A 57,671-nucleotide genomic window follows, 5' to 3' on the forward strand; every position below is an offset into this window, starting at 1 on the left:
GAACGCGCATCCATTCATTTGTGATGCCCTGATGTGAACAAGATCGAGGATCTTCTTTTCAATTGAGCTTTTATTCTCAGCCATGCTGAAATCCACCATTTTTTTGAAAAGGTCTGGAGATTGCTCCATATAATTTACACGTTGCGTCATAATTGTGTACCTCCTAATTTTTTTGACACTGATAAGACAATTGGCGACTTCAATGTGTGACATAAAAACTATTTCTTTTTTTTACCTCATTAAGCGCTTAAGTGTTAACTATTGCCAATACAACGATTAGCAGTTTTAAATGCTACATGCATCTATAAATTCTTTTCCAACAGATAAACTATAAGATTGCTGGTGATCATGCGGATGCGCTGTAATACACAATACTTTTTGCCATTTTTGTTAATCTCCTTTTTTTGCTTCTTATTATTCCAAAAAAAAAACTTACTCATTCAATACTGATTTCACACATGCTCATAGAGTTTATTGGTCAGTCATTTTTAGCCATATCGTGAGTAAGAAATCGTGTTATTACTTTTACCGTGTTCTTTTTTCAAACGATAGAATGAGCTCCTTCAATAAATTCTTGGCTGGAGTAAGGGATTCCGGAATTGCCCCCATATTTACATGCTGACATGATTTCCGACTACACATCCCAATGGTGATTGTTTCTTTTTTAGTCGGTGGAAATTGGCCCAGTTTGAATTCCAGTGGTCCCTCCTTTAATTCGACGTAACCAAGTGGCTCAACAATACCAACTAGGCAAACAGGACAATTGCTCAAGGTGTCTTCATCCCTTTCTTTTCTGATCAAATTTGTTTAATAATAAGGCAATTGGTGATATGAATATGTGACATCGTTCAGAGTCTTAATTTCCAAAATCTTCATATGAGAAACCCTATATTAGGGCAATAAATTCAGCCTATAATGACCATTCTAAGTAAACAAATAAAAGATTGCCTGCTATCCGGCCTCTCTGACCAAGTGGTTGGCAATCTTTTTTAAAATTATTAATCCAAGTATTGCCATAGCGCCTGTGTGCAATAGACCTTTATTTCCTGATTCCCGTTTCCATAAGATTCACCTTAACGTTCAAGCTAACGTTCAAATTTTGATATTCTTGTTTCCATTCTTCCTCGTTCCATTTTCGCGTTTTACTCCTAACGAAATCCCCTAATCCGAGCGGGTCGATCCCTTCTTTTTTAAATATTTGTATGAGATCCATTCCATTTTTGGTAAGATCATTTTCGAAACGGTCTTTTATTCTCTGCTGCTCTTGTGTTGGAAAGTGAACTCCCATTGAATCAAGAATTTCACCGTTTAGGATAAGGTATATCGTCACTTTTGGACTTTTCGTATCTTTGCTGACGCGATAATTCACTTTTGAACCGACATTTACCACTGCAATGTAAGATCCATTGTCCAGTTTTGCTTCAAGAGTACCGTACTTCACATTTCGCAGAAGAAGTTTCATGACTCGCATCTGCTTTTCGTTCAGTGACATGACATACTTGTCATCCTTAAATAAAGCTAAACCGGAAATCAGAACTTGATCGTTTTGCAATGTAAGGAGAGGTAAAAAAGGGTCCATTCCTTTTCCAAAAAAGGAGTACTCGAACTCGTGAAGATTTTGCATGGGAACAAGCCCGGTCCGCTCGTTCGTATCGAGTAAATTAAACAAAAACATTCCTTTTTCCTCATTTGAACTGAAATTCGCTTGTAACATCTCCTTTGCTTTTCCATCGACAACGGCCAAATACTTGCTTCGCGAAGATTGAGACTCACGAAGTGTCACATCCAATTCGTCTGATAACCCATTTGCCGCCAATTTTTTACCAAATAATGCCACATAAAATTTTCCTGTATTAATGGGCTGGTTTATTCGCATTTCCATTAATTGCAAGATATTCCTACTTGTGTGGCCAACATTTGAGTACCATATATTTGAAACGGAACCGGGTTTACCAGCTTGAAATTTAGGCGCCGTAATTGTAAGTTCGATTTGATCGTTTGGTGCTTCATCGTAGGCGCAGACAGTAGGTATAGTAATTTTGTCCAAAATTTGTTGCTTTACGCACCCCGTTAACAGGAAACAGGTAACCAATAGCAAGAAAAATAACCGATTCATACTGTTCTTCTCACTTTCATTCTGACAACATCGACTATATATACAAATGGGATGTACGCATAAATCATGTAAAATCCGATCTTGGATAACATTGTTTGAACAGCTTCAACACGACTACGACCTGGAATCAGACATACGGCGGTAAAGACCAGAATCAATAATATCGGCAGGACTGTCAATTGTTTCACAGTGAACATGAATTTAAACATTCGGCTTGACGCCCAAAGACAGAAGCATATGATGGGAATTACCCATAATATCTGTGAAGCAGCGCCGATAAATTCAAATCGTTCAATTAAAGGAAAATGAACAAATTTATATTTGGTTAATTGCGGCCATATTTCATTCGATAGTTGTTCGGGTTTGAACAACAACAACGAAATGAAAACAATCATAAGATAAAGTAATGTTGCAACAAAATTCGCCAAATGCGCCCATTTTTGCGATTTTTTTGGTGTTTTGATGAAAGTGTAGCAGAAAAAGAGCGTCTCCACGCCTAAAAAGGGAAATGTAAATTCCTTACTTGCTTGAATGATATCGTTCAGCGAATGATCCATAATGGGAGATAAATTGTTAAAATGAAAATATTTAGCAGTAAAAACCATTGAAATTAATGTAAATATTCGCAGGAAGCTAAACATACAAATGCCCACGATAACTCGAAAACCTCCTGCAACGATGTAATAAACAAGCAGGAGCAAAACCAATGCCAACGCCCATGTTTCAAGATCAGGGAATAGCCATACTTGTATAATTTCTATAAATAGCCGCATTTGATAACTTGCAACCAGCAGGAAGTAAACGATAAAGATAAAGTTAAGGCCCCCGCCCGCCCATTTTCCGAAAAATTGTTGATGAATATGAATAAGATCCGTCTCATTACGGTTAAGAATTCGATAACTCATCCAAATGACGATGTGGAAACAGATACCGCATAGGATGACAGAGATCCAAGTATCTTGACCAGCCAATTGAATCGGCTTGGTCGTCATGTTGACATACTCGGGTCCGAACTGCATCGTTAGAATCAATACAAAAACCAGATAAGGCGATATGGTAAAACGCGGATTTTCTGTTGACTTCATCTTGTATCACTCCCAAAGCTGCTTCACTCGTCTATGTCTCTTTTTATGTTTGCGTTTTTCCTATTGAATCTTACGGGTTTTGGTGATCTTAAAAAGCTAAATCTATGATGAAATTTGGAATAGGGAGGACGAATGACCGTATCATATAAGTCGGAAGTGCGAAAAGGATAAAAAGGAACCAGGTAAGGCATCCCGAGTGACGTTAATCGCAACAGATGCGCAACCAAGAAAAGCGTGCAGATAATAATACCCAGTAACCCCCATAATTGCGCTGCGAAGATAAATGGAAAACGAAGAACTCGTATGGTAGCGCTCATTCGAAAAATAGGTGTAGCGAAAGAAGCCAACGCAGCTAACGCCACTATGATCAATAAAAAATTGCTTGTAAGCGCGGCTTCAACTGCGGCCGTCCCGAGCACAATACCTCCGACTATTCCGATGGTTTGTCCGATTTTCGTAGGCAATCTGGCGCCCGCTTCCCGTAACAATTCAATGGCAAGCTCCATAATGAGCACTTCCACGACTGGCGGAAAAGGTACATTGATCCTCGAAGAAATGATCGTGGGCAAAAAAACATTGGAGATACCCTGACCGTGATAGGTCATAACAGCAAAATATAAGGGTGAGGCAAAGACGGAAAACATCACGGAGAACATGCGAATCAGCCGTAATATGGAGCCGATAATCCATGGTAAATAATAATCTTCATAAGTAATAAAAAAAGACCCCAAGGTGACCGGCGCAAAAAACGCAGTCGGGGACCCGTCCATCAATACGCAGATTTGCCCCGACGATACGGCCCAGGCAGCGTAATCAGGCCTTTCGGTCCCGATGTTTTGTGGAAAGATGGAGTTGGAATCATCTTCGATCATTTGTTGAAGGATCGTGCTATCCGAAACTTGATCGAATTGCACATCCTCTATGCGCTGAATGCATGTATGTAAATATTGTTCGTTCGCTACTCCCTCTATGTAGCAAATCGCAACTCTCGACTTGGATAAACTCCCTACAGTGCGCTCTTTTATACGCAGCTCGGGTATGGGAACTCGCTTGCGAAGCAAGTTAAGATTGATGTCCAATGATTCAACAAAGGCTTCTTTCGGTCCTTCCACGGTGAATTCGATTTCGGGTATCGTTACGTTGCGACCCTTGGATGCGGCGGCATTGACCAAAATACAATGATGGCTTTGATAGCCAAATTGAATAGCGACATTTCCCCGCAAAATTTTGTTTTGAATAAGGTCCCAATCGAAGGATATTTCTTTTTCCGCTACGGGGATCAAGTGGTACAAATCCTCGAAGGATATGTCCGAATTGTTGCTCAGGCAGCCCAGGATATGCTGTTGCAAGACTTTCGGCTCCGTAAGGGATTTAAAATAACCGATGAGAAAACGCTCCGTGTTCGTTTGATGTTCGTAGCAAACGAAATCCGATGATTCACTAAGCTCCTTCCATAACAGAGGGACTGAATTCATTTCTAACCACTCTTTTCCTATTTTCAATTTCTCAAGTTCATTTTCTCTCTTCAAACGGATAATTATACAGAATCAAAGCATAGTGAGCTAAAAGAAAAATATGACTTGCAGAACGTCATGCCGTTTGACCTGCAAGTCACCGGTGATTTCTCCGAATTAAAAGAAAGAATGAATGAAAGCCCGTGCGTTTGATAGAGATAATTGGAAATTCAGCAATTGGGATACGTTTCATAATAATTGATAATAGCCTTGATTGTGGAGAAGCTTATGCGAGCGTTTCCTTTTAGAAAATGAATGGGTTACGCTCTCCGTCATTGTCTCTTCACGACTATACTTCCCCCTTTTCCAATCGCCAACGATTCTCAAGCGAATGTTGTCGCCGCACCAGGCGTATTTCATCACATTCTCCAAAAACGGCTGCAATATGAGCTTGGTCGTCGTATACGAGAGGATCTGTGGGTCAATGTCGTTCACGAACATCTACTGCCTTCCTTTTGAAAATATCGCTTTGCTGCGGGCCCACTTTATCCTGCATACGGTGGGGGAGGACGGTACTCCGTCTCAAATCGAAGGCCACACTTCGGAGATTTTCCGAATGCAGCCCGACAACCTCTGGCTTTATATTGTGGATCATCCATTTGGCGCTGATCCTCTGCAGGCGGCGGGAACCTGAGCAGCACCCCTGAATATACAGAAAGGTGGTTGAGCAGATCCATTCCTCTGCTCAACCACCTTTCTGTATTCAACCATCCCAGCTAGGCCGCCACGCCGTAGTATGTTCTATGTTAGTCCAGCTTCAGTTCTGCAGCTATCACCCGCTCCAGGTTCGGCTTCGCCTGCAGAAAATCACGGTAGGCCGTGTACTCCGCAGACGCTTCTGCCGCTCGGCAGCTTCCAGCGGCTTCAGGGCTCGGACGGCGCGGATCACATCGGTCGCAAGAGCAGAGAAGCGCTCTTGTCTTACTTTGCGGCCTGTGCCAGCTACGCTGGTATTGGTTTAATCACTCCCCGGGTTGACTGATGACTTTCTTCCATACGACTAAGGACTTCTTCCTCAATACAAGAAAATATAATAAGCGTTCACCCAATAGTATAGAGTGAACGCCTAATTTACTTCAAAACTTTATTTGTCACCCGATATGTGCGCCCGCCCGTTGTTGGGTGACAAATAAGTTTTGAAGTGCAAGAAGCCAGCAAACTCAAGGGTTTGCTGGCTTTTCGTATAAAATCGATTTACAAATTAAGTTTTGAAGTGTTGTTTTGGAGTGAAAAACCTGAATTACAAATAAGTTTTGAAGTACTTTTTACAAACCATTTTGCCTACAATCTCTTTCAGCTATCGTTACCCGTTAGTTCAACGGTGAGACCATTACTTTGGGAGTTCATTAATGACTCCATCCAAAGGAAATCCCATTTCGACAAATTCTCCTGTATTAGCATTGATATCAACTACAATTATATTTTGTTGGCAAGTCTCTTGAGTGATCCAATCCCAAAAACGATCTCCTATAATGTAGGTGAATTTGTGTCGCAAGACTACAATGTTGGGACATTTGTGCATTTTTTGATGACACAAATCCTCCTATATGAAAATAAAAAAGCCTGATTCCTCAGGCATTTGCATTTAAAATTATGTAGGCACATTTGTGTCATTGGACACTCCCTGACGGTAAGCGGAATTACCACTTCGTCCAAATAAGCCGACATTTCATCCGCGTCCATCAGAAGGCTTCCTATGCACATCTTCTTTTCATTGGCAATGTTAGCTCGGCGTAGCAGAGCACCAACACGCAACACCAATTCATCCATATCAATCGGTTTGACCATATAATCGTCAATGCCGATTCGGAACCCCTTTTGCTTGGAGGAAATATCGTCACGGGCGGTCATGAACAAAATCGGTATCGTTTTATCTTGATTCCTTATATGGGTCGCAAACTCAAATCCATCCATCTCAGGCATCATAATATCCGAAACAATCAAGTCCACCATGTTGTCAACCATCGCACTTGTTCAGTCATCTTCCAGTAGTTCGGCTAGTTCCTCGCGATCCGCCTGATCGGCAGTCTTATGAATGGTGCCGTAGGGGTGTTCGGATGGTGCGTAGATGCTGTAGATTTTGAGTGGTTTATTACCCGTGTTTATGACGTTATGGAACATGCCTGCGGGAACCATAATAGCACTATCTGTTGTTGCTTGCTGCTCGAAAGAAAGGTCATCTTCACGTGGTCCCATTTGTACGATGGCGTCGCCGTCCTCGATTCGCAGGAACTGATCGATATTTCTGTGTACTTCCAAACCGACCTCGCCGCCTACTGGGATTGACATTACCGTGACTTGCAGCTGCTGACCTGTCCAGATTGCCGTGCGGAAATTGTCGTTTTCAACCGTCAGTTTTTTGATATCGGCTACATACGGTTTGCGGCCAAAATCAGTTTTGCTGTCGTAATCGCGTTGCTGAGTAAAAAACAGGTATGCCGCAAGCCCTACCGCCAGTAATCCTGTAATCGCAAAGACAATTTTTGCGCCAAATCCCGCCCAAGCAAAACCGATCATGAGTGTTCCAATGAGTGTAGCAACCGCCTGAAAGGCCATCATAACACCAAAACCCGTTGCTCGATCTTTCTGCTTTATATGAAGCGACATCCAGGCACTCGTCAGGCCTTCATAGACGCTCTGGAAAACCGCATAAATAATGAAGGCGGCAAAGACAAGCAAGAGCGGCAGTTCGTTTTGGCTTAGCAGCATATACGTTGCGCCAAGCGATAGGGCACCAATAGCAAAGGTTTTAGCAAAGCCAATCCGATCACTCAGCGAGCCAAGGTAGTAGATAATGAATGTACCCGTTAGGTTGTAGGCAACGTAGGCGCTAATAATTAGAAGATCGCTCAGACCCAACTCGCGGGCGCGGAGAAGCAGGTAAATGTCGGTGCTTTTAATCAGCGTAATGACCGAAATGAGATACAGTACGCGTTTATAATTGGGTGACGCCGCCCTATAGTGCATCTTCAGGCGACGGTATAAACCTGTAATACCGCCTTTTTCGGCGTTAGGCAGCTCAGCCTTTTTCTTTGGCTCTAGAATAAACCAGCCGGCAATGATTGCGCCAATACCTGGAATAACCGTTAGACCAATAATCAGCGGAATATTTTCACTATACAAATACATAATCGCTAGGGTAATCAGCGGACCGAGCGTGGCACCGAGCGTATCAGCGGCGCGGTGGAAACCAAATACCCGGCCACGATTAACAGGGGTAGAGACATCGGCAAGCAAGGCGTCGCGCGGTGCGTTACGTACCCCCTTACCAAAGCGATCAAGCAGACGAAAGCCAAAAATCGCCCAATAAGTTGGGAAAAGCCCCATCAACGGTTTAGCGAGCGCTGAAATACTATAGCCGATATTCACCAGCCTTTTGCGCCGCTGCAGGTGATCAGAATAGACACCGCTTGCCAGTTTAATCACACCAGCAACAAGCTGTGTAATACCTTCTATTAAACCAATTAGAATTACACCGTAACCGATATCACTGAGGTAGAGCGGCATGATTGGATAGAGCATCTCGGTAGCGATATCAGTAAAAAAGCTGACGATCGACAGAACAATGACATTACGAGATAAAAAAGAGACGGTTTTTCGTTTCGTGTTTGTGTTCATCGTTTAATAGGCCAGTACAAAGGCTCCCCCTGCTATAATATGTGTTTCATTTGAAATATTAGTAAGTTTCGGGGTAGAGTTGTAGTCGGTCGTTACGATTCCGGGCGCTTGGCTATGTTTATTAACACCCCACGCCCATACACGACCCTCTTTGTCGAGCGCCAAGGAGAAGTCGTGGCCGGCGGCAATACTAGTAACCGGCGGCAGGCCCGCAACCACTTCGGGTTCAAACACCCCTTCTAGATTGCCGAGGTTTTTTCCTAGTTGCCCGGAGTTGTCGGCGCCCCACGCCCACACCTTACCGTACGCGTCAAGCGCCATGGAGTGGCGTGTGCTGGTTGCGAGCGCCACGATGCCTTTCAGCCCCGGTATGGTCTCGGCCGGCACAATATCAGCCGTTGGATAGCCCAGCTGCCCATAAGCATTACAACCTTTTGACTTAACCGTGCCGTCAGCTTGCAGCGCCAGCACATGCCCAAAGCCCGCCACAATTTGGGTGCTGCCGGCTAATTCAGGAATTTCAATCGGCGTCAGGCTGCTCACGGCCACAAATCCCTGAAACTCACAGAGTTCCTGCGTGTCGCTGCTGCTCGGGTCGGCGCCCGCATCAACATAATAACTAATACCTGTGGCCGACTGGCCGATCAGCTGCATGAGTTCGGCAAACGTCCGTTTGGTATCGTTTGTACACTTAGCGCCCCAGCCGTAAACTTTTTCATTATCAAGCGTCGCCAGCGAGAAGCGGTGACCGGCGGTTATATGAGCGGCTTTGCTCGGCAAACTAATTTGGGTTGGTTTGCGCAAATCACCCCGGTCGCCCGTGCCGAGCTGCCCGGCGATGTTATTGCCCCAAACCCAAACATTGCCGTACACGTCGAGCGCCATACTATGGCGAAAGCCTGCGCTAATTTCGATAATTGTTGGAAGCCCCTCAACCTTTTGCGGACCGCTCACAATTCCTTTTGCGCTGTTAATACCGACTTGACCGTAGGTATTATCGCCCCAGGCGTACACCGTACCATTCTTAGTCAGCACTAGTGAATGATCAAATCCGGCCGCCAACTGCGAGACTTTTTCGGGAATATCAATTCTGCTGCTCGTGCCGCTAGTTGAGTAATTGGCGAGTTGACCGTGGGCATTTTTGCCGTTACCCAATATGACTGTCTCGCTGGCTGTACTTTTTGGAAACAAGCTATAAATCACGCCAGCAATCACAGCTAGAGCTAATAAGCCAAAGATAACCTTATGTGGGGTAATGTGTCTGCTCATATACTAGTTAGCTGCAAGTCGGTAATTAAAAGTTGTTGTAGGTATGGTATCAGTGGTGAAGGTAACTTGGTTGTACTTTGGCAAGCTTTGCGCAATATTATCCTGGGAGGCGGGCATTTTGTCTCCGGATAGGCTTGGGATAATCAGTTGAGTTATGACACCTTTGTAACCATTAGCCGTTGTGTTGGTATGAATATGGCGCGTACGCCCCGTGTATTCGCCTGGATAAATAGTGGTGTATTCGTAGTAACCTTTGTCGTCTGTCAGTACATACCCGCGCAGCGATAACTCGCTGGATTTATAGCCGCTGGCCGCACCATTGGAATTGGGGTGATAATTGCCGCTATTGTCGGCATGCCAGATTTCAATTTTGGCGCCTGCGACCGGTGTTGTGCCGGTGGCTCCCGCATAGACATAACCTTGTACCTTGATACTTTTTCCAGTTAAGTTGTCGTAGTTCAGATTGCCTTTAGTCAATGCACTGGTGCCAGTAACATAATAGGGCCCTTGAGTAACTTGCTGGGTGAGCCCACTATCGTTGGCGGCCGCTGTTGTTGCGGTGGCAGTTGCAGTGGCAGTAGTTGTTGGAGTAGCTGTGCTGGTAGAAGTACTACCAGTGGATGGCGTATTACTACTAACTGGTGACTGGGATGAATTACCTGTAGAACAGCCACCAATGATTAACACACCTGCTAGTATCAAAATGATAAGTGATTTGTTTTTTTTCATAAATGAATCCACTTCCTTTTTTTTCATGATTATAACACTACATCGAGTAGTTTAACATGAAAAGTTGCTGAATGTTTGAGACTTATAGTTACATTCCATTTCTCTGCTCTACCGCTATTTATGATACGGTTCAGCATTTCATCTTGGAGGCGAAATTTTAGACCATTCTCCGCGGCGCCATGATTCAGATTTTGAGCTTCAACCTCAAGACATCAAATGAATTCTCGCCTCCCCGGCAAGTGATAGGTTCATTTCACCTAAGCGGGTTTTGTCATTTGTACGTAATCCTATGGCAAATGGACGTTCTCCATATTTACCAAGATATTTTTGCACGTCTTTACTTTCACCGGGGCCAACAAGGATAATATCAGTTGAGCCTAATGAAAATTTATTTCTGTAAGTACCGATGTTCTCCCACTCCCCCCTAATAAATCGGAATATTGCTTGCTTCCTGTAAATCCCGCACGGCCATAATCAACTCTTTAATTCCTATACTTCTATTTTCGTGCTTGCCAGCCTCCTCAAAAGGCACCCTCAAGCTTCTGGACGTACGGTCTGTAATCAAAAAAGGAAGATTCGGGTACGAAAGTCCCCATTGAAATTCCAATTTTGTTCCGTCTGCTTGGATTCGGCTCCCTTCAATTGGACCTAATATGTCCACTCCTCTTTTTCGAATTAAATCCAACTGCTTCTCAAGATCTTCCGTGAATAATGCATATTCTATGATCCCCTCTCCTATTGCAAAATGGGGGATGAAGCGTGTCTCCATAGGACCGCGCCCTTTGGTCATGACGTCTAATTTGCCAATTGTCTTGAACATTTTCGCAAGCATAAGGAGAAAACTGCCAACAGAGAAAAGCTCCAAGTAGGTGCCGTCCTCAAAAGGAATAACCGCATTTTTCGCCCCTCCTTTGAGTTCGCCACCCATGACAACATGAAACCCAGTTGTTGATATTTGCATACGGCCTTTTTCAGATTTTTGACTAAAATAATGGCATGATCAAACTGTAATTTTACATGTACGTCCGTCATCTCATCACCCTCTCAGACCGAATCGGGAGGTGGCACTTCCGAGCAGTTTGTACTTGCTTACGAGGCTGCATCACTGCTCGAAGCAGCCTTCAATGAACCGCTTAAAATCCATGAGTTGGCAAGAAATTTAAACCTAAACCGTTCTTATTTATCGGAATCCTTTAAAAAGGTCTACGGTCTTTCTCCCAGATCTTATAGAGCAGAATCCGGTAAACGTGAGGCCAAAAAGTGGTTGACAGAAACCGAGTTACCTATCGAGCAAATCGCCGATAAACTCCAGTTTTCTTCAGCGAGCCACTTTTGCCAGCACTTCCGACAGTGGACAGGGCTGACACCTCACAAGTTTCGCAATCAGAAAGATCAAGAAAATCTGCCTACAGCGAATTATACTTATTTATGACTTAAAGACCTTTGCACGCTCCAGAACTTTATTTGTCACCCTACAACAAAAAAGAAGAGCCATATATTCATTTAAGAGTTTATTGTATCTGGGATAGCTTCTGAAAAACTAAAAAAGACAGAGAAGTGGGTCTGCTCTGCCCAATAACTTTTCAAAACTTTATTGTCTACTTCAAAACTTATTTGTCACCCAATACCCGTCTTGATTCCGGCCCATTGACTTTCCCTTCCCCACGTAATAAAATAATTGTACGTAACATATACTTTGTACACGGAGGCTATCCTCTCCATGCCACAAGAAAAAGAGATTCAAGAAAGCTACTACATCGAGTCCCCCGAGCAAGCGACCGTCTTGCTGAATCCGCTTCGCGGAGAAATCATCGCCCAGCTCCTGGAGCCTGGCTCCGCTGCAGAAGTGGCGCGAACTTTAGGCGAGACTGCTCAGCGCATCAACTACCACCTCAAGGCGTTGGAAAAAGCCGGCCTCGTTCAGCGCATAGGCACACGCCAAGTGCGCAATCTGGTAGAGGTGTTGTACCGCTCCATTGCCAAAACTTTCGTGCTCGCCGAATCGCTCAGCATGAAGCCAGAAACCTTGCAAAAGTTGAAGGATCAAAGCTCCCTTGCTCATCTCGTGACGACATCCGAGCGAATTCGCCGAGATGCCATGCTGCTCATGGAGCAGTCTGATGTCGGTGAGGTGATCCCTAGTGCGACGCTGCAGCTTCAAGTTCACCTTTGCTCCGAACTGCAACGGCAAGCTTTCATTGAGGATTATGCCGCGATGGTCCAACAGTTAGTGGAGCGTTACTCAGGTAGTCAGGCTCAAGACGCATATCATGTTTTGCTAGCCGTGTACCCCAAACCGAAGGAATGAGGAGGCATTTGCCATGAGTCATGAACAACAACCGAGTCAGCGACAGCAGGATACAGCTCCTGCAGCAACCCCTGTCATCACTTGGGAGCAAGCGCAAGAGAGCAAGCATGTTTCATCCAGCAGCAATGTCATTTCCATCGAAACTTATCGCCGACAAGATTCAACTACCATAGATTCCGAAGCAACGGTTACTGTTCGCGAGTTTACTGCTAATCCAAATGAAGCCCCCATTCGACTCATCATCGTTTCCTCCGGTTTCGGCCAGAAGCATAGGGTGCATACGAATACTGTTCAATGCAAAGCCGCTTAGACTCGACTATACAACTTAATTACATTTGCAAAATAAAATGATTTTCATCTATGAAAGGATGATTTAAATGAGCTTCATACCTATGGTTGTCGAACAAACCGCGCGTGGAGAACGCTCGTACGATATTTACTCCCGATTGCTGAAAGACCGCATTGTGTTCCTCGGGACAGAGGTTAATGATCAAGTAGCCAACGCGATTATTGCCCAGCTCTTGTTCCTTTCGGCTGAGGATCCTGAGAAGGATATCTCCCTCTATATCAACTCACCGGGCGGTTCTACGTCAGCTGGACTCGCGATTTATGATACGATGAACTTCATCAAACCGGATGTCTCCACCATTTGCGTAGGTATGGCAGCCTCTATGGGGGCTGTTCTCTTAACAGCCGGCGCGCCAGGCAAACGATTCGCACTTCCGAATGCCGAAGTCATGATTCACCAGCCTTGGGGAGGTGCGCAGGGGCAAGCGAGTGATATTCACATCCGTGCCCAGCACATTCTCAAAACACGCAGCATTCTAAATCGCATCCTCTCGGAAACGACCAAACAACCGATTGCAAAAATCGAGTTGGATACGGACCGCGATTACTTCTTGGAAGCTGAGGATGCGCGCGTCTATGGCTTGATTGATAAGGTGATTGAGCGGATATAGCTGTTATTTAAAAAGGAATCGGGGGCACATCCCCCGATTCCACCAAAGAAATAGACCTGCGGATTCCGCAGGTCTATTTGCTTAAATACGACGTATCCCCTCACGGGATACCGTCAATTTCTCGTATCCACCTTCGGTGATCAGATACGTGTCTTCAATACCGACGACCCCGCGCCCGGGGAAGGTGAACTTGGGCTCGATCGCAATGATCATGCCCGGCGCCAGCGGGTATTTGAAGCCCTTGGCGAGAACGGGCAGCTCGTCGATTTCGAGCCCGATGCCATGACCAAGGAATTTCACTTGGTCAGCGCCATACCCCATGAAGTGGGCGCCCAGCCCAGCTTCATTCACTTGATCCAGCGCGAGCAGATACAGATGCTCGGCGATGGTGCCCGGCTGCAGCCTGGCTTCCGTGGCGCGGAGGACTTCCTCCGCCACGTCATACGCTCGCTGCAGCTCAGGGTCTAGATCCCCGATCACGAGCGTACGTGTCTGATCGATCAAGTACCCGTCGATGGAGCAACCGACATCGACGAGGATCGGGTCGCCGCGCCGAATCAGCGCGCGGCCTGAGCTTTGCGGGCTGGACGGGTGGAGCCCCGTGCCCCCGGCCGGCCCGTCAAAATAGGTGGGCACCGCTGCCGATGCGCCTGACGCGACCATTCCGGTGATTAACTCGGAATTGTACGCGCGCATGCGCATCAGCCCTTGGTGCCCGCGCAGCCTCAGCTGATGCTCGATGAGCGCCATCAGCTCAACCTCCGCCATCCCCTCACGAATGTGGGGGATGACCGCCCCCAGCGCGTCGTCCACGACGCGCGCTGCCGCCCGAATCGCCGTGACTTCGTCCGGCGATTTGATCATACGCTGCTCTCGTACGAGCAGCGAGCCGTCCTCCCAGACCGCGCCGGGCAGCGCGGTCTGCAGCCTTAAATAAAGCTGGACGGGTAACACGTCCAGCTCCGTCGCCACACGCAGCGGCTCAGCCGCCGCTGCGCCACCATCCGCGCAGCGCGCGCGAAGCCGCTCGCCGAGCGTCTTCCAAGAGCCGAGCGCTTCGACGGCCGCTGCCGCTTCCTCCTCCGCTCGCACCAAACTGCGACGAACGAGATAGATCGCTTCGCCCTCCGTCGGAATGAACAAATACCCCGTCTGCATCGAGCCGCAGTAATAATATATATCGACATTGTGCGTGACCAGGAAGCCTGACCACCCTCGCTTACGCATCTCAACTTGCAGCCACTGCTGCCTTTGCTGAAAAATTGTCATAGAAATCGACTCCTATACGCCGTAGATTGACACCTCACCTTCACATTATACATGGAAATAACCTTTATCGCTCCATCGATGCTTTCTCCAATACTCAATACACCATTTCCGCAGAAGACTTGATCGTCCACGTAATCGGCTGCAAAACCGTATAAGTTCGCGGGAACACCAACCGAATAAACATAATCACCCCAGGTCGTTCAAGCGTAACCGAGTAATCCTGACTGTCATCCCGATAGGTGTACGGAAATACCTCATCCTCATTAACAACCTTAAATAAGTCAACCACCACCGTGTTCTGCAAAAACGTATCCGGCAGTGGCTCATTATCCGCATTTAAACGTAAATTGGCCTGCAAATATGCCATCGCAGCCTCTCTAGCTTTCGCCTCATCAATCGAATGAGTGCCTTGTGCGAGCTTCGCCCCATCACTTTGCTGAGCAGCCGCATGTACAGCATTGTTCAGCCCATGCTTTCCCTGAAACACGGTATGCATCGCCAACTCTTCATCGGTTTGAAGCGCATACAGCGACATAAACACCACGCTCATTAACATCATTAAAAGCAGCTTATACACGCCATTCCCTCAACTCTCATGGCACATATTCACTCATTTTCATACCTGTTGCGCCCATGCGGTCAGAAGCAGCCGGGATCGTAATACCGACAAGCTGATCAATCACAAAAAGTCGGTGATACGGATACGTCATCGTTAGCCGCAAGCCCGTTCCCCGCCATACAGGTGCGTTCGCATCCATGCCGCCAACGCCAGTGTTGGTGCCAACCACATAGGCTATATCCCCAGGCACGAAGCCTCTTTCCGCCATGCGACTTCTGGATTCCTGAATCATCGCTTCATTAATATACCCATGGCTGCCATTCGCACCAACCTCGAGCAAGTAATCAACTTCCTTTTGCAGCACAGCCTGCCGAACAATGATGATATGTTTATACACTGGTGCGAACATGAACCAACAGAGCATCGTAGCAAACAGAATAAACACCAATATCTGCTTCATGGATTAATCCGTTCGATAGACCCATTGATTCTAGCCCCGCTATCGCTCACTTGCCTGCGTGTCCCCGTACTTCCCCCTACAACATCGAAATAAATACCAATAACGACAATCATCAGCAGAACCGTTACAAGAATAGACCTCATACATCGCCTGCCAATTCTATGGTTGAAGTGCTGTAATATTCGTATTCGCTGTCGTCCCATGGGTGTTAATATTCCGTCTCATTCCCGTCGAACCATCATTAATAATCGTCGTAAACAATAACGCCACCACAATTAACATCATCACCGTGACCAAAATATTTCTCATTGTTTTGCTCTCCTATCGTTGCATTAGTTAATAGCATCAAATAATCGTTGTCCTTCAGCAATCCAAGGGTACATAAATACCCGAAATGTATTCAGAATCGGCAGTCCCGCCAGCACAAAAAGCACATACGATACTGTTTCCTTCTTGCTATCGCGAATCAACTCCATTTTCTCTTTATAGTCCTGAATCCGCTGCTTCAGCAGCTCATAATAACCGCCATGCTCATTCAACCTGAGTGCATTTAGCGTTTCTCCAAAGCTATGAGCTTCCTCGGTACCTAGTCTCCTTTTAAAATGGGAAATCGCCTCTTCGGCTCCCTGATACCACTCATTCAGCAGCAGCTGAACATGGGCTCGAATTGACGTTGTTTGACCGACACATAAGGACAATTTGTCATGCAAATTTAATCTCGAATCGTTGTAGTACAAGAGCTGTCGACTGATCGCGTAAATGTCCCGCACAATACGTTGGGAACGCTTTTCTTTTAGCTGCGCAAGCACCTTTCCATCCCAAAAAAGAAAAATCGACATTACGACAGCGCCAACAAGAACATACACCGGCTGCATTTGCAAAGTGAGCCACGGATGCTTAAAAGCCGAGTACCCCAAACCTCCGATCAGCAACGCACCGCCTAAAAGCAACCTTCTCGCCCCTTCATAAAGGTTCGCATCCATCCAAATGCCGCACCCTAACAACAATTGCCGCTTCTCCTCCACTGCTTTCGTGCTCATCCCCAGCATTTTATATAACCAAGGGGGTATTCGAACCATTTGTAGCGCACTTTTAACTTGTAGAGATCGCCATCTCCGCTTGCGGATCGGTATGAGCTTAAGGCTGTGATAGATCATGAATAATAAAAGAATGAATAATAGCAAACGCATCGCATACTGCAGCATCAGCAGCTGGGTGTTGACCAAAACCACCGCTTCCAACTCCTCACATTCTTCGCAAAGATAAGTAAATACCCATCAAAAACGAAACAAAAATCAGTAACAACGCATCCAAAATCATATTCCGCCCCGCCGGGTCGATCACATAATACAGATAAGCATTGTCCGCATTCACTTTGAAATTAATCCACATGAACAAGACTAAGAAACCAATTGGCGTAAAATTCGCAATTCGGATTTCCAAAAGTCGATTTCGTTCCATCTGATCAAATCGCTGCGCTTTACGCATATCCGTGATAAGCTCCTTTAAGCTATCTCCGACAAAACTTCCTTCTTTCAGCGCCACCCGCATAATCCCGCTAAAATAATCAGCCCAGATGTGACCGAGCGTCAGGGAGAACACCCGCAAGCTCTCCTCTGTATCCCTTTGCGTCATTAAATGACGATATAGCTGCTCAAATACAGGCTTAATCGGGTACAGGATTCGATTTTCCTCTAAGCAATACTTCAGCGCGATTTTCATATTAGGATTTGAATCCATCATGTAATACTGGTAAAAGACTTCAACAGCAGGAAGAAACTCTAACCGCGTTCGCAAACGGACACTCACCAGCTTGACGCGAAGCAATAAATAGGGCAGAGAAGCACCGATCACGGTAATGATAAGGGCGCCTTTTAAGGATTGAAAAAATAAAATCCCCGCCAACAGGCCCGATAATAACCCGATAAAACTGATTGTCATCATCGTTCGAAGGCTTACTTTAGATTCGACGGATTCTAGCAACTCTTTGATATGCTTATAAACCCTGCTGTATCTCGCCAAATATGCGCTTAATCGCGCGCTTACCGTGGCGTTTTTTACATAGTGCAATCGAAATCTAGCTCTACGTTGTCGGATCACCAGCTCCAGAAGTGCTTGAAAACCCACATAAACAAGAACAAATAACAACAAGAGAAAGACATATTTGGCGAAAATCACTCCTTTAAATCGCCTTCTTTCCCTTCATTTTCGATAAATCCGTGCTCCATTAACAACGAAAAACTATCCTCATCTGCTTTTCTGATTCTTCGCGATGCATGAAGCGACAATTTCCCGGGAAATGTCCATTTGGTTGTCGAGTTGTCATAAAGTGCTAAATTCGTGACGAAAACGCATTCATTTTCATAGCGGTATTCGACGATTCGGACAATCTTTCTTTTACCGTGAACAACTTGCATTTCAATCCCGATATGTGTCACAAATTCAGTAATCCGCTTCGTTATTAGACGCTGCGAATTCATTCCTCTGCCATCCAGCATACACATGTCTGTAATCGCATCAGGCACATCCTCCAGTTCACTAACATGGACCGTCGTTAAGCTGCCCTCATGACCACGTGTACAAGCGCGAACATACAAATTCGCATCTTCATCCCGTATTTCGGCGTGACATATACGCTTCGGAGACTGCCTTAACGCCAATTTAAAAGCCTGCAAACCTGAATGTCTCGGATCTTCCTCGTCAATTTCGTATTCGACGATATTTTTATATGGGAAATCTCGCTTCAAATTTAACTCGAATCGCGATTCAATCGTGATGATTCGCTCGTTATCGTCCATTTCAGCGATAATGGCTTTAATGAGATTTGTCTTTCCGGAGTTTGTCGGTCCAATGACGACCATATTGAAATAGGTGCGAATGAAACAGCGAAGTAATAGCTCCATGCGGGAATCCATCGTGGCAAGGTCTGGTGAGGTCAGCGAGGCTAAATCAAATCTTTTTACTGTGTAGAATCGAATCGTCAATGTCGGTTCAGCTGTGAATCCGAAGCCTGTCATCGTCACACGCGAGCCATCATGAAGTACGACCTCCGCCCAGCGTTTTCGGGGATTGAGGGTATCATGGTTGAACAGCACCAGATTTTGCTGGATCCGCTCTAATTCACGGATGGATGGAAGCTCATAGAGAGAAGGTCGAGCGATTCCGCCACGCACTTCAAAAATCTGCCTCCCCACAACCTGAATCTCCTCCAATCCTTCCTTCTGTTTGAGAACGAGTTCCAGGACATTTAAGCCAATTATTTCTGCAAAAATCGCTTCTGGCAATGTCGTATACCCGCTGGTCCGAGGTGGGATGTCGGAAAGTCTTCTTTTCGACACGAGATCATGAATAATTGCTAGCAACTTGCCACGATCTTCTTCATAGCCCAAAATTGCTCGATTAAGCGTCTCGTTATACAACTGTTTTTCGCTCTCCGAGCGGCCTTTCAAGGAAACAAGTTCGATCCGAATCTCTTGAACCCACTGTTGAAAAATGGCCTCCTCACGCGCGTGATCCTGATGGCTACTGCCGTTTGTCCATACATCATGTGTTGTTTCGCCTGAACCAACCTGTGATTCTTTACCGCTATGCACATCACTTACATTGGATGAACTCGGGAAGTGATGTAATCCAACCACCGCCTCTTCCGTCCTCCGTTCATGCATGTAGGTAATCATCGAAAACCTTTTCCCACTCACTCCCTTCACCTCCTTTGATTAATTTAGCTGACCGCTCTTTTGCCAGCGATAAGCTTTTGGAACCACGTTTCTTGCCTCACACTCGTCCTCTGAGGCAGCTTGTAAAAGTCAGCGAATTTCCGAGCCACAGCCTTCACCTCATGATGCATGGGGTGTGCATTGCCTAACAGCTCCATCAGCTTCCCTTGGTTACAGCGAGCAAGCGCATCCGCGTGTCTACTGACATGCCCAATCAAGTGCAGCTGCGTTTCTTTGCGAATATCTTTGATCGTAAATTCACTTTGCTTCGCGTGCCGCTCCGTTTGAACAGCCATCAGCTCGAAAGCGTCCGGCTGTAGGCCAAATACAGATCCAACCTGCCTGATCCATCTCGAGAAATCCTCCTGAAAATGCGCAATATCCCCCGTCGTGACAACGATTTTGCTATCTGCTTCAAGCAGCCCGCTAACCGTCGCCGCATTATCCCAATACGCGCTCACTTCAATGATACAGATGTCAAAAGCGCCTCGCGCCACCCGCAGCAAATGGATAATTTCCGATGGCGTGAAAAACTCAGCCTGCTCGCGCAGCATATTCCCATATAGGATATGTAGGCCATGTGCCTCTTTCGGCTTATCACAAACGTGGAGCAGCCTTTCTGGTGTTAAGCTTTGCGCCTTCAGTTCCGCTCTCAACCCATCTAACGTAAAAAGGTGCTCTTCACGCCCCAGATACCGATGGAGCTTTGAGCTTTTGAGATTCAAACACAGATAACCCACCTTCTTCGAAGTCTCCATCGCTAACATACAGGCCACGCCAAAGGACGCCAACGTCGTACCAATATTCGGTGTAGAGCCAACGAACGTAATTAATTTACCAGGAAGCGTCTGATTGGATTGCCCCCCACTTGACCCATCTACCCATGCACGGATTTCATCCGCAATCACAGCCGTACTGCGTCCCGGGAGAATATAATCCAGCTTCATCAGCCTGCACATTTTCACATACTTCTCATTGATCGAGGCATCATGATAATTCGAAAGTAACACGATGATATTCATCGTTGGCTCTTGCCCCTGCAAGCCTTCGAGAAACTCCTCCAACTCCCCGTAAGACAGCTCCCGATCCGAAATAATGACGTACGAGTAAGGTTGCTCCATTAATTTAGGCTGTAAATCATTCGCATCCGTAAATATTCGCCACCCAAACGGTTTCGCATACACCACATTCGTAAGCTCATCTATCAATCGCTGATCCGTCGACAATAAGCCGATTTGCAATATGTATCACCTCTTTTTGTTTTATTCGCCATAAATCATACACTTCATTTACTCTACTTCCTTGAATATATTCCCAGACGCCCAGAGCAGACTTTACATCCAGTTGCTCATTATCACTGGCACTCTACCTCGACTTACTGTACTTCCATATGCTCAACATCCCTGGTACTCTACTCCTACTTACTGTACTTCCTAATGCTAAATATCCCTGACTCTACTCCCACTTACTGTACTTCCTGATGCTCAATATCCCTGCACTCTACCTCGACTTACTGTACTTCCATATGCTCAACATCCCTGGTACTCTACTTCTACTTACTGTACTTCCTGATGCTCAATATCCCTGCACTCTACTCCTACTTACTGCACTTCCTGATGCTCAATGTCCCTGCACTCTACTCCAACTTACTGTACTTCCTGATGCTCAATATCCCTGCACTCTATCCAAATGTTCTTTCCCCCACACTCTTCAAAATGACGCGCCCCCCTCCTGCTCTCGCCCTACTCCTCTGCAAGTATCGACGTTGAGCTAAAGGCAATGACAAGCTTGGCTTTCTTTGAAGAGCACAGTTGATCGATTTGGAGCCATTCCTTCTCCGTCATATTCAAATTAATCTGATCAATGGCGCCATTGGCTTCCAGTCTTGAGGTGTACATCTTTTGTTCATCCCCCTCAACCTTGGATAGCAAATTGGAGTTCTTCGGATTATCCACCTCCACATTGGCAGAGGACTTCACAGAAGCCACCGAAATTTCCCTTTCATCAAACAACCGTCGCGAGCTGCCATCGGTCCCCGATACATACAATCGAACCCGATCCCCAGCGCGAATGCCATTGGAAACCGAAAGGAGATACTCCTTAGGAATTTGAAAAGTCGCCTGTTGTTCATTAGGTAATAAATGATAACGATTCACCTTCCATTTCAGAATGGGCTCCTGCGTACCCAAGGGAATCATAGATTCCTGACCAACGGCATCAGCAAGTCTCGTCATCATGCCCTCCGTGTAGCTTCCTTTCTGAATCGCTCTGAACTCGACCATATCGTCACGAATAAACTGACCCGCACGGATAAAATCCCTCGGAACCACAACCTGAACCGTCTGCTGCAGCTCCACTTGGTTCACTTGCAGCACATACACCCCGTACACGAGCAACCCGGCCAGCACCGCAGCAACCACACTAATTAGCAGGCTTCTCCTGCGATTCAATCGATCACCTCCTTTCCTACAAACACAACACAACAAAAAGAACGCAAACCCCGGAGATCCATCCCCGAAATTTGCGTTCTTCGCAAATCAAACTATGATAAGTTCGAAACAATATAATTAAAGTATCACATTAACTTCCAATTTTCAACATCTATTTACAAATTTCTGATCAGTAGTGACAAATGGACTATGTGCCGTCGATTGGTAGAGTTACCGAGTTCGCCACTTCTATCGACACTATCCCCTCGACTCAGAAACATCAACCCTCTGCCAACTATTCTACTACTCCCTCCACTTCAGGCTAAAAGAACGTAGTGCCAGCACTTCATCGCATCATATCTGTTCGTGCTATCCCTTTGACTCTGACTCAGGAGCACCAACCATCTACAACTGCTCTACTCCTTCCACCACTCAACGCCATAAACTCGCAGTGCCATCACTTTATCGCTAACTACTTATTCACACTATCCCTTTGACTCAGGAAAATTTTATTCATACGGTAGCTACTCGCTACTCTTGTAGATACCACAGAAATTGCGTTCGAGCGATATAGTCACATGACTGATACTCGCTACTCTTGTAGATACAACAGAAATTGGGTTCGAGCGTGAAGTATGAGCCAAAAAAGGAGATCCAGCTTAAAGCTGGATCCCCTCATTGACTTCTGCGAGTGTTGGCAGCGCAGGAATCGCTCCCCTGCGAGTCGTGGTGATTGCGCCGACGCGATTCGCGAAGGCGAAAACCTCCTCAACCACGCCGGGCACGGCCAGCGCGTCCACGATCGTGGTTGGCGTGGCGCCCAGCGACGCCAACTGAAAGAGCATGCCGCCGACGAAGCTGTCGCCGGCGCCGGTTGTATCCACGGCGGCCACAGGCACGCCGGGGATCACGACATCCTGCCGCGCGGTCACGACGCGGCAGCCCTGCGCCCCCAAGGTAATAATGATCACCTTGGGCCCGCTCTGCAGCAGCTGCTGCGCACCTGTGGTCGCGTCAACGCCGAGGAGGAATTCAATTTCCTCCTCGCTGACCTTGACCACATCCGCAAGCCCTAGCTGCGCAAGGATTTCGGTCCGAGCCGCATCCTCGCTCGGCCACAGGGCCAGCCGCACATTAGGGTCGTACGACACCAATGCGCCAAAGTCCCTCGCTCGCCGCGCAGCGTCGAGCGTAGCGGTACGGCAAGGCTCGGCGATCAGAGACACCGAGCCGAAGTGATAGATCGCGGCATCTTCCAGCAACTGCGGCTCGACTTCGTCTGCGCGCAGCAGCATGTCCGCCGCCGGGTCGCGGAAAAACAAGAAATCGCGCTCACCATCCGCGCGCAGCGATACAAAAGCCAGACCAGTCTTCGCCTCGTCGGTCTGAAGCACAGCCGTATGCACGCCCACATCCTGGAGCGTGCGAACCAAATAATCGCCGAAGGGGTCCCGGCCGATTTTGCCAATAAACCTAGCGTCGCCGCCTAGTTTGGCGACCGCCGCAGCTACATTGGCCGGCGCTCCGCCCGCCGCCCGCCCGAACTTCGCAACGTCGGCTAAGGCTTCGCCATTTACCTCCGGCACGAAATCAATCAACAGCTCACCCAAGCATACGATCATTGTTTTGGTAGTTGATTTGGTTGTTTCAGTTGTATCAGTTGGTTTACTCATATCGCCCATTCCCCTCTATTTTTGATAACCGAGCGCACGCATAATGAACGTCGTGGTTTGCCCAATCAGCGTTTCCATATCCGGCCGCTCATCCGTAAACATGGGCTCAAAAAACTCCCTCTGCTTATAAAAGAACATCGCACCCAGCACGAACATCAGCGTGCTATCCAGTGATTCAAACTCATACAACCCCTTTTGCCTGCCCTTGTCCAATAGATCCCGAACCTTTTTCCATAGCGGAAAAACAAGTTCTCTCATTTTCTCCACACGCGGGGTAATCGTGATAATCTCCATCTGAATTAGACTGATCATCTGCGGATCCTTATTGCGAATCTGTACGACTTCCCTAATCACCATTTGAATACCTGCAAGCGGATCTTCCACTTTAAAAAATTCCGTAAATTTATCAGCAGGAAAAAACTGCTTAAATATCTCATGGAAAACGCTCTCTTTTCCACCAAAATAATAGGAAACCAGAGCCACATTGGCCCCGGCCTCCTCACATATTTGACGAACGCTAGTTGCATCATAACCATGCTTCGCGAAGAGCTTTTTCGCTGCCAGCACAATTTTCATTTTCATATCTGACTCTTGTTGAACCATGCCTAGCGTCCTCCTCATCGATCATTAAGCGTTTAATGGAACATGACCCGTGGACGGGGCTGCCTTTGCCTTTTTAACAAATACAACCAACATATCGATGACGAGCCCAACGGCTGCAATCAACACTAAGAAACCAACTTCGCTGCCAACACCAGGTCCACCGAACAAAATATTCATTAACCCGTTCACCGCATAGGTAGCCGGGAAAAAATTACTAATAGAATGATAAAAATTCGACAAAAGCTCTCTCGGTACGATCGCACCGGAGGAGACCAATTGTAGGGATAACATAGCAATGTTAAATAGCATACCTGCGTTCCCAAACAAAGTCAAAAACATTTGTGCAACCAACGCAAACGTCAATAAGAACAACGATTCGAAGCCCCAAAGTGCGACAAAACCTTTATCTACTTGGCCCCCCAAAGCTACCACCATGATAGCGCTAATCAGCCCGACGACAACCGCAGCAATCACAGTTATGACGATACGTGCGGCCATTTTTTGCGTTTTCGAAAGGGAAGCACCAATGAGATTAGTCGAAACATTGAAGTTCATCCCCATAATCATCGTACCCACAATGGAAGCTAGTACGAGCATCATCGGCAGCATTTGATTCGGCATATCCTTTACTTTATTGGTGCTTTGAATATCGGAGCTTACTTTACTCGCCAGCCCTTGTGCAATCTGAGTCGCTTGCTCACCCGGTAGCTGTGGATTCATCTGAGTCAGCACGGCCGATGCTCCTGCCGCTACAGCCTCTTTATTTACCGTAGCCGTAATGTTCCCCGCTACTGCCTGCATGATCGACTTCGTCATGGACGGATTCGACTCATTGACCGTATAGGTAATCGGTGCCGTCTGCCCTGGTGTTTGAAGCTTTTTCGAAAAATCAGGAGAAATGTGCATTACCATCTGCACGTCGCGCCTATTAAGCTTGCTCTGTGCTTCCGCATCTGTAGCAATAATTTCCGTTTGAAAAGGTAGATTGATCTGAAGGCTTTGAACGATTTTGCTTCCCATTGCCTGATCCTCATTGACGATTGCGATCTTCAAATTTTTCGTATTATCCGATACCCCCGAATACCCCGTCATCCAAATGATGCTAAACAGCAATTGAAACGTAATCGCTGTGATTATCCCTACTTTGGTTGTTGCAGGCTTTAAAAATGTTGCTATTGACTGTCTCATGTGACCACTCCTCTTTACTAAACGATCATTTAAATTAAACGTTTGTTTAAATAATAATGTAGTTAAAATGATTTGTCAACGCCGTCTAATAATTAATAAATAAAGTCTAACGACAAGAAATAACCCTCATTAGCGACAAGAAAATCCCTACAAACACCAAATGAGTAGTATTTCGCGACAAGAAAGTCCCTACACTATGAGCAATAATAACAAAAAACACGACAAGAAAATCCCTACAATATGTGCAGACATTAAAACTAGGGTTAGTGACCGCGGCAGAGTAATTACATAAATGATGGTTTTAGATCAGTCACTCTCCCACTCAAAACTTTTACATACTCCTTGTCCTCTCCATCAACTGAGGGCCCAATGAAATTTCCTAACGATATAGAACTACGTTTGTTTTTAATTCCCCGTACTCCTGTGATAAATCCACAATGAACCATTTATAGATCCAGCAAATCTGACATGAACTCTTTCTCTTAAACGAATCACCTCTAACCAATTTAAATAATTAAAAACTCTCCTGAGATCTGTAAACAGATAGAACATGCTTCTTACCAAAGGATAACATAGCGCATGAATCTCAGTAAATCCAATTATCTAGAAACCAATTAGCAAAGAATTTGAATCCCATTATTTTTTCCTGGACCTTAAGATAATAGTAAAAGAGGAGCTGCCGCTAAAATTTAAGCAAGCTCCTCTTCTTTAAATTTTTTATTAATCAATTGCTCTATTTAGTTATATAAAATGCTTTTAAGCCAGCTACATATTTTTCAGCTTCTCTTTTCTCTGCATCAAACCCACGTTTCAATGCTAGTCTAATTGGTAAATGTGAAATATCATCTTTATCAATTTTAATACAACCCTTAAATGGACATTCTAATTTCTCAATTTCATAATCTAAGTAGCCTCTTGATACATGAAATTCCGTTTGTGCTTTCAATTTATCTGTAACAATTGCAAAAGAGAAATCCCTAAATCTATGTTTAGAAAACCTGGTCGTTGAACGTATTCCAGTTGATGCTTCTTCTGAGGCAATTTGTAACCAACATTGGAAATGTCCGTATGCTAGTTCCCAAACTGTATGTCCCACTATCCAATTAATATAAGAGTTATCATTCATGCTATTGCTGTTTATTATAGATGAAAATAATTCCTTTACTTCTTCAGCTTGTAGATTAAATGGCAGTTGCATTCCTTTTTTTCGAATTACGTTTAAGAAACTATCATTGTGAAAAGGATTTATGTTGTAGAAAGATTCTTTCCAGAAAACATAGGCATACGCATACGGACAAATTGGCGGGAAATCTTCATCTCTTTTTTTATATAACCCTAAAAATCTCTTTATACAATGTCTATGATTTGATAGAAAAGTATTCATTATATACTGCTCGAATGATCTTAAAACATTTAATGATGTTAAAAATATCTCATCATTAATATTTGTGCCTAGATCCTTTTTATTAATAATTTTATGGTAATATTTAGCCACATCATTTTCACCATTCATCGAATTGAACATAAAGTCTAAGCCTGTCAGATCACTCGGATAGAAATAAGCATTCTTTAATTTTTGTTCCATCTCTTCATTACAATAGAGAAATTTATTTAATGATGGATCTATTATGCGCATAGGTTCTTTCCACATTTTAACGAAAGAGCTGTATTCCGACTCTTCCGTCCTTAATGTTTTTCCACAATCGCATAGAAAACCAGTTTCAAACTCATGTGATGGAAGCATGTAGGAGATTGAGTTCATACAGTGTAAACATTTATTCTCTAACCTGCATAAATGAAATGGACAGATTTCAATTAATGTAAATTGATGAAAAAAACTATGGTACCCACTATTTATACATATTTGGCAAAAATGAAAATCCGATCTTATGATACTCGATCCATTAAAGTTCTCAGACAGCCTGTTTGTAAGTACTGTTTTCGATTTATTAAAATGTTCAATAAGTGCTACATCAAGTTCTATTTCTAAGTTATTCAGATCTAGTCCTTCTAATGTGATTAGATTTCTATGTTGTTTCCCAACTTTCCCGAATCTGATTTTTTTAGAGGTATCTGTTCCATAATGTTGTAATAGCTGCTTAGTACTAATTAAGTTTGCATATTTTATTTTTTCCAGTACTGACCAAGGTGATTCGTATTGTGTTAACCACTCTTTAGACCAATTAATTGACATACTGACCCTCATTTATAATTTAGTAATTAATTAGTCTACTTCTTATTTCTTTGAATTTCTTTAACTTTGGTTCAAGTATTTCAATTGATCTTGTCCTTCCCATAACTCTGAACTCACTTATACGTTTCTCCAATACGTTTATTTCATGAGAATAGTAATCAAGGAAGGTGGTATCAACGTAAAAGCTCTGGCATTTAAACGTTATGCACGGCTGTCCCATCGTCTGATTTAAATATTGGCACTGAGCTCTAGGTGACTTGATACAATAACCATGATCGAGTCGTAATTCTTCAAAATTTCGCCTTAACCAATCCAACTTTATATCGTTCTCAAATGCTTGTTCTTTTAAATCAGCTCGAATAACTTTACCATCAATTGAGTTAAGGCGTATCGCATCAAGCTTCATTGCATTTTCCCATACTTGTTGGTTTGTTAAATCGTGAATTTTAGCATATGTAACAGCCATTAAAGGCGTAACATTCGCAATCAGTTTTTGTACATCAATTACGCTCATACCACTATTAATTTGCATAAGCCCGTATCTATGTCTAAATACAAGTGCTCCAAATTGAAATACTTCACCTTCTTCATCTTTTATGTTCTGCTCTTCTGAAAATTTATTAATTTGTCGAATTACAGACATGTTAAGGTAGGGTTTTCCTCGCCAGGCAGTCTTCCCTTTATATTTTAGAAATAGAAAATTGTTAGGATTTAATTGTTCAGGAAAAAGTTCTTTGATAAGTAATTCTTGAGACTCAACTACATTAACAATTTCATCACTTACGGGAACTTTAATTAGTTTTCTTCTATTAGACTCAATCCAGACACCATCTTCTTCGAATCTTAAACAATCTAATTTTAAAGTCAATATATCAATTAAGTGAAAACCTGTTGCCTCCATTAGCATAATTATGGGTACGTACTGAGGATCAAGAGATGCAATATTATCAACTATTTGATTCCAGATATAATCAGTTATAAATTTGTATTCAGTCAATTCTTTGGGTTGTAACTTTGGTCGATCCTCCTGAAATACAAGTGATCTAACAGGCTTTAAGGGTGCCTCTCCCCACTGATAACGTTGAATAAAATACAGGAAATTCTCCAGGTTTGCTACCATGCTACAAAAATAACTATCTGTAGGTTCCTGATTTTTGTATTGCGATCTACTTTCACCACCCATCGGGTGATTTCTTAAATATTTAAAGTATTCCAAAACATCTTCTCTTGAGATCTGACCAAGATCTTTCCAATCCGGATAAATCTCATTAATAAATCCAAAAAACATATTTAGCCTGTGTACATCTTGTTTAGCAGTATTCCAACGAATACTATTAGTATCAATAAGTCGTTGTTTTACATATCGTTTGACTACTTGTCTGAAATTAGTAGGAATCCTTAAAAAGGAAATTATATAATCATTTCTTGTTATATTATATGGAAGTCCTAATTCACGAACATCCCAAGTGTCTTCTTCAAGCTGTAATAAGTAATTTGGAGCTAAATGTAAGGTGTTCTTTCCATACTTATTTTCTGTTGCCAGTATTTTTCCAACCTTCATTTGAGAGGCTCCCCTACTTTTATTCTTTATATTAAGTTCTTACCATTTATATTAATTGCTATACATTTAAACAGAATGTTCATTGCAAAGCAAAAAAATAGACCCACAGCATCATACTGCGAATCTATCTAAAGCGATTAATCGATTCCAATAATGTTAGGCCCTGTGAACACAACAGGATTTGAAATTTAAATTTCTTATTTATTTATTATGCTTAGATTTAAACTAGTCCAAATTTCTTTGTATTTAATTAATTTCGGTTCAAGTATTTCAATATATCTTGCCCTACCCAATGAATTACACTTGCGAATACTTTCTTCCAATACATTTATCTCATGTTCATAATAATCTAAAAAAGTTGAATCAACATATAGACTTTGGCATTTAAATGGTATGCACGGCTGCTCCATAGTTTGGTTAAGATATTGGCAATGAGATCTAGGCGATTTTATGCAATAACCATGATCCAAACGCAAATCTTCAAAATTTCTTCTTAACCACTCAAACCTTACATCGTTCTCATATGCCTGTTCTTTTAAATCAGTTTTAATAACATCACCACTTATTGAGTTTAAGCGTATTGCCTCAAGTTTTATCGCATTTTCCCACAATTGCTGGTTCCCTAGATCATGGATTTTAGCATATATCACTGCCATTTCTGGCGTAACATGAGCAATCATTTTTTGTACATCAATGACACTCATACCATTATTAATTTGCGTCAATCCATACCTGTGTCTAAAGACTGATGAACCAAATTGAAACAAATCCCCATTCTCATTTCGGATATTATGTTCTTTCGCAAAAGTGTTAATTTGTCGGATTGGTGAAGATTGAAGGTACGACTTTCCACGATATTTTCTTTTCCCTTTATATTTAAGAAACAGAAAGTTATCAGGATTCATAGGTTTTGGAAAAAGTTCTTGCATAAGCATCTGCTGTGATTTTATTAACATTGCAATTTCATCACTAATCGGGAATTTAATTAATTTTTTCCTTTCTGATTTTATCCAAACTCCGTCTTCTCCGTTAATCAAACAATCTAATTTCAAAGTTAATATATCCAACAAATAAAATCCTGTTGCTTCCATTAACATAATGATTGGAACATACTGTGGATCAAGAAACTCAACATTTTCTACTATTTGATTCCAAGTATAATCTGATATGTATTTATATTCAGTAAGTTCTCGAGGTTGTAATTTGGGCCGATCCTCCTGAAAAATAAGTGAACGAATAGGCTTGAACGGTGCTTCGGGCCACTCATATCGTTGAATAAAGTAGATAAAATTCTCAACTTTCGAGATCATTGTCCAGATATAGTAATCTGTCGGAATTAAACTTTTGGATTGAGAACCACTTCTATCACCCATTGGATGGCTTCGTACGTAATTAAAATAATTTTCAGTATCTTCTCTAGACAACTGACAAAGGTCTGTCCATTCTGGATGGATCTCTCCTATAAATTCAAAGAACATTTTCAAACCTTGTACATCTTGTTTAGCAGTATACCATTGAATACTAATAGTATCGATAAGACGTTGCCTAACATATCGTTTTATTAAATATCTAAAATTATCAGAAATTTTTAGGAATGATATCGTATACTCATTTCTAGTAATATTATAAGAAAGTCCTAAATCCCGCACATCCCATATGTCTTCTTCAAGTCGTACTAAGTAATCGGGAGCTAACTTCAACTTGTTCATTTCATTTTTCGAATCAAGTATTCTTCCAACTTTCATTCGTCATGCTCCTTATTAATATTTTATATCAAGTTCTTACCATTTAACTTAGTAGATATACCTATATTGAACCAACACCCATGTGGAGGTTTAACCAAGTTAAGATTGAAAAGCCCCTATGAATGTATGATTCATAGGGGCTACGCTTAAACGCAATTACTTATTCCCGAAAATTTTCAACATAGGTAAGAGACATAATTTAATCCTAAACGCGGTCGTATGGAACTGTATACTGCTCTGACCAATTCCTTTATTTGACTCTGACTATAGCCGAGCCGTTGCGCCTAAGATTGCATAACCCAAGGATGCATTATTGCTCCACCGGCTTTCGGGAACCTGAGCACGCGGGGCTAACAGTTTAAAGCGGCAATCAACACACAACACCAATTGCTCGGTTCCATTACGGAATTCGGTTACGTCATTATTACCATTGCAGTTTTGACAGTTCATTGGCTGCATCTCCGTTAAGATAAGAATATTGGAATCCTCAGACGTTGGTTGTTGACGATAAAACAAAGACGGGAATAATGCAAGAGCAATCTACATAACCAAAATGTAGATTGCTCTTTTCCTGTAACTATGAGAAATGTTAATTACTTTTTGTCGGCAGCAGACTATAATTCTGCAATAAAATCTTCCGGTTTAGCATTACCAGCTACTAATTTCCCAATAGCGTTCTGAGCCGCATCTTTGAAAGCTACCGACTATTTACCCACCTAATATGTATACGAACAGCCACCTACCATTCAGGTGCTACTCATTAAGTTTGATTTCGCAGCTCCAGATTACCGCTAATACATTTAAAATCTTACACTCTACTAAAATACATAACTGTAATTTACAAGGGATTAGCGAACTGAACTTCAACAATCATTAATATTCTACAGTTTATTTGTATTGTAGCTCCCCAGTATACTAACATAATGACCGATTGTACGAAGGATGCTTATCGTTTTTAACAAGTTAGGATTTTGTCCCCCGACTCCTACTTCAATAAAAAATTGATACGTTCCCAGTTTACGTTTTGTTGGTCTGGATTCGATCCATGTAAGGTTAATACCCAGTGCAGAAAGAACATTCAAAATACTGGATAACACCCCAGGCTGCTCTTTCTCCGGGGTTACAAGCAGCAAAGATTTCTCCATAAGATCTTGGGGATTGGTTTGAGTGGTTACTACGAAAAATCGAGTCTGATTATCTTGATAATCCTCTATATCTCTAGCCGCAATTTGTAAACCAAACAATGCTCCGGCCCATTCAGAACCAACCGCAGCAACGTCATCTCGATTGGATTTCTTTATTGCTTCAGCAGCCTGTGAAGTGCTTGAAAAGCCCACTGTTGGTACCTTCAATTCACGAATATAATCTCTGCATTGTGCTAGGGCTGGAGGAATAGACCATATCTCTTTTACATCCCTGACATGAACACCTTCATTAACTAATAGGTGTAAAGAAACTGGAAATATCACCTCAGCTTGAATCATGAGTTTGTGCTGAATAATACCGTCCAAAGTTATATTAATTGAACCCTCGATTGAATTTTCGATAGGAACAAAACCTTGATCCACTTGTCCATTTGCAACAACCTCAATGACTTCGCTCAGTGAATTACACATGTGATATTCCACTTCTGATCTCTGATAATAACGATGGGCTGCTTCTTCCGAAAATGTGCCTTTGGGTCCCAAGTAAGAAATCTTCATCGTAAGTTCCTTTCCAAAGTTGATGTTAATATTTGAACTCCATGGGTAAACCAATGTAATTTTCGGCAAGACTGATCGAGGCTGCTCTCGATGATGTGATATAATCAAGCTCGGCCAGTTGGATTTTACGTTCAAAAGGTGAATGGTCTGGATTTCTATGAAGCATTGTAGTCATGGCATAGGAGAACCTTTCAGCCTTCCAAATACGACGCAAACAAATTTCTGTATAACGATCGAGTGTATCTGTTTTACCGGAAGTATAAAATTGCTTCAATCCTGCAGATAGCACTTTGACATCCGCTACGGCGAGATTCAAGCCCTTGGCTCCCGTTGGCGGAACGATATGCGCCGCATCACCTGCTAAGAAGAGCCGTCCATACTGCATCGGGTCACAGACAAAGCTTCGCATCGAAACGATACCCTTCTGGAAAATCGGTCCCTCGATCAACTGAAAGCCATCACGAGTTTCAAGCCTTGCATGCAACTCCGTCCAGATTCGGTCGTCTGACCATTCCGCGATCGTTTCTTTGCGGTTCACCTTAAGGTACAACCGCTGGATTTCTGGTGATCTTGTGCTGAGCAAAGCGAAACCGCGGTCGTGATTTGCATAAACGAGCTCTGGAACGGATGAAGGCGCTTTCGTTAAAATGCCCAGCCAACCGTGATCGTACACTTTTTGATAATCAATTCGGATAGACCGTGGAATGGTTGGACGGCTCGGACCATGAAACCCATCACAGCCTGCGATGAAATCGCAGGTAATTTCCTGAAGTTCACCATCTTGATCAGGACGATAACGAATTTTTGGCGCATCTCCATCTACGTCGTGCAAACTCACATCCCCTACATTGAATAAAATCGTTCCGCCAGTTTGCATGCGAGCCGCTACCAAGTCTTTAATTACCTCGTGTTGGGCGTAAATGGTAATATGTTTTCCTTCTGTTAACTCATGCACATTGATTCGATGACCTATTCCGTTGAAGCGAAGCTCAAAACCCTCATGGAAGTGACCCTCCTGCATCAATCTAGTGCCTACACCCATTGCTTTCATGAGTTCGACAGTACCATGTTCCAATACACCTGCTCGAATCGTTCCTTCGATTTCTTCCTGTGTTCGGCTTTCCAAAATCACCGAATCGATCCCCTGCAAATAAAGCAGGTGTGAAAGCATCAAGCCGGCAGGGCCAGCTCCGATGATACCAACTTGTGTTTTCATATAGCCAGCCTCCCTTCCCTATTCTGTATTTTCTATATTCATCAAAGAGTGAAATCCTTTCGTTCCTTCGATTCCCGGCGGCCATTCGCATAAATCAAATGGAAAATCCGTACCCGGCACGACTTTGTCTTTTCCAGCGACCCCGATGAGATAGGCAAGAGCCTCCGGGTTCCAGAGAACCGTGTCGAACCAGAACTTGCGAATAAGCTCGCGAGGGGGATCCTTTACAGCAGCAGATACCGCTTTCCATTTGTCATATCCGGTCTGCATTCTACCCATTTGATAAGGCAGAAAACCACCGCCATGAGCAAGCAGCACTTTCACCTTTGGATATCGTTCAAGCGTACCGCTAAGAAGCAAATCGGTCGCGCATACCGTCGTCTCCCATGGTACTCCAATCAGGTTGGTCATCATCGACTTACGTAAACGTGCGTCCTCGCAAAGCAGCGGGTGAACGAAAATAATCGCGCCCCGCTCATTGGCCGCTTCCCAGAACGGAGTCAGATCCTCTTCACTGAGTCCACGACCTGCCCATGAAGTAGCGACAATCGCGCCTTTCGCTCCCCTATTCATCGCCCTTTCCAATTCAACGGCTGCACAAACCGGATCGTTCATCGGCAAAGTAGCCAATGCCGACAACCGGCTTGGATGCCTGCGTGCCCAGTCTACGAGTCCATCGTTGTAAACGGCCGCCATTTCCTTTGTTAACTCAGATGGAAAATCGTATAGAAACAGCTGTAGGATCGGAGAAACAAGCGAATGACGAATGCCTGCTCTCTCTTGCTCTGTCAAATAAAGCTCCTGATTGACGAAGGCTTCTTTCAGCTCGAATTCCCAATTACCGTTTACGCTTAAAAATTCCGCCTTACCCGGGTCTTTCTTTGTCCACTTCGCATTGACTGATGTGCGGTGTTCCCGCAGCCAAAGCATAACCTCTGGTGGAATCACGTGAGTATGAACATCAAACATGGGGTCGTTACCTCCGCACTCAGTTATCGGTTCGGAATATCGGAAGCCGGTACGCCGCCGATTCCCCAATGAGTTTTGGGTACTTCGGCTACGAGAACCCGGATTCGATCTTTCGGCGTGTTCAATTCCTCCGATACGGTTTCCGTTACACGTTCGATCAAAGATTTGATTTTCTCAGTCGGTCTGCCTTCCATCAATTGAATATTAATAATGGGCATAAGTCTTTTCCTCCCTAGCGTTAAGCATTTTCTTCGTTATTTACGGCTTGACTGTGAAATCGACAGAGCCCAATCCATCGAACCGGGCACTTACGACATCGCCTTCATGTAGCTTGACGGCACCTGTAATGCCACCCGTAAGAATGATTTGTCCGGCTTTCAGCTTCAGCCCCTTTCTGGACAGCATGTTCGCGAGCATCGCCACCGATTGAGCCGGATGTCCGACGACAGCCGCCCCTGCGCCCAGCTCTTTGATTTGCCCGTTGATACTGAGCGTTACACCAAGCAGATCCAACTCCATAAAATCGGAACGCTTTATCTGGGAACCGAAGAACACACCAGCGGAGGAGGCATTGTCTGCGATGACATCCGGAAGCGTAAACTGGAAATTCTCATATCGGCTGTCGATGATTTCTAGCGCGGGAATGACGTATTCCGTTGCAGCAAGCACCTGCGCACCAGTAATCCCAGGGCCCTCGATGTCTTTCCCCAGCACAAAAGCGATTTCCGCTTCTACTTTCGGGTGGATATAGTTCTGAAGGGAAATGCCCTGACCGCTCTCCACCATATTATCGAAGATGTAACCGTAGATCGGCTCGCTCACATTCATCTGTTTCATCTTGGCCTGACTGGTCAGTCCCATCTTAGGACCTACAATGCGAAGTCCTTCCTCCAGCTTCAATTGCACGATTTGCTCTTGAATCGCATAAGCATCCGTTATCGACAAATCAGGATTATCAATAATAAGCCTAGGCACTACACTTTTCTCTGCTTCCGCGTTTAACAAGTGGCCGGCCAACTCTTTGATTAATTTACTCACGTTGAATTCCTCCAAAATGCTTATTTGATGTGCAGCTTTGCCAGCTCGGCGGCCACATCCACGATCATGTCTTCCTGTCCACCTACAACTTTTTGCTTACCCAGCTCGATGAGAATATCCCTCGAATCGATACCGAAGCTTTTTGCTGCGCGCCTTGCGTGAAGCAAAAAGCTGGAATATACCCCAGCATATCCAAGCACCAGATTGTCGCGCGTAATTTCCTGGGGCACCTGCAGAATCGGTGCAATAACCTCTTCGGCGACATCCATGATCTTGTATAGATCGATGCCGGTTTTGATTCCAATATGTTCAAGTACTGCGATCAGTACTTCTGTTTGGGTATTGCCGGCGCCTGCCCCGAGGCACCGGATACTGCCGTCAATGCGCTTGGCACCTTCTTCGATCGCTGCCAGTGTGTTTGCCATCGCCATCGAGAGGTTGTTATGACCATGAAATCCGATGTTGACGGAGAGATGTTCCCGCAGAGCGCGAACCCGTTCCTTCACCTGAAGCGGCAACAGGGCTCCGGCGGAGTCGAACATATACACCGTATCCGCTCCATAGCTTTCCATGAGCTTAGCCTGCTCCACCAGCTTTGCAGTCGGAACCATGTGCGACATCATTAAGAAGCCGACGGTTTCGAGTCCGAGTTCCTTCGCTTTATATAAATGCTGCGCCGACACATCGGCTTCCGTTACATGCGTGCCGATTCTTGCCATGCGGACGCCCAGTCCGGTAGCTTCCTTCATCTCTTTAACCGTTCCGATGCCTGGAAGCACGAGAACTGCGATTTTGGATTCGCCGCTAACGGAAACTGCCGCTTCAATAAGCTTCATCTCATCCGTATGCGAAAGGCCGTACTGTAAGGAGGAGCCGCCGAGGCCATCCCCGTGAGAGACTTCGATATATGGAACTCCTGCTTCGCCTAATGCCTTGGTAACCTGCTTCACTTGTTCGATCGAGTATTGATGCGCGATGGCGTGGCTTCCGTCGCGAAGAGCGACTTCTGTAATCTGGATATCGCGTTCTTTTATCATGCCGATGCTCCTCCTTCTCTCACAGTTTGGGCCATCCGCTTCCTTGCGATTTCTTCTGCAACCTTCACGGCCGATGCCGTCATGATGTCGAGATTGCCGGAATAGGACGGTAAATAGTCGCCGGCACCTTCCACCTCGAGAAACACGGTCACTTTATTGCCGTCAAAGATCGGCTCCGTCCGCAACCGGTAACCCGGTACGTAGGATTGAATGTAAGCAACCGTATCAAGGATGGATCGGGTAATCGCATCTTTATCCATACGTTCCTTATCCACCAGAGCATAGACGGTATCCCGCATTAGAATCGGCGGTTCAGCCGGATTCAGAATAATGATCGCTTTGCCCTTCTTCGTCGATGTTAGCCCGAGTCCCCGGTCCTGCACTTTTACTGGAGATGGTCGCTACGATTTCCGCATATTCAACGGGAGCGATACGGCCTATCGCATGCACAATCGGAATTGTCGCCTGACCGCCGCAAGTCACGAGGTTGACGTTGTCCTTCAGAATATGCTCCTGCAGATTGACTGCCGGTACGACCAGGGCTCCAACGGCCGCAGGCGTGAGGTCCATCGCGATTTTGCCGGCAATACGTAATGCCTTCACATGACGAATATGAGCCTTTGCTGATGTCGCGTCGAAGACAATATCCGCCAAATCAGGTTGCTCCAGAAATCCTTGGATGCCAGAATCGATGGTTACGTACCCGAGATTGGCAGCACGCGCCAATCCCTCCGATGCGGGATCAACACCAATCATCGTCGTCATCTCAAGGAAATCAGATCGCTGAAGCTTATACATCAAGTCCGTACCGATATTCCCCGATCCAAGCACGGCGACTTTTACTTTCGACATAAGAATCATCCTTTCGTTTAGGCTTGGAAACTAACGGACACTTCGCCTAAATGGGCGATTCGCGTCCGGAAATGATCACCAGGCTCCGCATTCACAGCAGCGGATAAAGCACCTGATAAAATAACTTCACCTGCTTTTAGCGTGATGCCGAATTCGAACAGCTTGTTGGCCAGCCATGCGACACATGCGGCAGGATTGCCGAGTGCGGCTGCGCCGACGCCTGTGTTCATGATTTCTCCGTTCTTGTAAAGTACCATACCCGCAAGCGTCATATCGATGTTTTCCGGTTTGACCGGCTTACCCCCTAACACATATAAGCCCGAGGACGCATTATCCGCCACCGTATCCTGCAGCTTAATTTTCCAGTCGGCAACCCGGCTGTCGACGATTTCAAGCGCCGGCAGTACATAGTCTGTAGCAAGCAGCACTTCGGCGGGTGTAACTCGCGGGCCAATCAGATCCTGCTTCAGCACAAAAGCAATTTCCGCCTCTACCTTCGGCTGCAATACCCACGAGAACGGAATGGCTCCACCGTTTTCCACCACCATATCGTCCAGTAGATGACCGTAATCGGGTTGATCCACTTTAAGCAGCTGCTGCATAGCCAGGGAGGTCAAACCGATCTTTTTCCCGACAATGCGGCTTCCCGTCGTCACCTTCTTGGCGATCGTGGCCAATTGAATGTCATACGCCTCCTGAATTGTTATCTCGGGATCGAGTGCCGTAATCGGCTCGACGCCTTTGCCACCTATCTTCGCTTGCTCCAAATGTTCTGCGTATTTAACCGCTGTATTCTTCATGAGCCTAAATCGCCTCCTCGAATCATCAAAGTTTGATGCAAATGTTGGTTAGTTCGGAATAAAACTCAAAGCTGTGTAATCCACCTTCCCGGCCGATACCGCTTTGCTTCATACCTCCAAATGGCGTCCGCAAGTCACGAAGGAACCAAGTGTTTACCCATACGATCCCCGCTTCAATCTGTCCGGCTACACGGTGAGCTCTTCGCAAGTCGTTCGTCCATACAGAAGCACTTAAACCGTAATTCGTATCGTTGACTTGATCGAGCACTTCCTCTTCCGTATCAAATGGGATTACGGTGACCACCGGGCCGAAAATTTCTTCTTTCACAACACGGCAGTTGCGGTTAAGCCCCGTAATGATCGTTGGTTCCAGATAGTAGCCTTTATGAAGGCCTTCCGGCCGCTTTCCGCCGGTGACAATCGTTCCGCCTTCCTGGGCAGCCAGCTTGATGTAGCTTATTACACGCTCGTAATGCTCTTCACTGATTAATGCGCCAACCTTTGTCTTGGGGTCGAATGGATCGCCGACGACCAGTTCTCTGGTTTTAGCCTCGAACTTCTCCATAAACGCGTTGTAGGCGGAGCGTTCCACATAAATTCTCGAACCGCATAAGCAAACCTCACCTTGGTTGATAAAACTTGACTTCATTGTCGTTTCGATCACTTCATCCAAATTGGAATCTGCGAAAATGATGTTTGGATTTTTCCCACCAAGCTCGTAGGATAGACGCTTGAGCGTTTTTGCTGCCGAAGCCATGATGGTCTTTCCCGTCGTCGTTTCGCCTGTGAAGCTGATCGCGTTAACGTCCGGATGCTCAACCAGTGCAGCCCCTGCGGAATTCGGCCCGAAGCCATGCACGACGTTCACCACACCGTCCGGAATACCCGCATCGCGGCATATTTCTGCCAACACGGTTGCCGTCATTGGCGTTAATTCGGCCGGTTTCAACACGACTGTATTGCCTGCGGCCAGAGCGGGCGCAAGCTTCCAAGTCAGCAGAAGCATCGGCAGGTTCCATGGGTTGATCAAACCGATGACACCAACAGGACGACGAATGGCATAGTTGAGCGCTACATCATCCATTTGTGTCGATTCATTAGTGATCGTACCGATGTAATCAGAGAAGAAGTGGAAGTTGTAAGCAGAACGAGGAATGTCGATGCTGCCAGACAACCAGATCGGCTTGCCGGTATCGAGTGATTCTAATGCTGCCAATTCATCTTTGCGCTCCAAGATTAAATCGCCCACTTTGCGCAAAACTGCAATTCGTTCATTGGCGGTCATTTTTTTCCACGGGCCGTTTAGCGCTTTACGTGCGGCTGCAACAGCAAGATCCACTTCCGGGGCTCCGCCTTCCGCAACTGTACCTAAGATGTCCTCTGTTGCCGGGTTGATATTGTTGAAGGTTTTTCCATCCAATGAAGGGACGAACTCCCCATTAATGAAATGCAAGCAATTCATCGATTTGACTTTAGTTAATGTCATGTTGATCTCTCCTTTATTCCCCATAATAGTTATGATACAAACGATACAATCGCATTCCCGCTACCTGAAGATTGCCCGTATCCCCAGAACTCGGCCCGCTCATTATCCAGAACACCCAGCAAAGCAGCCAAGTGCCGTCCGCCGGATTCCACTCCTGCAATCCGTGCATATTGTGTCAGCATTTCCCTAGCTGCGGTGTAATCGTTATTTAACAAATAAGCTATAAATTGTTTGTCCATCGCCTGTTCAGAAAGCGTAGGCATGTGATGGCGGCCTCTAACTAAATTATGAGACATCGCCCCACTGCTGATAAAGACGACCCGCTTCCCGGTCTCCCTAAGCACCTTGCCGATTTGTTTTCCCCATTGAAACGATTCCTCTAAGCTCGACGCCCAGCAAACCGAGAGACTCACAACCGGGGTATTCTGTTTAGGTACCAGGTAACGCAGCGGAACGACGGTGCCGTAATCCCAAATATAAGTGGGATCGTTAAATTCGGTAATTGGGATGCCTGCCTGATTGCCCGCTGCTACCAGTTCTTTGGCCAGCATCTCATCGCCCGGATAATCGTACGGAATATCCGAAATTAAATCCGGACATTCCACCGCAGTGAGTACGCCTGTGTGCCTGGGAGTGGCATCCACATAGTGATGGAAGGTACCTGGAAAATGGCAGGACAACAAAACGATTGCATCCGGTTGCTGTTGGTTGATTCGTTCCCGCATCAGGTGAAGCCCCTCAACGAGCTCCTTCTGAAAATCAGGCGCTTGTTCCTCATGACAAATACTCGGTACATGCGCAGCCAATAGAGCCATACTTAGTGTCATTGACATCCTCCTGTTTACCTTTATTAGAAAGGCCTTACATGAATCTTAAATGCTTTTAATTCTTTATACAACACCACAGTTCTTCTATACGCAACAATTGGAAATGTATTTTAGGTGGTGTCCTCCTTGCATATATCATGGTAAACTTTTTATCAGAACAACGTTCTCCTATAATGTACAAACATACGAGTAAGGAAGGTACAACCATGACAGACAAACCGGACAATGATTATTTGCTTTCCTCCGTCAAAAATGCGCTTCGTATCCTTAACAGTTTCTCACAGGAAACTCCCGAGAAGCGTGTCAGCGACTTGGCCGTCGAGCTTGGCGTAGGCAAAAGTACCATAAGCCGCCTGCTCAGCACACTTGCCAGCGAAGGATATGTCGTCAAGGATCTGGACAACCAAAAATATCGGCTGGGGCTACGCATTTTAACGCTAAACAGCATCGTGACTTCCCAACTGGAGATAAACCGCGAAGCACGACCTATTTTAAAAGAGTTAGTAAGAGATACAGGGGAAGCGGCTCATATCGCCGTATTAGAGGATGAAGATGTTGTTTACATTGAGCAGATAGAGTGCTCGCACCCCGTCCGCATCTTGTCCTATGTCGGCCGCCGAAACCCAATCCACTGTACAAGTTCGGGCAAAGTGTTACTGGCCTTTCAAGAAACGTCAAATATCGAACGCTCGCTTGCAATGGATTTGGTGCGATACACCGAGAAAACAATCCTCGATCCGAGTGTTTTGAAAAAACAGCTGGCAGAAATCCGCGAGTCGGAAGTTTGCTACAGCGAATGTGAGTTTTTAGAGGATGTCGTTTCCTTTGCGGCTCCGATTCGAAACTATTCCAAAAAAGTAATCGCCTCCATTTCTTTGGTCGGTCCCAAGCATCGCATTAAGCAGCAGCAGTTATCAGCTCTTAAAAACAAAGTCATAAAAGCAGCAAAAGAAATATCCAAAAATTTGGGTTATTCCGGGCATTGATTTTCGTTGATTAAATTGAAAGTGGTGAAGCAGAGATCGATCTGCTTCACCACTTTTATTAAAAACTAAATAATCATGCGTTTTAATTGGTTTCAAATTCATCGCGGGTTCATTAATTAATTGTGTGCCACGCACGGCGATATATCATTCATAATAGGTAGTGTGTGTTTATGGCAGATTTTGCGTCGTTTATATTAGGACCACTTGCAAAATGGCTTAGAATTTACGAATTACACAATTGGAAATTCATATATTCCTTCCCGATTTATATATTTATTGCATTGTTTTTAAAATGGTTAATGAATAAAATTAAAGCAAATTAAGTTGTACTTAACTGGACATGGCAAAGAGTTTTTTCATGCCATAAAAAATTTAAGATCTACTCGACAGCTGGTAAGAATCGATTTTACTCCTTGAATATTGCACTGGCTTATTAAGCTCTTTCTAATTGAACAGCGGTAATTGTTCGATGAAAATAAAGTTCTAGACTAATGCGCGGCGATGGCACCGCAGCACTGATTGACGATTAGACGAGAACGTCCAAGCAAATGGCCGCGAGTTCAGAAGAAGCTTCGGCTAAGATTTCGGAGATTGCCGGCAAAACCCGAAAGTCGTCATCACAGTTTGCATTAATCTCCGATATGTCCACGGTGCAATTATCGTCCTTTGAGGAGCTTTCCGGTCAGGCAGCCGTCTTGAACCAATTGTCGAGATCGCTGCACGAACAGATCGTCAGATTCACGACAAATACATAGCTTGACGCGGTAAATCAAGTAAACGAGATGAAGCGCATCTTCTCAGTTCAAGCGGAGAAGATGCGCTTTTCTGCGCAAAGCCGCCTTTGGAGAGAAAGGATGACAGTCTTTGTCGTGCCGAAAAAGGTATTTACTGGTACAGCCGAATAGGTTCTAGTTCTCTCGACCACACCAGACACCATATTTATTAGAAAGTGAGCAGGAGGTTGGTATCATGAAAAAATTCATTTACTGGATTTCAAGTACGCTAGCCGAACCTTGGACGATCAAAGAAACCTATGTTAATTCCGGAATAGGAGAAGCGAATCTGACCATTACCCGGGAAAAGCATCAGAGCGTAGAAGGCTTCGGCGGGTGTTTCAACGAACTTGGGTACGTTGCGTTAAAACGTCTTTCGGAAGAAGACAGACAACGTGTATTTTATTCGCTCTTCCACCCGGACGGCGACCATCACTTCGGCATCTGCCGCCTGCCGATCGGCGCCAGCGATTATGCGCTCGAGTGGTACAGTCTGAACGAGACGGACGGCGATTACGCCATGGAGCACTTCACCATCGAAAGGGACCGCAAATATCTGATTCCGTACATCAAGGAAGCGCTTAAGATGAACCCGGTCCTCAAATTGTTCGCATCCCCATGGAGTCCGCCGGCCTGGATGAAGTTTCCAAAGGCGTACAACTACGGTACTTTGCGCTGGGAAAAGGAGATTCTGGAGGCTTATTCGCTCTATTTCGTGAAATTCGTGCAAGCGTACCGAGAGGAAGGCATCATCATTCACCAGATCCATGTGCAGAACGAGGTGGTCGCGGACCAGAAGTTCCCGTCCTGCGTATGGACCGGCGAACAGCTGCGCGACTTTATCCGCGATTATCTGGGGCCGACATTCAAACGCCACGGACTGGATACAGAAATATGGCTCGGCACGATCAATGGACCGGAGCCCTGGGACGTGTGGCTCAAGAAGAAGGATACCGGATTCGATGCCTACGCGCATACCGTGCTAAGTGACCCGGAGGCATATAAGTATATCCATGGCGTCGGCTATCAATGGGCGGGCAAGTACGGCATCCAACGGACCGTGCAGAGCTATCCGGAGCTCCGTTACATGCAAACCGAGAACGAATGCGGCGACGGCGAAAATACTTGGTACTACGCAAAGTACGTATTCACCCTGTATCAGCACTATTTCTCGAACGACGTCAATGCCTACATTTATTGGAATATGGTGCTTGAGCCAAGGGGGCGGAGCACGTGGGGGTGGGAGCAGAATTCTATGATAACGGTAGATCCGTATGCGAAACAGGTGATCCTCAATCCGGAATATTACGTCATGAAGCATTTTTCGCACTTTGTTGTGCCCGGATCCAGACGGATCGGTCTTAAAGGCCCATGGACCGGCGATGCGCTCGCATTCGAGACGCCTGCCGGCGATAAAATCGTGGTCATCGCCAATCCGTTTACGGATATGCGGCTTCTTAGGTTGTCGGACGGTTTGACGGTATATGAATTTAAACTGGAGCCGGAATCGTTCAATACAATTGTCCTTTGACGTTCCAATTCTCTAACCGCGCTTCTTTTATTTACCGGTAGTTCAATGTATCTCCAGTCTAATACTTTATTTTCTCAGTCTATAACTATATTTCTTAGTCTAATACTTTATTTTTCAGTCTACTACTTTATTTTCATTCAACAGTAATCACTCCGACTACTGAAGATGATATCGTGCTAGTGAGTAAGGGATTCTTTGTAATGGATTGATGTAAGACAGTAGATTTAATCTTTTTCGATTGAGTAATATTGAACAATTAAATCATCAAGAATTTCGCTTACTTCGATTACATTATTATGTTGTAAATTTAAATTGTGATCTAAAGCTATTACTTCTAGATGGTTTCTCAACTGATTAATTTTCTCGAGTAATTGTAAGCTATTCACCATAAATCTCCCAGTTTAGGTTTCGTATGATAAGAGTATACAGTAGAGCATGAACAAGAGAAATTGTGCTATGGGTAAAAATTGTCTCTAACAATTGTATTGTTACCATAAAGAATCCTCAACAAATAAAAACCCTCGTCATATCGATTTCGCCGAGAGCTAAACATAATATGACCTATTGTTGACGATTATAGTTGTTATTCTCAGACATGATGAAGGTGCTATTAAAAGTACAGATATTATCCTTCACCGTTTCGACCAAACTGACATTAAACGGTTAAACGAGATGGTTTGAGCGTCATAAAAATGGAATAGGGGATTATCTCATGCTCATCCCGCCAAAGAAAAAATAGAAGAGATAAAAATTACAAACAAATCACTTGAAAAAGTCCCTAGAGATCGTTATGAGTTATTTTCAGGAAACACGTGGTTCTCTGTTATCCGGTTATAGTACAAAATAAGGAGAACCCTTGATTCGTTCAACATTTTACGAATCAAGGGTATTCCTTTGACTCAAACATGCAGTTGTAGAAAGCCTCGCTGCTATTTGTAGTCTTCTACACGCCACTCATCTTTCCAATCCAAGTAAGCCATCTTCCCGTCAAAGCGAATTGGCAACCATACATAATTCGCCTCGGATGTATTTTGCTCTAATTTTATTTTACTAAAATCCGGTTGAGGCTCATCTTGTCGATTTGGGTTAAATATACGATCAAAAAAATTGCTCACTTCTTCATTACTCGGCAAATGCGCTTCATCTGTAATCCAGCGATCCGCTAAAGCAATGTATAAATCCTTCTTTCCCGGGTGCTTGAAAACCGATGAGATCTGAGAACGAAATGAGGTGTTTGACATATCATTGACATGCGGGTTACCAAGGACTTCAAAAGGACCGTGATAGCTTCTGGCACAAGCGACCTCGGATGGATTCGGGTAGTATCCAGTCGTACCCGATGTAATCAGATAGTGTAATCCTCTTCGCTCGAAGTAAGCAGGCGCCTCACGTACCAGAGGAGGATGGATATTAGGGAAATGGGTGGAATAATTCCCCGTTACATCCGTATAATCCTCGGTAAGGTCGGCGCAAATTAATTCGGAATGAACACGTCCGTAGTAATAATAAGCCTTTCCATCCGGCGCTACTGTCAGATCAAAATCACCAGCACTCATTTGTAACGGGCGATATTTTGTTTTTACCATCGTATATGGTCCAAGCAAATGATCCGCAGTTAAGATGGTTAAGGATTGCTTATGGTCATGGTCCTTCCCCATCTCCATAATCTTAAGAAAACAAACATACTTTTCGGTTTTCTTATTGTAAATAATATGCGGTCGATCCATCAGGCTGGCAGGATGAAGCGGTGATGTAACGTCGACTTCGTCCGGCGGAATGATATTCCCTTCATCCTTCCAGTTATAGAGGTCTTTTGAGGAATAACAGCGGACTCCCCAGTGCCATATTCCGCTTCCAAGCGTCGTTTTTTCCTTGTTTTCTCCATACCAGTAAAACGTCTCATTTTCATAAAAAATGGAGCCACCATGCGCGTGAATCCGCTTCCCTTCCGTATCCATCCATAACTGTCCAGGTCTGATAGATTGGTAATTTTGCATTGTACCATACACTCCCCAAGTCATATAATCTAATTTATTGGGATATTAAAAGTAATAAACATTAATTGATACTAACTCAAAGGTACGTTGCCAGCATTGAACCGAAAAGATGTTATCCAAATCGCAATGCTTGAACTTCCAAATCACCGACATTGGTAAACAGTAATCTTACTTCATGTTTGCCAGAAGCACTTGAAAGTGTTGAAGAAATAATCTGCCCGTCACGAACTGTTACACTTCCCCTTTCTTCGTGCTCATCATCCAGATAAATCGTAATGTCTCCGCTGCCTTTGGCCACTATTGAAACCTCACTTACCGTCTTATCCCACTGAACATAACGATAAATCGCCTGATCCCCTTCCTGGATCCCCTTTAACACTTCTTGTCCATTGCTTGTAGGAGCAATGTATACACTTCCCGACAATTGGCATGCTCGATACGCCTCGATCGTTTCGTTAATCCCGAACGGCCTACCTGCACCTTGCGAGGTCATCGACACTTCCTGAATCGTACCGTCTTCATTGAAGGTAATTGGTTCAATGCAAAGTCTACGCTTTTGCTGCCTATTTTGAGAGCTTCGGTGGTAGAAGACATACCACTGCCCATTCACTTCCTCAATGGAGCCGTGGTTGTTCCAGCTCTGCGGATCGCAGCCGTCATTATCGACTATAACCCCTCTATACTGAAATGGGCCCAGCGGTGATTTACTGGTCGCATAGGCTAACGATGTTGGTTTGCCGCGCACCATGCTAGAATATACGATGTAATACGTATCGCCGCGCTTGCGGAGGGAACTGCCCTCATGGAAATAATGCTCTTCTTCCGTTACGAGATTGTGGACGGTCGTTCCTTCCTCGAACTCGACCATATTCTCTTTTAATTTCACACCATGCGCATAGAATTGGCCCCAGTAGAAATAAGCCTGCCCATCATCGTCGATAAAGACGGCCGGATCGATTCCTCCGCATGGCAGTTGGACCGGACTATGAAAAGGCCCCTCCGGCTTATCTGCTACGGCAACGCCTTCACTCGAATCCGACATGCAAAAATATAAATAGTATTTGCCGTTTCTGCTAATAGCGTCTGGTGCAAAGAGTAGGTCTTTCGGAAATTTGGGAATCTCAATCTTTCCATCCTTGGTGTCTCGCTCAATCATTTTTTTAAGGAATGGAGTTGGCTTCGACCAATCTACTCCAGGGTATTTAGGTGCGTTCTCGTCAAAAACCCACGGAACCATGCTAGAATCGTAGGATACGCCATGATCCATCCAGTCGACCATATTGGAAGAGGATAACACCCGATACTCCTTGCTGCAGAAAATATTTTCCTCTTGATCCCAAGAGCCATATACGTACACTCTTCCGTCCGGCATAACATGTGCCTCCGGATCAGGAATGTGCAGATTTGTTGGCAACACGGGATTGCGGCAGTCTTTGAATTCACTCATGTTTATCTCCCTTACGGTTTGTCATTATTTGATATAGAACCCATATTCACTTACTACTCTTCGCCCTCAGCAAAACCGTTATCGGCCATGACTTTCTGATACCAATAAGCACTGTCTTTCCAAATTCGTTCCTGTGTCTGCGAATTGAGATGGATCAGCCCATATCTTCGGTTAAAGCCTGCCGCCCACTCGTAATTATCCATTAATGACCACGCATAATATCCGCGAATATCTGCTCCATCTTCAATTGCTTTGTGAATCCATCTAAGAAACCCTTCAATGTACCGAATTCTTCCCAGATCGTGAATACGGCCGTTATTTACCTCTTCTCCACAGTTGTAAGTACCATTCTCCGTAATATAGATGGGAATGGACAAATTGTATTCGTTCTTGAGCAGCATGACCGCATCGTAAACCGCTTTCGGGTAAAACTCCAGTCCGTTATCCATGAAGTTTCCGCCGGCGTGCTGCTCTCTCTTCCCTTGTACAGCCGGATCCGTCGACAATGCGGGGTCGGAAGATGCCATGATTCGGCTATAAACGTTCAGACCATAGTAATCCATAGGCTGGGAGATGAGCTCCATGTCCCCCGTCCGAATGTCGGGAAGCGTCCCGTCAGCTTCCATCTGACCCATGATATAGTCCGAGTAACTTCCCTTGAAGAGCGCATCCAGGAAAAACTTGTGCCCATTCTCTTCGCCGCGGCGGGCGATCTCATGATCCTCCGGAAGGTCGCGCGCAGCATGTCTTTTCCAAATATCAACGACAATCCCAATTTGAGAATCCTTCATCCCTTCTGCCCGAAAAGCCTTGACCCCTTCCCCGTGTGCGAGCAGTGCATGATGCATGGCTGCCTTTGCGTCTTTCTGGTTACGACGCCCCGGTGCGAAGATCCCAAATCCATAACCAACATATAGAGTAATCGGTTCATTAAGCGTGGACCACATCGGAATCAAACCGTTAAATTCCCGGAACATAAGCGCAGCGTACTCTGCAAACCAATCCTTGATGTCCCGATTTGTCCAGCCTCCCTTATCCTCCAACGCTTGTGGAAGATCCCAATGATACAGTGTAGCGTTAGGCCGTATATCATTCTCAAGAAGTTCATGTACAAGCCGTTTGTAAAAATCGAGCCCCTTCGTATTTACCTTCCCAGTCCCTTCCGGAATGACACGCGGCCACGAGAAGGAGAATCGATACGTATCGAGACCCAATTGTTTCATATGGGCAATATCTTCTGGATAACGATTGTAATGATCGCATGCCACATTGCCAGGAATATCCCCCCAAACTTTTCCAGGTGTTTGAGTGAATGTATCCCATATCGAAGGACCTTTCCCGTCTGCATTCCATGCCCCTTCTATTTGATAGGCGCTTGTGGCAACCCCCCATTGAAAATGCTGTGGAAATTGAATATGTTTCATCTCGCCATCTTCCTCCTAAGTGATTACTTTCATGGTTTGTTCAGTGATGTTTCTCATTTTACTAGCGCCTAATATTCATGTTCCGACCTCTTGTTATCCTGAATCCGACTATTGGTTTCAAATAAAAGGAGCGTTCCGGCAAATTGCCGAAATGCTCCTTATCATAATCAGTCCGCTACTACTTCTTGGACCACTAATCGAATTGCTTCTGTTTTTCCGCAATAATTTTGTCGATACCAGAAACCTTGAGCGCCTTATTAAACTCGCCCAATAGCATGAGATATCACATAAGAAAAACTTGTTGCAGGAGTCCATATAAGTTTCTAGGATTGCATGTAAACGCTCCTTATCAGTCTCCTTACCGGTTCTAGTCAAAAGTTAGGCCCCTCAGAGATCCACGGCCGCTCAGTATGATTGAGACCTCATACTCTTCCCTCTTAAGCTGCTCTTCAGCGGCATTCATCAATGCGAATTCCATGATTTTCGCTACGCAGAGAATAAGCGCTTTCCGCCATCTTCTGGCCTTAATAAAGGCATGGGTGACTCAAGGATGTTCCCAAATCAATGTTCATTTCCTCCGCCTCTTTACGGATCGCCTCTTCATTGGATAGGATACTTCGGTTAATAAGGTCCTGCCAGAAACGCTCGAACAATTGCGGCTGCTGCTTCAGCAAGAAGCTTCTATCCTTCATAACTTTGACATTATCGGTTTAAGGAGATAATCCATGCTGCCTAGTCTCATCGCTTGCTTGGAGAAATTGAAATCCGCATGAAAAATCATTTGTCCTTCCGATCTTTCGATTCTAATCCCAGCATTGATTGGATCCATGACCCATCGGGATTCACATTGCCTTACTGAATGGATGCACGTTCCCCATAAAGAAGTTGAAGGCGAATCTGTGCGTTCCAAATTCCCATATTCCCCCTTGATCATCCCCAATTTTGGCGAGATACCTTTCCCCGTATCCTAAATCATGATCCCGGGGGACATCTCATTCCCGCTTAGGACAAATTCAATGTTAACGAACACGGATATGGTTTATCCAGTGACATGGACTGCTTGATTGAATTCTCGAAGAAGGTCAGGATCCCCAGTGGAGGCACGGGGATTGATGTATATGAGATGAGCTAACAGCGTGACAATTATCGATACGACTCCTATCGCAAGTTTGAATTGGATTTGAGTTTCTGAGCATGCAGAATTTAAAAAAATTCAATGGACTAACCCCATGATTAAATTTCAGACATTTACACCATTTAAGAGCTTACTTACTTTCTTTAACTTCACCCCGGATTTTTCTGACAATATGAAAAGAAGCCGCATCCCGCGGCTCCTTTTCCAGCAAGTGAACTTTTCCACTTCACCCGATGGCCCTCTCCGTTCCACTGATATGCTCTTTTATGATAAGAGGATATCAATACCGTTGGTTTGACAAGCCATTAACAATTCATGATTTGGACTTTGGTCCGTAACGATTGCGTTTACGTTTTTCAAATCGGCGAAAGAAACCAGCATGCTCGTTCCGAATTTGGAATGATCCAATACAATATATGATTCCTTCGCCTTTTGAATGGCCACTCGTTTGATTTCGGCTTCATGCATGTTAGAGTTGCTGAAACCGTGATGGGGGTGGAGCCCGGTAGCTCCGAGGAACACCATGTCGAATGCCATACGAGAAATTGTCTCGAGCGTAACCGATCCTACCATAGACTTCGTGGAATCGATCAAGATCCCGCCAAGGACGATCGTAGGAATCCGTTTCTCCGACAGCTCGGCAGCCACATTGATGGCATTCGTCACTACCGTAATATTAGCATCCTCTGGCAAATGCCGGGCAACTTGAAGCGTTGTAGAACCCCCATCAATAAAAATCGATTCACCCGTTCGAACCAAGCTGGCCGCCAGACGGCCGATTCGTTCTTTTTCTGCCCCTTGAACAACAGAACGTTCTCGAAGCGCCACATCCTTTGAAGCAGTAATGGCGCCCCCAAAGGTTCTTTTTAGCAGACCAACTCGCTCCATCTTCTCCAGATCCCTCCGTACGGTCATGTCCGTAACGTCGAAGGCCTCTTTCAATTCAGATATTTTGACTTCACCTTTAGTCTGCAACTGTTGAATAATTTGTCTTTGTCTGTCATTCAATTCGGCCTTCATTAGCTTCCCTCTTATCTCCAGCTAATAGTTTTCGAACAGAAAGTTGGAATACTCCGTGTCCAAAAGTTGGTACCTTGATTGTATGGGATGTAATTTTAGAAATCAACATTTTAAGTTTGATTCGATAACTTCATCATCTAAATTGAACATACTCCAAACATTGAACCCCGCATACTTATCGCTTCAGCCTATCGTACAGAAAATCGACGATATGAACAGCCTGCATACGATTAGGATGACCTGGCATGGGAACGGTGCCGCCGTACAAATTCGTGCCGGTGCCGCGGCTGTGACACCGTGTTGAAGAAGGACCATCGGGATTTTAGAGACCTCTTCATCGTTTCCGGATAAATCACTCCGTCCGGTTGCGATTGCTGCATAGTCGTTCCGTCATAAGAATGGGTAATTAGCGACTGGGGATCATCTTTAAAATAATCATTGCCGACTTGCCCTTAGTGCCTTCCTTATCTCTTCATTCAGCATAATGTTCACCCCATGTATTAGAAATGACGAGAAACACAAGTGGCTCTGTAAAGCCAAACGTCGGTTTCTCGCCATAGGACAAAGTATGGTTTAATTAATGGTTAAAGCGATAATAAAGATCATTCCAGCGGATTTCATTCTCCAGGGACGTCATCGACGTCGACTGATTGATGATGACACATTCAATACCCGACATTTTGGCCCAATCTGCAAGCTGCTCGCTGGTCACATTAAAGGAGAAACCAAAGTGGTGAGCACCTCCGGCTAAAATCCATGCTTCCGCAGCGCCGGTCAGTGACGGCTCTGGCTTCCACAGGACACGCGCAACCGGCAAATTCGGCATCTCGTTCTCGTTCTGCACAGCGGTCACTTCGTTGACAATCAAGCGGAATCTGTCCCCGAGATCAACGACTGTCGCATTAACCGCTTTGCCGCTTGCTCCGTTAAAGATTAAGCGGGCAGGATCCTCCTTGCCGCCGACGAACAATGGATGCACTTCGATTTTAGGCTTGCTGGCAGCGAGTGTCGGACAAATCTCCAGCATATGGGCTCCAAGCACCAATTGATTGTCTTTCTGCATGTGGTACGTATAATCTTCCATGAACGATGTGCCTTTGTTTTCGGCCATGATTTTCATGATGCGAACAAGTGCGGCCGTTTTCCAATCGCCTTCCCCGCCGAAGCCATATCCGGCAGCCATAAGCCGCTGCGCAGCAAGTCCAGGAAGCTGCTTCATGCCGTGTAAATCCTGGAAGCTTGTGACAAAAGCACTATATCCGCCTTCTTGGAGGAAACCTTTCAACGCAATCTCGATCCGCACTTGTTCCCGGATGGCCTCTCGTTCCGCACCTTCAATCCGTCCGTTCTCGGTGAAGTCATACAGTTCCGTGTACTCGTCCATCAGCTCACGCACCTGCGTGTCCGAGACTTCCTTTACGCGTTCTGCCAAATCGCCGGCAGGATAACCGTTAACCGACCAACCGAAACGGATTTGTCCTTCTACTTTATCGCCTTCGGTCACTGCAACATAACGCATGTTATCGCCGAACCTAGCAATCTTCATCGTCTGGCTTTCCGTATACCCAACAGCCGTTCTCATCCAAGAGCCGATTCTGCTGCGTACTTGCTCGTCTTGCCAATGACCCGCAATGATTTTACGTGCAATACCGAGACGCGCACCGATAAATCCGAATTCACGGTCACCATGAGCGGCTTGGTTCAAATTCATGAAGTTCATGTCTATGCTGTCCCAAGGAATCTCAACATTAAACTGCGTATGAAAGTGAAGCAGCGGCTTGCGAAGCTGGGTGAGTCCTGAAATCCACATTTTGGCCGGCGAGAAGGTGTGCATCCACGTAATGATTCCCGCACAATCATCGTCTGCGTTGGCCTCCAAACATACACGGCGGATGGCTTCAGGTGTTGTCACGACGGCTTTGAACATCACTTTATAAGGCAGAGCAGCTTCTTGGTCCAATCCATCGACCATTTTGTTCGCGTTTTCCTTCACTTGAGACAAAATATCTTCACCGTACAGTCCTTGACTCCCTGTTACAAACCAAAACACATAGGGCTTCGTATGCAGCATACAAGTATCCTCCTCAGGATTTGTTTATAGAAATCGTAATTCCAACCGATAATCGACTGTTTCACCCGGTTCCAGCAACCGAAGTGTACCGTTGTTCCGTTCTTCGGCTCTGCCCCTTGTCCAACAATTTGATGGTTCAAGCCCAAGAACATGTTCACCTGCACCCGGCATACGCCACTGCACGAGTCTTGGAAGCGTGCTTGGATCCCATTCCAGCTCGACGGAAAGCCCGTGACTTTGGGAATGATTGCATGTAGATCTAGATGGGAAGGATGGGCTATGAATACGCGCGCATATCCGATCCCGATTCCTTATGGGCTCATGGTAAAACACTTGCTCCTTGAATTTCGGATCCGGCGCTTGCCAATCATTCATCCGAGTCGTGTCCATGTCACGATCGCGAGGTATGCTTGTACCTTCGGGAATCTCCACCGTCGTATCTTCAGCAAGCAGAGGGAAACCGAAGTTAAAGTGATACAGCATCATGTGAGGAGCAGGATGAAAACCTGCATTCTCCACCGAATCCAGAATCGAGATCCGATTCTCACCCAAACGGCTAATTAGATTTCTGGTAAGACGCAGATGCTCACCAAATATGGATGTTTCCTCTATAACGCCGCGTATCCGCATCTCATACTCATCCCCCTCCCATTCCGACCGAGAGGAGATCTGGCGAGCAGGTGTGTGATGGATGCGGCCATGAAGACCATAAGCACCATTGCTGTCTTCACCCGGTGAACCGACCTGCGATAATCCGCAAGTCATGAGGAGTCCTCCGGAAGCCGTTCTCAGCCATTCCGCACCGCACGCTTCGTAATAGGAGGGATGCACGTCCCCGTTAGCCGCGGACCAACTTACTGGAACACCATGCATCTGTGCGAGAGATATATCCAACCCTTTGCTCGGCGTCACCCAGTAGGACAAGCCACTCCCGGTTCGCACAAGGAACGTATCCACTCCCGCTTCTGGTCCTTCACTCCAGGTAAACCGTTCCACCCCGCCGATTTGCTCGATGCGTCCTACTCTGGCTTCCAGCTCTCTACGTGTCCATTCTCTTCCGTAAAGCTTCACCGTATTTGCTCCCTTCTGTTACTCCCAGCTTAACAAAACCGTTGCGCCTGTTTTTTCGGATTCCAGGGCTGCTGTAAAAAGCTTATGACTGCTCGCAGCCTCTTCCGGTTTGGCACATTGGAAGGAAGAGTAATTGTCTTTTCCGTTAGCAACTTCGTCACAGAAGGTTGCCCACATTTGCAGGATCGAGTCCGAGAAGCCGAATTCGAAAATACCGCCGGTAATCGTACCGTATACGGACTTATACGGAACGTCTGTAACACGCCAAGCCTGCTCGCCGCCCGGCTCGTAGGGAAGAAATGCCACTTGCTTCGGATTCTTTGTCGTAAACTCGGCCGAGCCCTTCGTGCCGTTAATCCGGATAAACCAAGTGTTGGCATGACCCGGAGCAATCCGCTTCATGGAAAGAACCATTGGGAAATTATGTATGTCGCTCTTGACATCACAAGCCAAAATCGCGTTATCCCACGTTTCACAAGCAGCCATTCCACCTTTTCCATCCGGACGCTCTTCAACAATCTTGCTAAGCAGCGAACGAACGCTTGATGGCTTCCATCCGAAGCGGAACGGAAGATGTGCCACGTGCATGCCTAAATCACCCATACAGCCGTACTCGCCATTCATTCCGACGCGGCGTTTCCAATTGATCGGTTTATTCGGATCGAGATCACTACTGTGCCAGAATCCGGCCTCAACTTCGATAATGCGACCGAGCTTACCTTCATTCACCAGTTCGACAATTCGTTGGGCTCCCGGGAAAAAAGGAAATTCGGACGAGCAACGAACAATCACTTCCGGATGCTCGGAGATCGCATTCATAATCGCTTGGTTGGCTTCTAAATCGATGCCAAACGGTTTCTCCCCAAGCAAATGCTTACCGGCTTTGATAATATCAATATATAATTGCTGATGCAGGTTATGCGGAACTGCGCAGTAAACAGCATCCACATCCGGATCCGCGAGCAGCTCCCGGTAATCGGATGTTGCCTTCGATACACTCGCAACATTTTCCTTAAACCATTCCGTCGCCGACAGATTTGCATCGCATACATGCGTAATCTTCGGGATAAAATCAACATTCGTCAAATGACACCAGCGTGCCGCGGCGCTCGCAAATTCTTTCCCCATTAGTCCACAGCCTATTACGCCAAAGCGGATGATCTTTTTCGCCATATTGATTACTCTCCTTTTAAGATCGCCAATGCCTCTGCAGGCGTCGATCCTTGATGAACAACAGCCATGAAGGCGCGGGTCATCGCTTCCGGGTTATCATGCTGGATGACATTACGGCCATATACGATGCCTGAAGCGCCTTGCTGCATCAGTGCGTAAGTTCTCGACAAAATCTCTTCATCGGATGCTCGTCCGCCTCCGCGAGGCAAAACCGGTTTTCCGGATGCAGCTTCAACTACCTTGTGGTATTCTTCTACGTTATCGCATGGATCTGCTTTAATGATATCAGCACCGAGCTCCACACCTTGACGGACAAGCGGAACGATCTTCGTGATGTCCCCGTCCACCATATAACCGCCTTTTTGCTCATTTGGTAGCATGACGAGAGGCTCCACCATAAGCGGCATCCCGTAGCGTTCGCATTCCGTCTTCAACTTTGAAATATTTTGCACACATTGACGATGGAGCTCAGGCTGTCCCGGAAGCAGCAACAAGTTCACAACCACGCAGGCCGCATCCAAACGAACCGCTTGTTCAACCGGGTTATGGATCAATTCACTGAACAGATGCGAAGGCAGCTTCGTCCCATACACATTTGCAACATCCGTTCGAAGCACCAGCGAGGGCTTTTGTTTGCCCGGAATATCTTGCAGTTGTACAGCCTGGCCGATACTAAGCTGAATCGCATCCGGATTGGCACGCACGATCGTTTCAATTGCCGCTTTCATGTTTTCAATACCTGCCAAAAACGAGTATTCATTAAAGAAACCGTGATCAATTGCGACATCGAAGCACTTTCCATGTTGACTAAATAAGCGGTTAATTCGAGCAGTTACGGACATATTGGACACTCTCCTTGTAGTTTCTCATTTAAGCTTTATTGCTACTGCGGAACGTACGCATAATTTGCTTCGCATCTTCTTTGAAGTCCTGAATGACATTCATCATGAATTCATGATAGAACATTTTCTCATCGGACTGACCGAAGCGTTCTTTAGCGCGGTCTACAACCTTCAGCGCCATCCCGGTGTAGTAGTTGATTTTGGAAACACCGTTATCGATCGTCCGATTAAAGTCTTCATCCGAGAGCCCCGATCCGCCGTGCATGACAATCGGAACACCGGCCGTTTTGCGAATTTGCTCCAGACGCTTCAAATCGAGTTCGGGCTTTTTCAAGTAAACACCGTGAACCGTACCGAATGCTGCAGCAAGCGCATCGATGCCAGTTCGCTCTGCGAACTCCCTGGCCTGCTCGGGATCCGTGTAAAGTGAGGTGTCGTCAATGATCGAGTCGTCATCTTCACCTTCCGCTCCGCCGCTCTTCGGTCGAGTTACGTATCCCAATTCGCCTTCTACTGAAACACCTAGCGTCCTTGCGATTTTCACAACCTCAGATGTTTTGCGGACGTTTTCTTCATATTCATACTCCGAACCGTCGAACATGATGGCATTAAAGCCTAAATGCATGGCATTCATTACAGCAGAGAAACTCTTTCCGTGATCCAGTAAAATGCTTACCGGCACTTTAGCCCTATTCATTGCCTCTACCATAATGGGTGCGATCTGCTCCAATGGCGTATACTTGAAATGGATTTCAGCATGGCATAGAATGACAGGCGACCTTTCTTCCTCAGCAGCTTCAATAATTCCACGTACCATATCCAGGTTAATGGCATTAAAACAAGGTACGGCATAGCCTCCGCGCGAGGCATCTTGTAACATTTCAGTCATGGAGACTTTCGGCAACTTCTACTCCGCCTTTCTGCACTGTTCTCACAATTTTTTATTATTGTTCATTTACAACATTAATATAGTTTAAAACGATAATTTAATCAAGAAAATTAAACTTATTATCAGAGACAACCACATCAAAAACCATTCAAAATCAGACACCAACTTAAATACAGCCATGTCCTAGTTGTAAATTTAGTATTATACAAAAAAACAAATATTGTTTATAATAAACAAATATGTTCGTAACAAACAAATCATTAGGAGGAATAGTACGTGTCATTATTGGGACTCGACATCGGAACGACTGGATGCAAAGCTTCGCTATTCGATGAGGGGGGAACCCTTCTTTCGGCCGAATACATGGAATACACCTTGGAACAGCCGTG

54 protein-coding genes and 3 pseudogenes (1 of these 57 running past the window's edge) are annotated in these 57,671 nt (G+C 45.2%); 10 read left to right on the forward strand and 47 right to left on the reverse strand.

Annotated elements, in window-relative coordinates; genetic code table 11:
• Positions 1–1,039 precede the first annotated feature (1,039 nt).
• The 4 genes from AC58P7_RS22070 to AC58P7_RS22085 all read right to left on the reverse strand — a co-directional run bounded on the left by AC58P7_RS22070 (position 1,040) and on the right by AC58P7_RS22085 (position 5,156).
• Positions 1,040–2,116 (reverse strand): Ger(x)C family spore germination protein, encoded by a 1,077-nt coding sequence (locus AC58P7_RS22070; protein WP_497346688.1) that lies wholly within the window; start codon positions 2,114–2,116, stop codon positions 1,040–1,042.
• On the reverse strand, positions 2,113–3,201 hold the full coding sequence (locus AC58P7_RS22075) for a GerAB/ArcD/ProY family transporter (RefSeq protein ID WP_497346690.1): 1,089 nt from the start codon (positions 3,199–3,201) through the stop codon (positions 2,113–2,115). Before AC58P7_RS22075 ends, AC58P7_RS22070 begins: the two co-directional genes overlap by 4 nt.
• Positions 3,202–3,224: 23 nt before the next feature.
• Positions 3,225–4,676 carry a spore germination protein gene (locus AC58P7_RS22080; RefSeq protein WP_497346692.1) on the reverse strand — a complete coding sequence of 484 codons (1,452 nt, stop codon included), beginning with the start codon at positions 4,674–4,676 and terminating at the stop codon, positions 3,225–3,227.
• Between the two features lie 228 nt (positions 4,677–4,904).
• A complete protein-coding gene (locus AC58P7_RS22085) occupies positions 4,905–5,156 on the reverse strand; it encodes a hypothetical protein (protein WP_497346694.1) in 252 nt (83 codons plus the stop codon).
• A gap of 218 nt (positions 5,157–5,374) precedes the next feature.
• On the opposite strand from AC58P7_RS22085, the gene AC58P7_RS22090 reads away from it, so the two are divergent.
• Positions 5,375–5,677, forward strand: a complete 303-nt coding sequence (locus AC58P7_RS22090) for a hypothetical protein (protein ID WP_497346695.1) — start codon at positions 5,375–5,377, stop codon at positions 5,675–5,677.
• Between the two features lie 535 nt (positions 5,678–6,212).
• On the opposite strand, the gene AC58P7_RS22095 is transcribed toward AC58P7_RS22090, so the two are convergent.
• The 5 genes and pseudogenes from AC58P7_RS22095 to AC58P7_RS22115 form a co-directional block, all read right to left on the reverse strand.
• On the reverse strand, positions 6,213–6,680 hold the full coding sequence (locus AC58P7_RS22095; RefSeq protein ID WP_497346697.1) for a response regulator transcription factor: 468 nt from the start codon (positions 6,678–6,680) through the stop codon (positions 6,213–6,215).
• Between the two features lie 9 nt (positions 6,681–6,689).
• Positions 6,690–8,333: an MFS transporter gene (locus AC58P7_RS22100; protein ID WP_497346699.1), complete on the reverse strand. Its 1,644-nt coding sequence runs from the start codon at positions 8,331–8,333 to the stop codon at positions 6,690–6,692.
• 3 nt (positions 8,334–8,336) lie between these two features.
• The gene (locus AC58P7_RS22105) at positions 8,337–9,602 is read right to left on the reverse strand and encodes an RCC1 domain-containing protein (protein ID WP_497346701.1); all 1,266 of its coding nucleotides are present in this window, start codon (positions 9,600–9,602) and stop codon (positions 8,337–8,339) included.
• A gap of 3 nt (positions 9,603–9,605) precedes the next feature.
• Positions 9,606–10,358, reverse strand: coding sequence for a dioxygenase family protein (locus AC58P7_RS22110; RefSeq protein ID WP_497346703.1), 753 nt, complete (start codon positions 10,356–10,358; stop codon positions 9,606–9,608).
• Between the two features lie 397 nt (positions 10,359–10,755).
• Positions 10,756–11,295 (reverse strand): annotated as a pseudogene (locus AC58P7_RS22115) (VOC family protein); the annotation flags it as partial.
• A gap of 141 nt (positions 11,296–11,436) precedes the next feature.
• Between AC58P7_RS22115 and AC58P7_RS22120 the strand changes: the two are divergent.
• From AC58P7_RS22120 to clpP, 4 genes are all read left to right on the forward strand, one after another.
• Positions 11,437–11,763, forward strand: a complete 327-nt coding sequence (locus AC58P7_RS22120) for a helix-turn-helix transcriptional regulator (protein WP_497346895.1) — start codon at positions 11,437–11,439, stop codon at positions 11,761–11,763.
• Between the two features lie 288 nt (positions 11,764–12,051).
• On the forward strand, positions 12,052–12,639 hold the full coding sequence (locus AC58P7_RS22125) for an ArsR/SmtB family transcription factor (protein WP_497346705.1): 588 nt from the start codon (positions 12,052–12,054) through the stop codon (positions 12,637–12,639).
• A gap of 13 nt (positions 12,640–12,652) precedes the next feature.
• Entirely contained in the window at positions 12,653–12,949 is a 297-nt protein-coding gene (locus AC58P7_RS22130) for a hypothetical protein (protein ID WP_497346706.1), read from the forward strand.
• 67 nt (positions 12,950–13,016) lie between these two features.
• The gene (clpP, locus tag AC58P7_RS22135; protein WP_497346708.1) at positions 13,017–13,598 is read left to right on the forward strand and encodes an ATP-dependent Clp endopeptidase proteolytic subunit ClpP; all 582 of its coding nucleotides are present in this window, start codon (positions 13,017–13,019) and stop codon (positions 13,596–13,598) included.
• Positions 13,599–13,679: 81 nt separating this feature from the next.
• Here clpP and AC58P7_RS22140 read toward each other — a convergent pair whose 3' ends face one another.
• The 26 genes and pseudogenes from AC58P7_RS22140 to AC58P7_RS22265 form a co-directional block, all read right to left on the reverse strand.
• A complete protein-coding gene (locus AC58P7_RS22140; protein ID WP_497346709.1) occupies positions 13,680–14,867 on the reverse strand; it encodes a M24 family metallopeptidase in 1,188 nt (395 codons plus the stop codon).
• Positions 14,868–14,961: 94 nt separating this feature from the next.
• Entirely contained in the window at positions 14,962–15,417 is a 456-nt protein-coding gene (locus AC58P7_RS22145; protein WP_497346711.1) for a hypothetical protein, read from the reverse strand.
• A 43-nt stretch (positions 15,418–15,460) separates the two neighbouring features.
• Complete coding sequence (locus AC58P7_RS22150; protein ID WP_497346713.1) at positions 15,461–15,886, reverse strand: hypothetical protein; 426 nt, start codon at positions 15,884–15,886, stop codon at positions 15,461–15,463.
• Positions 15,883–16,029, reverse strand: a complete 147-nt coding sequence (locus tag AC58P7_RS22155; RefSeq protein ID WP_497346715.1) for a hypothetical protein — start codon at positions 16,027–16,029, stop codon at positions 15,883–15,885. Before AC58P7_RS22155 ends, AC58P7_RS22150 begins: the two co-directional genes overlap by 4 nt.
• A 16-nt stretch (positions 16,030–16,045) precedes the next feature.
• Entirely contained in the window at positions 16,046–16,195 is a 150-nt protein-coding gene (locus tag AC58P7_RS22160) for a hypothetical protein (protein WP_497245511.1), read from the reverse strand.
• A gap of 23 nt (positions 16,196–16,218) precedes the next feature.
• Positions 16,219–17,118, reverse strand: coding sequence for a hypothetical protein (locus AC58P7_RS22165; protein ID WP_497346717.1), 900 nt, complete (start codon positions 17,116–17,118; stop codon positions 16,219–16,221).
• A 13-nt stretch (positions 17,119–17,131) separates the two neighbouring features.
• Positions 17,132–18,037, reverse strand: a complete 906-nt coding sequence (locus AC58P7_RS22170) for a hypothetical protein (protein WP_497346719.1) — start codon at positions 18,035–18,037, stop codon at positions 17,132–17,134.
• Positions 18,038–18,060: 23 nt separating this feature from the next.
• Positions 18,061–19,584, reverse strand: a complete 1,524-nt coding sequence (locus tag AC58P7_RS22175; protein WP_497346721.1) for an ATPase, T2SS/T4P/T4SS family — start codon at positions 19,582–19,584, stop codon at positions 18,061–18,063.
• A 23-nt stretch (positions 19,585–19,607) separates the two neighbouring features.
• Positions 19,608–20,843: a CpaE/TadZ family protein gene (locus tag AC58P7_RS22180; RefSeq protein WP_497346723.1), complete on the reverse strand. Its 1,236-nt coding sequence runs from the start codon at positions 20,841–20,843 to the stop codon at positions 19,608–19,610.
• Between the two features lie 501 nt (positions 20,844–21,344).
• The gene (locus AC58P7_RS22185; RefSeq protein WP_497346725.1) at positions 21,345–22,052 is read right to left on the reverse strand and encodes a CpaB family protein; all 708 of its coding nucleotides are present in this window, start codon (positions 22,050–22,052) and stop codon (positions 21,345–21,347) included.
• A 638-nt stretch (positions 22,053–22,690) separates the two neighbouring features.
• Positions 22,691–23,704 (reverse strand): PfkB family carbohydrate kinase, encoded by a 1,014-nt coding sequence (locus AC58P7_RS22190; RefSeq protein ID WP_497346727.1) that lies wholly within the window; start codon positions 23,702–23,704, stop codon positions 22,691–22,693.
• A gap of 15 nt (positions 23,705–23,719) precedes the next feature.
• Positions 23,720–24,307, reverse strand: coding sequence for a TetR/AcrR family transcriptional regulator (locus tag AC58P7_RS22195; RefSeq protein ID WP_497346729.1), 588 nt, complete (start codon positions 24,305–24,307; stop codon positions 23,720–23,722).
• A 24-nt stretch (positions 24,308–24,331) separates the two neighbouring features.
• Positions 24,332–25,495, reverse strand: a complete 1,164-nt coding sequence (locus tag AC58P7_RS22200) for a YhgE/Pip domain-containing protein (protein WP_497346731.1) — start codon at positions 25,493–25,495, stop codon at positions 24,332–24,334.
• Between the two features lie 733 nt (positions 25,496–26,228).
• Positions 26,229–27,689, reverse strand: a complete 1,461-nt coding sequence (locus AC58P7_RS22205) for a TniQ family protein (RefSeq protein WP_497346733.1) — start codon at positions 27,687–27,689, stop codon at positions 26,229–26,231.
• 19 nt (positions 27,690–27,708) lie between these two features.
• Positions 27,709–29,250, reverse strand: coding sequence for a tyrosine-type recombinase/integrase (locus tag AC58P7_RS22210; RefSeq protein ID WP_497346735.1), 1,542 nt, complete (start codon positions 29,248–29,250; stop codon positions 27,709–27,711).
• A gap of 197 nt (positions 29,251–29,447) precedes the next feature.
• A complete protein-coding gene (locus AC58P7_RS22215) occupies positions 29,448–30,995 on the reverse strand; it encodes a tyrosine-type recombinase/integrase (RefSeq protein ID WP_497346737.1) in 1,548 nt (515 codons plus the stop codon).
• Positions 30,996–31,876: 881 nt separating this feature from the next.
• The gene (gene pheA / locus AC58P7_RS22220) at positions 31,877–32,698 is read right to left on the reverse strand and encodes a prephenate dehydratase (protein WP_497346738.1); all 822 of its coding nucleotides are present in this window, start codon (positions 32,696–32,698) and stop codon (positions 31,877–31,879) included.
• A gap of 25 nt (positions 32,699–32,723) precedes the next feature.
• Positions 32,724–33,914 (reverse strand): 4-hydroxybenzoate 3-monooxygenase, encoded by a 1,191-nt coding sequence (locus AC58P7_RS22225; protein WP_497346740.1) that lies wholly within the window; start codon positions 33,912–33,914, stop codon positions 32,724–32,726.
• 18 nt (positions 33,915–33,932) lie between these two features.
• Entirely contained in the window at positions 33,933–34,883 is a 951-nt protein-coding gene (locus tag AC58P7_RS22230) for an amidohydrolase family protein (protein WP_497346742.1), read from the reverse strand.
• Positions 34,884–34,906: 23 nt separating this feature from the next.
• Positions 34,907–35,113, reverse strand: a pseudogene (locus AC58P7_RS22235) (4-oxalocrotonate tautomerase); the annotation flags it as partial.
• Between the two features lie 28 nt (positions 35,114–35,141).
• Complete coding sequence (locus tag AC58P7_RS22240) at positions 35,142–35,921, reverse strand: 2-keto-4-pentenoate hydratase (protein WP_497346744.1); 780 nt, start codon at positions 35,919–35,921, stop codon at positions 35,142–35,144.
• Between the two features lie 20 nt (positions 35,922–35,941).
• Positions 35,942–36,958, reverse strand: a complete 1,017-nt coding sequence (gene dmpG, locus AC58P7_RS22245; RefSeq protein WP_497346746.1) for a 4-hydroxy-2-oxovalerate aldolase — start codon at positions 36,956–36,958, stop codon at positions 35,942–35,944.
• Positions 36,955–37,810 (reverse strand): annotated as a pseudogene (locus AC58P7_RS22250) (acetaldehyde dehydrogenase (acetylating)). Before AC58P7_RS22250 ends, dmpG begins: the two are co-directional and overlap by 4 nt.
• Positions 37,811–37,827: 17 nt before the next feature.
• Positions 37,828–38,610 (reverse strand): 2-keto-4-pentenoate hydratase, encoded by a 783-nt coding sequence (locus tag AC58P7_RS22255; protein ID WP_497346748.1) that lies wholly within the window; start codon positions 38,608–38,610, stop codon positions 37,828–37,830.
• 25 nt (positions 38,611–38,635) lie between these two features.
• Entirely contained in the window at positions 38,636–40,096 is a 1,461-nt protein-coding gene (locus AC58P7_RS22260) for an aldehyde dehydrogenase (RefSeq protein ID WP_497346750.1), read from the reverse strand.
• Between the two features lie 29 nt (positions 40,097–40,125).
• A complete protein-coding gene (locus tag AC58P7_RS22265; protein ID WP_497346751.1) occupies positions 40,126–40,923 on the reverse strand; it encodes a DODA-type extradiol aromatic ring-opening family dioxygenase in 798 nt (265 codons plus the stop codon).
• A gap of 206 nt (positions 40,924–41,129) precedes the next feature.
• Between AC58P7_RS22265 and AC58P7_RS22270 the strand changes: the two genes are divergently transcribed.
• The 3 genes from AC58P7_RS22270 (at position 41,130) to AC58P7_RS22280 (ending at position 44,213) form a co-directional block, all read left to right on the forward strand.
• Entirely contained in the window at positions 41,130–41,909 is a 780-nt protein-coding gene (locus AC58P7_RS22270; protein ID WP_497346753.1) for an IclR family transcriptional regulator, read from the forward strand.
• Positions 41,910–42,457: 548 nt separating this feature from the next.
• Positions 42,458–42,664, forward strand: coding sequence for a hypothetical protein (locus AC58P7_RS22275; protein WP_497346755.1), 207 nt, complete (start codon positions 42,458–42,460; stop codon positions 42,662–42,664).
• A gap of 214 nt (positions 42,665–42,878) precedes the next feature.
• Positions 42,879–44,213 carry a glycoside hydrolase family 30 protein gene (locus tag AC58P7_RS22280; protein WP_497346757.1) on the forward strand — a complete coding sequence of 445 codons (1,335 nt, stop codon included), beginning with the start codon at positions 42,879–42,881 and terminating at the stop codon, positions 44,211–44,213.
• 224 nt (positions 44,214–44,437) lie between these two features.
• On the opposite strand, the gene AC58P7_RS22285 is transcribed toward AC58P7_RS22280, so the two are convergent.
• From AC58P7_RS22285 to AC58P7_RS22315, 7 genes are all read right to left on the reverse strand, one after another.
• Positions 44,438–44,602, reverse strand: a complete 165-nt coding sequence (locus tag AC58P7_RS22285) for an aspartyl-phosphate phosphatase Spo0E family protein (RefSeq protein WP_497346758.1) — start codon at positions 44,600–44,602, stop codon at positions 44,438–44,440.
• Between the two features lie 540 nt (positions 44,603–45,142).
• Positions 45,143–46,210: a family 43 glycosylhydrolase gene (locus AC58P7_RS22290; RefSeq protein ID WP_497346760.1), complete on the reverse strand. Its 1,068-nt coding sequence runs from the start codon at positions 46,208–46,210 to the stop codon at positions 45,143–45,145.
• A 112-nt stretch (positions 46,211–46,322) separates the two neighbouring features.
• On the reverse strand, positions 46,323–47,657 hold the full coding sequence (locus AC58P7_RS22295) for a family 43 glycosylhydrolase (protein ID WP_497346762.1): 1,335 nt from the start codon (positions 47,655–47,657) through the stop codon (positions 46,323–46,325).
• Between the two features lie 53 nt (positions 47,658–47,710).
• Positions 47,711–49,081, reverse strand: a complete 1,371-nt coding sequence (locus AC58P7_RS22300) for a GH1 family beta-glucosidase (protein ID WP_497346763.1) — start codon at positions 49,079–49,081, stop codon at positions 47,711–47,713.
• Between the two features lie 193 nt (positions 49,082–49,274).
• Positions 49,275–49,358, reverse strand: a complete 84-nt coding sequence (locus AC58P7_RS22305; RefSeq protein WP_497346897.1) for a DUF3502 domain-containing protein — start codon at positions 49,356–49,358, stop codon at positions 49,275–49,277.
• A gap of 247 nt (positions 49,359–49,605) precedes the next feature.
• Positions 49,606–49,773, reverse strand: a complete 168-nt coding sequence (locus tag AC58P7_RS22310) for a hypothetical protein (RefSeq protein ID WP_497346765.1) — start codon at positions 49,771–49,773, stop codon at positions 49,606–49,608.
• A 707-nt stretch (positions 49,774–50,480) separates the two neighbouring features.
• Entirely contained in the window at positions 50,481–51,236 is a 756-nt protein-coding gene (locus AC58P7_RS22315; protein ID WP_497346767.1) for a DeoR/GlpR family DNA-binding transcription regulator, read from the reverse strand.
• 142 nt (positions 51,237–51,378) lie between these two features.
• Between AC58P7_RS22315 and AC58P7_RS22320 the strand changes: the two genes are divergently transcribed.
• Positions 51,379–51,540 carry a hypothetical protein gene (locus tag AC58P7_RS22320; protein WP_497346769.1) on the forward strand — a complete coding sequence of 54 codons (162 nt, stop codon included), beginning with the start codon at positions 51,379–51,381 and terminating at the stop codon, positions 51,538–51,540.
• A 273-nt stretch (positions 51,541–51,813) separates the two neighbouring features.
• On the opposite strand, the gene araA is transcribed toward AC58P7_RS22320, so the two are convergent.
• Genes araA through AC58P7_RS22345 form a run of 5 tightly spaced genes read right to left on the reverse strand, consistent with a single transcriptional unit; the run spans position 51,814 to position 57,282 of the window.
• On the reverse strand, positions 51,814–53,307 hold the full coding sequence (gene araA / locus AC58P7_RS22325; RefSeq protein WP_497346771.1) for an L-arabinose isomerase: 1,494 nt from the start codon (positions 53,305–53,307) through the stop codon (positions 51,814–51,816).
• Between the two features lie 24 nt (positions 53,308–53,331).
• A complete protein-coding gene (locus tag AC58P7_RS22330) occupies positions 53,332–54,378 on the reverse strand; it encodes an aldose 1-epimerase family protein (RefSeq protein WP_497346773.1) in 1,047 nt (348 codons plus the stop codon).
• Positions 54,379–54,396: 18 nt separating this feature from the next.
• A complete protein-coding gene (locus AC58P7_RS22335) occupies positions 54,397–55,551 on the reverse strand; it encodes a Gfo/Idh/MocA family protein (RefSeq protein WP_497346775.1) in 1,155 nt (384 codons plus the stop codon).
• 5 nt (positions 55,552–55,556) lie between these two features.
• Entirely contained in the window at positions 55,557–56,393 is an 837-nt protein-coding gene (locus tag AC58P7_RS22340) for a class I fructose-bisphosphate aldolase (protein ID WP_497346776.1), read from the reverse strand.
• A gap of 28 nt (positions 56,394–56,421) precedes the next feature.
• On the reverse strand, positions 56,422–57,282 hold the full coding sequence (locus AC58P7_RS22345) for a class II fructose-bisphosphate aldolase (RefSeq protein WP_497346778.1): 861 nt from the start codon (positions 57,280–57,282) through the stop codon (positions 56,422–56,424).
• Positions 57,283–57,558: 276 nt separating this feature from the next.
• Between AC58P7_RS22345 and AC58P7_RS22350 the strand changes: the two genes are divergently transcribed.
• Positions 57,559–57,671, forward strand: partial view of an FGGY-family carbohydrate kinase gene (locus AC58P7_RS22350; RefSeq protein WP_497346780.1) — the 5' portion only. It continues 1,381 nt past the right edge of the window; only the first 113 of its 1,494 coding nucleotides appear in the window; it begins with the start codon at positions 57,559–57,561; the stop codon falls past the right edge of the window.

Source organism: Paenibacillus sp. J22FR5 (assembly GCF_059691975.1).

Bases quoted from the DNA above. Each gene is read 5' to 3' on its own strand.
- AC58P7_RS22150 (WP_497346713.1), bottom strand. From the start codon at position 15,886: ATGAAGCAGATATTGGTGTTTATTCTGTTTGCTACGATGCTCTGTTGG.
- AC58P7_RS22270 (WP_497346753.1), top strand. From the start codon at position 41,130: ATGACAGACAAACCGGACAATGATTATTTGCTTTCCTCCGTCAAAAAT.
- AC58P7_RS22295 (WP_497346762.1), bottom strand. From the start codon at position 47,657: ATGAGTGAATTCAAAGACTGCCGCAATCCCGTGTTGCCAACAAATCTG.
- AC58P7_RS22285 (WP_497346758.1), bottom strand. From the start codon at position 44,602: ATGGTGAATAGCTTACAATTACTCGAGAAAATTAATCAGTTGAGAAAC.
- AC58P7_RS22200 (WP_497346731.1), bottom strand. From the start codon at position 25,495: ATGAGACAGTCAATAGCAACATTTTTAAAGCCTGCAACAACCAAAGTA.
- AC58P7_RS22125 (WP_497346705.1), top strand. From the start codon at position 12,052: ATGCCACAAGAAAAAGAGATTCAAGAAAGCTACTACATCGAGTCCCCC.
- AC58P7_RS22310 (WP_497346765.1), bottom strand. From the start codon at position 49,773: ATGAAGGATAGAAGCTTCTTGCTGAAGCAGCAGCCGCAATTGTTCGAG.
- AC58P7_RS22145 (WP_497346711.1), bottom strand. From the start codon at position 15,417: ATGAGCGTGGTGTTTATGTCGCTGTATGCGCTTCAAACCGATGAAGAG.
- AC58P7_RS22080 (WP_497346692.1), bottom strand. From the start codon at position 4,676: ATGAATTCAGTCCCTCTGTTATGGAAGGAGCTTAGTGAATCATCGGAT.
- AC58P7_RS22305 (WP_497346897.1), bottom strand. From the start codon at position 49,358: ATGCTATTGGGCGAGTTTAATAAGGCGCTCAAGGTTTCTGGTATCGAC.
- AC58P7_RS22255 (WP_497346748.1), bottom strand. From the start codon at position 38,610: ATGAAGAATACAGCGGTTAAATACGCAGAACATTTGGAGCAAGCGAAG.
- AC58P7_RS22195 (WP_497346729.1), bottom strand. From the start codon at position 24,307: ATGGTTCAACAAGAGTCAGATATGAAAATGAAAATTGTGCTGGCAGCG.
- AC58P7_RS22275 (WP_497346755.1), top strand. From the start codon at position 42,458: ATGGCCGCGAGTTCAGAAGAAGCTTCGGCTAAGATTTCGGAGATTGCC.
- AC58P7_RS22190 (WP_497346727.1), bottom strand. From the start codon at position 23,704: ATGAGTAAACCAACTGATACAACTGAAACAACCAAATCAACTACCAAA.
- AC58P7_RS22215 (WP_497346737.1), bottom strand. From the start codon at position 30,995: ATGAAAGTTGGAAGAATACTTGATTCGAAAAATGAAATGAACAAGTTG.
- AC58P7_RS22205 (WP_497346733.1), bottom strand. From the start codon at position 27,689: ATGTCAATTAATTGGTCTAAAGAGTGGTTAACACAATACGAATCACCT.
- AC58P7_RS22105 (WP_497346701.1), bottom strand. From the start codon at position 9,602: ATGAGCAGACACATTACCCCACATAAGGTTATCTTTGGCTTATTAGCT.
- AC58P7_RS22290 (WP_497346760.1), bottom strand. From the start codon at position 46,210: ATGCAAAATTACCAATCTATCAGACCTGGACAGTTATGGATGGATACG.
- AC58P7_RS22070 (WP_497346688.1), bottom strand. From the start codon at position 2,116: ATGAATCGGTTATTTTTCTTGCTATTGGTTACCTGTTTCCTGTTAACG.
- AC58P7_RS22260 (WP_497346750.1), bottom strand. From the start codon at position 40,096: ATGACATTAACTAAAGTCAAATCGATGAATTGCTTGCATTTCATTAAT.
- dmpG (WP_497346746.1), bottom strand. From the start codon at position 36,958: ATGATAAAAGAACGCGATATCCAGATTACAGAAGTCGCTCTTCGCGAC.
- AC58P7_RS22315 (WP_497346767.1), bottom strand. From the start codon at position 51,236: ATGAAGGCCGAATTGAATGACAGACAAAGACAAATTATTCAACAGTTG.
- clpP (WP_497346708.1), top strand. From the start codon at position 13,017: ATGAGCTTCATACCTATGGTTGTCGAACAAACCGCGCGTGGAGAACGC.
- AC58P7_RS22155 (WP_497346715.1), bottom strand. From the start codon at position 16,029: ATGAGGTCTATTCTTGTAACGGTTCTGCTGATGATTGTCGTTATTGGT.
- AC58P7_RS22210 (WP_497346735.1), bottom strand. From the start codon at position 29,250: ATGAAGGTTGGAAAAATACTGGCAACAGAAAATAAGTATGGAAAGAAC.
- AC58P7_RS22140 (WP_497346709.1), bottom strand. From the start codon at position 14,867: ATGACAATTTTTCAGCAAAGGCAGCAGTGGCTGCAAGTTGAGATGCGT.
- AC58P7_RS22340 (WP_497346776.1), bottom strand. From the start codon at position 56,393: ATGTCCGTAACTGCTCGAATTAACCGCTTATTTAGTCAACATGGAAAG.
- AC58P7_RS22075 (WP_497346690.1), bottom strand. From the start codon at position 3,201: ATGAAGTCAACAGAAAATCCGCGTTTTACCATATCGCCTTATCTGGTT.
- AC58P7_RS22225 (WP_497346740.1), bottom strand. From the start codon at position 33,914: ATGAAAACACAAGTTGGTATCATCGGAGCTGGCCCTGCCGGCTTGATG.
- AC58P7_RS22160 (WP_497245511.1), bottom strand. From the start codon at position 16,195: ATGAGAAATATTTTGGTCACGGTGATGATGTTAATTGTGGTGGCGTTA.
- AC58P7_RS22230 (WP_497346742.1), bottom strand. From the start codon at position 34,883: ATGTTTGATGTTCATACTCACGTGATTCCACCAGAGGTTATGCTTTGG.
- AC58P7_RS22280 (WP_497346757.1), top strand. From the start codon at position 42,879: ATGAAAAAATTCATTTACTGGATTTCAAGTACGCTAGCCGAACCTTGG.
- AC58P7_RS22085 (WP_497346694.1), bottom strand. From the start codon at position 5,156: ATGTTCGTGAACGACATTGACCCACAGATCCTCTCGTATACGACGACC.
- AC58P7_RS22130 (WP_497346706.1), top strand. From the start codon at position 12,653: ATGAGTCATGAACAACAACCGAGTCAGCGACAGCAGGATACAGCTCCT.
- AC58P7_RS22110 (WP_497346703.1), bottom strand. From the start codon at position 10,358: ATGAAAAAAAAGGAAGTGGATTCATTTATGAAAAAAAACAAATCACTT.
- AC58P7_RS22335 (WP_497346775.1), bottom strand. From the start codon at position 55,551: ATGGCGAAAAAGATCATCCGCTTTGGCGTAATAGGCTGTGGACTAATG.
- pheA (WP_497346738.1), bottom strand. From the start codon at position 32,698: ATGAAGATTTCTTACTTGGGACCCAAAGGCACATTTTCGGAAGAAGCA.
- AC58P7_RS22265 (WP_497346751.1), bottom strand. From the start codon at position 40,923: ATGACACTAAGTATGGCTCTATTGGCTGCGCATGTACCGAGTATTTGT.
- AC58P7_RS22345 (WP_497346778.1), bottom strand. From the start codon at position 57,282: ATGACTGAAATGTTACAAGATGCCTCGCGCGGAGGCTATGCCGTACCT.
- AC58P7_RS22300 (WP_497346763.1), bottom strand. From the start codon at position 49,081: ATGAAACATATTCAATTTCCACAGCATTTTCAATGGGGGGTTGCCACA.
- araA (WP_497346771.1), bottom strand. From the start codon at position 53,307: ATGCTGCATACGAAGCCCTATGTGTTTTGGTTTGTAACAGGGAGTCAA.
- AC58P7_RS22095 (WP_497346697.1), bottom strand. From the start codon at position 6,680: ATGGTTGACAACATGGTGGACTTGATTGTTTCGGATATTATGATGCCT.
- AC58P7_RS22100 (WP_497346699.1), bottom strand. From the start codon at position 8,333: ATGAACACAAACACGAAACGAAAAACCGTCTCTTTTTTATCTCGTAAT.